Annotated in this window: 51 protein-coding genes (2 of these 51 only partly in view); 31 read left to right on the top strand and 20 right to left on the bottom strand. The window is 64.5% G+C overall.

Annotated features, from left to right (window positions below; translation table 11 throughout):
- The 4 genes from ACEN9T_RS06740 to ACEN9T_RS06725 all read left to right on the top strand — a co-directional run.
- Nucleotides 1–304 carry the 3' end of a hypothetical protein gene (locus tag ACEN9T_RS06740; RefSeq protein WP_413705867.1) on the top strand. Its footprint begins 656 nt before the window's first position, so the window shows 304 of its 960 coding nt (coding positions 657–960); the start codon falls outside the window, past its left edge; it ends in the stop codon at nucleotides 302–304.
- Nucleotides 305–820, top strand: a complete 516-nt coding sequence (locus ACEN9T_RS06735) for a GTP-binding protein (RefSeq protein ID WP_413705866.1) — start codon at nucleotides 305–307, stop codon at nucleotides 818–820.
- The gene (locus ACEN9T_RS06730; RefSeq protein ID WP_092974649.1) at nucleotides 817–1,245 is read left to right on the top strand and encodes a roadblock/LC7 domain-containing protein; all 429 of its coding nucleotides are present in this window, start codon (nucleotides 817–819) and stop codon (nucleotides 1,243–1,245) included. The genes ACEN9T_RS06735 and ACEN9T_RS06730 overlap by 4 nt, the downstream gene beginning before the upstream one ends.
- Nucleotides 1,246–1,312: 67 nt before the next feature.
- Entirely contained in the window at nucleotides 1,313–1,672 is a 360-nt protein-coding gene (locus tag ACEN9T_RS06725) for a hypothetical protein (protein WP_092974646.1), read from the top strand.
- 27 nt (nucleotides 1,673–1,699) lie between these two features.
- Here the strand turns inward: ACEN9T_RS06725 and ACEN9T_RS06720 are convergent, their stop codons facing one another.
- The 3 genes from ACEN9T_RS06720 to ACEN9T_RS06710 form a co-directional block, all read right to left on the bottom strand.
- On the bottom strand, nucleotides 1,700–2,575 hold the full coding sequence (locus tag ACEN9T_RS06720) for a LysR family transcriptional regulator (RefSeq protein ID WP_413705865.1): 876 nt from the start codon (nucleotides 2,573–2,575) through the stop codon (nucleotides 1,700–1,702).
- Nucleotides 2,576–2,625: 50 nt separating this feature from the next.
- Nucleotides 2,626–3,060 (bottom strand): VOC family protein, encoded by a 435-nt coding sequence (locus ACEN9T_RS06715; protein WP_092974640.1) that lies wholly within the window; start codon nucleotides 3,058–3,060, stop codon nucleotides 2,626–2,628.
- 241 nt (nucleotides 3,061–3,301) lie between these two features.
- The gene (locus tag ACEN9T_RS06710) at nucleotides 3,302–3,880 is read right to left on the bottom strand and encodes a GNAT family N-acetyltransferase (protein WP_024978173.1); all 579 of its coding nucleotides are present in this window, start codon (nucleotides 3,878–3,880) and stop codon (nucleotides 3,302–3,304) included.
- A gap of 134 nt (nucleotides 3,881–4,014) precedes the next feature.
- Between ACEN9T_RS06710 and ACEN9T_RS06705 the strand changes: the two genes are divergently transcribed.
- From ACEN9T_RS06705 to ACEN9T_RS06690, 4 genes are all read left to right on the top strand, one after another.
- Nucleotides 4,015–4,557 carry a winged helix-turn-helix transcriptional regulator gene (locus ACEN9T_RS06705; protein WP_092974637.1) on the top strand — a complete coding sequence of 181 codons (543 nt, stop codon included), beginning with the start codon at nucleotides 4,015–4,017 and terminating at the stop codon, nucleotides 4,555–4,557.
- Nucleotides 4,558–4,727: 170 nt separating this feature from the next.
- Complete coding sequence (locus tag ACEN9T_RS06700; RefSeq protein ID WP_413705864.1) at nucleotides 4,728–5,564, top strand: GntR family transcriptional regulator; 837 nt, start codon at nucleotides 4,728–4,730, stop codon at nucleotides 5,562–5,564.
- Between the two features lie 100 nt (nucleotides 5,565–5,664).
- A complete protein-coding gene (locus ACEN9T_RS06695) occupies nucleotides 5,665–6,888 on the top strand; it encodes an MFS transporter (RefSeq protein ID WP_413705863.1) in 1,224 nt (407 codons plus the stop codon).
- 191 nt (nucleotides 6,889–7,079) lie between these two features.
- Nucleotides 7,080–8,384 (top strand): MFS family transporter, encoded by a 1,305-nt coding sequence (locus tag ACEN9T_RS06690; RefSeq protein WP_413705862.1) that lies wholly within the window; start codon nucleotides 7,080–7,082, stop codon nucleotides 8,382–8,384.
- 90 nt (nucleotides 8,385–8,474) lie between these two features.
- Here the strand turns inward: ACEN9T_RS06690 and ACEN9T_RS06685 are convergent, their stop codons facing one another.
- The 3 genes from ACEN9T_RS06685 to ACEN9T_RS06675 form a co-directional block, all read right to left on the bottom strand.
- Entirely contained in the window at nucleotides 8,475–11,072 is a 2,598-nt protein-coding gene (locus ACEN9T_RS06685) for a 2-oxoglutarate dehydrogenase E1 component (RefSeq protein WP_413705861.1), read from the bottom strand.
- Nucleotides 11,073–11,325: 253 nt separating this feature from the next.
- A complete protein-coding gene (locus ACEN9T_RS06680; protein ID WP_092975059.1) occupies nucleotides 11,326–12,957 on the bottom strand; it encodes a methyl-accepting chemotaxis protein in 1,632 nt (543 codons plus the stop codon).
- Nucleotides 12,958–13,479: 522 nt separating this feature from the next.
- A complete protein-coding gene (locus ACEN9T_RS06675; protein ID WP_254775703.1) occupies nucleotides 13,480–14,409 on the bottom strand; it encodes a type III effector protein in 930 nt (309 codons plus the stop codon).
- A 697-nt stretch (nucleotides 14,410–15,106) separates the two neighbouring features.
- Here ACEN9T_RS06675 and ACEN9T_RS06670 point away from each other — a divergent pair.
- The 3 genes from ACEN9T_RS06670 (at nucleotide 15,107) to ACEN9T_RS06660 (ending at nucleotide 20,363) form a co-directional block, all read left to right on the top strand.
- The gene (locus ACEN9T_RS06670) at nucleotides 15,107–17,395 is read left to right on the top strand and encodes a TonB-dependent siderophore receptor (RefSeq protein ID WP_413705860.1); all 2,289 of its coding nucleotides are present in this window, start codon (nucleotides 15,107–15,109) and stop codon (nucleotides 17,393–17,395) included.
- A 412-nt stretch (nucleotides 17,396–17,807) separates the two neighbouring features.
- A complete protein-coding gene (locus ACEN9T_RS06665) occupies nucleotides 17,808–19,085 on the top strand; it encodes a hypothetical protein (RefSeq protein WP_092974616.1) in 1,278 nt (425 codons plus the stop codon).
- Between the two features lie 69 nt (nucleotides 19,086–19,154).
- Entirely contained in the window at nucleotides 19,155–20,363 is a 1,209-nt protein-coding gene (locus tag ACEN9T_RS06660) for a hypothetical protein (RefSeq protein ID WP_413705859.1), read from the top strand.
- A gap of 474 nt (nucleotides 20,364–20,837) precedes the next feature.
- On the opposite strand, the gene sctC is transcribed toward ACEN9T_RS06660, so the two are convergent.
- The 10 genes from sctC to ACEN9T_RS06610 form a co-directional block, all read right to left on the bottom strand.
- Nucleotides 20,838–22,622, bottom strand: a complete 1,785-nt coding sequence (gene sctC, locus ACEN9T_RS06655) for a type III secretion system outer membrane ring subunit SctC (protein ID WP_413705858.1) — start codon at nucleotides 22,620–22,622, stop codon at nucleotides 20,838–20,840.
- Between the two features lie 69 nt (nucleotides 22,623–22,691).
- Entirely contained in the window at nucleotides 22,692–24,128 is a 1,437-nt protein-coding gene (locus ACEN9T_RS06650) for a helix-turn-helix transcriptional regulator (protein WP_413705857.1), read from the bottom strand.
- A 129-nt stretch (nucleotides 24,129–24,257) separates the two neighbouring features.
- Nucleotides 24,258–25,106 carry a type III secretion system export apparatus subunit SctT gene (sctT, locus tag ACEN9T_RS06645; RefSeq protein ID WP_092974604.1) on the bottom strand — a complete coding sequence of 283 codons (849 nt, stop codon included), beginning with the start codon at nucleotides 25,104–25,106 and terminating at the stop codon, nucleotides 24,258–24,260.
- A 34-nt stretch (nucleotides 25,107–25,140) separates the two neighbouring features.
- Nucleotides 25,141–25,638, bottom strand: coding sequence for a flagellar FliJ family protein (locus ACEN9T_RS06640; RefSeq protein WP_092974601.1), 498 nt, complete (start codon nucleotides 25,636–25,638; stop codon nucleotides 25,141–25,143).
- Nucleotides 25,635–26,927, bottom strand: a complete 1,293-nt coding sequence (sctN, locus tag ACEN9T_RS06635; protein WP_413706605.1) for a type III secretion system ATPase SctN — start codon at nucleotides 26,925–26,927, stop codon at nucleotides 25,635–25,637. The genes ACEN9T_RS06640 and sctN overlap by 4 nt, the downstream gene beginning before the upstream one ends.
- 23 nt (nucleotides 26,928–26,950) lie before the next feature.
- The gene (gene sctL, locus ACEN9T_RS06630) at nucleotides 26,951–27,694 is read right to left on the bottom strand and encodes a type III secretion system stator protein SctL (protein ID WP_413705856.1); all 744 of its coding nucleotides are present in this window, start codon (nucleotides 27,692–27,694) and stop codon (nucleotides 26,951–26,953) included.
- Entirely contained in the window at nucleotides 27,679–28,317 is a 639-nt protein-coding gene (locus ACEN9T_RS06625) for a type III secretion protein HrpB4 (protein WP_413705855.1), read from the bottom strand. Before ACEN9T_RS06625 ends, sctL begins: the two co-directional genes overlap by 16 nt.
- Entirely contained in the window at nucleotides 28,314–29,126 is an 813-nt protein-coding gene (gene sctJ / locus ACEN9T_RS06620; RefSeq protein WP_092974589.1) for a type III secretion system inner membrane ring lipoprotein SctJ, read from the bottom strand. Before sctJ ends, ACEN9T_RS06625 begins: the two co-directional genes overlap by 4 nt.
- A complete protein-coding gene (locus tag ACEN9T_RS06615; protein WP_024978154.1) occupies nucleotides 29,123–29,509 on the bottom strand; it encodes a type III secretion protein HrpB2 in 387 nt (128 codons plus the stop codon). Before ACEN9T_RS06615 ends, sctJ begins: the two co-directional genes overlap by 4 nt.
- Nucleotides 29,510–29,529: 20 nt before the next feature.
- Nucleotides 29,530–30,015 carry an HrpB1 family type III secretion system apparatus protein gene (locus ACEN9T_RS06610; RefSeq protein ID WP_092974586.1) on the bottom strand — a complete coding sequence of 162 codons (486 nt, stop codon included), beginning with the start codon at nucleotides 30,013–30,015 and terminating at the stop codon, nucleotides 29,530–29,532.
- Nucleotides 30,016–30,361: 346 nt separating this feature from the next.
- Here ACEN9T_RS06610 and sctU point away from each other — a divergent pair, with 346 nt between their 5' ends.
- From sctU to ACEN9T_RS06535, 15 genes are all read left to right on the top strand, one after another.
- Entirely contained in the window at nucleotides 30,362–31,453 is a 1,092-nt protein-coding gene (gene sctU, locus ACEN9T_RS06605) for a type III secretion system export apparatus subunit SctU (protein ID WP_413706604.1), read from the top strand.
- A gap of 10 nt (nucleotides 31,454–31,463) precedes the next feature.
- Nucleotides 31,464–33,476 carry an FHIPEP family type III secretion protein gene (locus ACEN9T_RS06600; protein WP_413705854.1) on the top strand — a complete coding sequence of 671 codons (2,013 nt, stop codon included), beginning with the start codon at nucleotides 31,464–31,466 and terminating at the stop codon, nucleotides 33,474–33,476.
- 6 nt (nucleotides 33,477–33,482) lie between these two features.
- Nucleotides 33,483–34,079: a type III secretion system protein SctP gene (sctP, locus tag ACEN9T_RS06595; protein ID WP_413705853.1), complete on the top strand. Its 597-nt coding sequence runs from the start codon at nucleotides 33,483–33,485 to the stop codon at nucleotides 34,077–34,079.
- A 40-nt stretch (nucleotides 34,080–34,119) separates the two neighbouring features.
- Entirely contained in the window at nucleotides 34,120–35,163 is a 1,044-nt protein-coding gene (gene sctQ / locus ACEN9T_RS06590; protein ID WP_413705852.1) for a type III secretion system cytoplasmic ring protein SctQ, read from the top strand.
- Nucleotides 35,150–35,800, top strand: a complete 651-nt coding sequence (gene sctR, locus ACEN9T_RS06585; protein ID WP_045205537.1) for a type III secretion system export apparatus subunit SctR — start codon at nucleotides 35,150–35,152, stop codon at nucleotides 35,798–35,800. The genes sctQ and sctR overlap by 14 nt, the downstream gene beginning before the upstream one ends.
- A gap of 10 nt (nucleotides 35,801–35,810) precedes the next feature.
- A complete protein-coding gene (gene sctS / locus ACEN9T_RS06580) occupies nucleotides 35,811–36,071 on the top strand; it encodes a type III secretion system export apparatus subunit SctS (RefSeq protein ID WP_024978147.1) in 261 nt (86 codons plus the stop codon).
- Between the two features lie 8 nt (nucleotides 36,072–36,079).
- Nucleotides 36,080–37,015 carry a type III secretion protein HrpV gene (locus ACEN9T_RS06575; protein ID WP_413705851.1) on the top strand — a complete coding sequence of 312 codons (936 nt, stop codon included), beginning with the start codon at nucleotides 36,080–36,082 and terminating at the stop codon, nucleotides 37,013–37,015.
- Nucleotides 37,012–37,986, top strand: coding sequence for an HrpD5 family protein (hrpD5, locus tag ACEN9T_RS06570; protein ID WP_092974572.1), 975 nt, complete (start codon nucleotides 37,012–37,014; stop codon nucleotides 37,984–37,986). Before ACEN9T_RS06575 ends, hrpD5 begins: the two co-directional genes overlap by 4 nt.
- A 43-nt stretch (nucleotides 37,987–38,029) precedes the next feature.
- Nucleotides 38,030–38,275 (top strand): type III secretion protein HrpX, encoded by a 246-nt coding sequence (locus tag ACEN9T_RS06565; RefSeq protein WP_092974569.1) that lies wholly within the window; start codon nucleotides 38,030–38,032, stop codon nucleotides 38,273–38,275.
- A gap of 208 nt (nucleotides 38,276–38,483) precedes the next feature.
- Nucleotides 38,484–38,684 (top strand): serine kinase/phosphatase, encoded by a 201-nt coding sequence (locus ACEN9T_RS06560; RefSeq protein WP_092974567.1) that lies wholly within the window; start codon nucleotides 38,484–38,486, stop codon nucleotides 38,682–38,684.
- Nucleotides 38,685–38,854: 170 nt separating this feature from the next.
- Nucleotides 38,855–39,097, top strand: coding sequence for a hypothetical protein (locus tag ACEN9T_RS06555; RefSeq protein ID WP_092974564.1), 243 nt, complete (start codon nucleotides 38,855–38,857; stop codon nucleotides 39,095–39,097).
- A gap of 3 nt (nucleotides 39,098–39,100) precedes the next feature.
- Entirely contained in the window at nucleotides 39,101–39,556 is a 456-nt protein-coding gene (locus tag ACEN9T_RS06550) for a molecular chaperone Tir (protein ID WP_092974561.1), read from the top strand.
- A 177-nt stretch (nucleotides 39,557–39,733) separates the two neighbouring features.
- Complete coding sequence (locus tag ACEN9T_RS06545) at nucleotides 39,734–40,132, top strand: hypothetical protein (RefSeq protein ID WP_413705850.1); 399 nt, start codon at nucleotides 39,734–39,736, stop codon at nucleotides 40,130–40,132.
- A 133-nt stretch (nucleotides 40,133–40,265) separates the two neighbouring features.
- Nucleotides 40,266–43,988, top strand: a complete 3,723-nt coding sequence (locus ACEN9T_RS06540) for a hypothetical protein (RefSeq protein ID WP_413705849.1) — start codon at nucleotides 40,266–40,268, stop codon at nucleotides 43,986–43,988.
- A gap of 272 nt (nucleotides 43,989–44,260) precedes the next feature.
- Nucleotides 44,261–44,998 (top strand): response regulator transcription factor, encoded by a 738-nt coding sequence (locus ACEN9T_RS06535; protein WP_092974551.1) that lies wholly within the window; start codon nucleotides 44,261–44,263, stop codon nucleotides 44,996–44,998.
- 160 nt (nucleotides 44,999–45,158) lie between these two features.
- Here ACEN9T_RS06535 and ACEN9T_RS06530 read toward each other — a convergent pair whose 3' ends face one another.
- The 3 genes from ACEN9T_RS06530 to ACEN9T_RS06520 form a co-directional block, all read right to left on the bottom strand.
- Nucleotides 45,159–45,686: a helix-turn-helix transcriptional regulator gene (locus tag ACEN9T_RS06530; protein ID WP_175537176.1), complete on the bottom strand. Its 528-nt coding sequence runs from the start codon at nucleotides 45,684–45,686 to the stop codon at nucleotides 45,159–45,161.
- 146 nt (nucleotides 45,687–45,832) lie between these two features.
- Nucleotides 45,833–46,783 (bottom strand): DUF4880 domain-containing protein, encoded by a 951-nt coding sequence (locus tag ACEN9T_RS06525; RefSeq protein WP_092974548.1) that lies wholly within the window; start codon nucleotides 46,781–46,783, stop codon nucleotides 45,833–45,835.
- Nucleotides 46,780–47,289: a sigma-70 family RNA polymerase sigma factor gene (locus ACEN9T_RS06520; RefSeq protein ID WP_092974545.1), complete on the bottom strand. Its 510-nt coding sequence runs from the start codon at nucleotides 47,287–47,289 to the stop codon at nucleotides 46,780–46,782. Before ACEN9T_RS06520 ends, ACEN9T_RS06525 begins: the two co-directional genes overlap by 4 nt.
- A 243-nt stretch (nucleotides 47,290–47,532) precedes the next feature.
- On the opposite strand from ACEN9T_RS06520, the gene ACEN9T_RS06515 reads away from it, so the two are divergent.
- Together ACEN9T_RS06515 and ACEN9T_RS06510 are read left to right on the top strand one after the other, a co-directional pair.
- Nucleotides 47,533–47,904 (top strand): hypothetical protein, encoded by a 372-nt coding sequence (locus tag ACEN9T_RS06515; RefSeq protein ID WP_413705848.1) that lies wholly within the window; start codon nucleotides 47,533–47,535, stop codon nucleotides 47,902–47,904.
- Between the two features lie 148 nt (nucleotides 47,905–48,052).
- Nucleotides 48,053–52,051, top strand: a complete 3,999-nt coding sequence (locus tag ACEN9T_RS06510) for a type III effector protein (protein WP_413705847.1) — start codon at nucleotides 48,053–48,055, stop codon at nucleotides 52,049–52,051.
- A gap of 152 nt (nucleotides 52,052–52,203) precedes the next feature.
- Here ACEN9T_RS06510 and ACEN9T_RS06505 read toward each other — a convergent pair whose 3' ends face one another.
- On the bottom strand, nucleotides 52,204–54,102 hold the full coding sequence (locus ACEN9T_RS06505) for a leucine-rich repeat domain-containing protein (RefSeq protein WP_413705846.1): 1,899 nt from the start codon (nucleotides 54,100–54,102) through the stop codon (nucleotides 52,204–52,206).
- Between the two features lie 409 nt (nucleotides 54,103–54,511).
- Between ACEN9T_RS06505 and ACEN9T_RS06500 the strand changes: the two genes are divergently transcribed.
- From ACEN9T_RS06500 to ACEN9T_RS06490, 3 genes are all read left to right on the top strand, one after another.
- A complete protein-coding gene (locus tag ACEN9T_RS06500; protein ID WP_092974533.1) occupies nucleotides 54,512–55,204 on the top strand; it encodes a lytic transglycosylase domain-containing protein in 693 nt (230 codons plus the stop codon).
- Between the two features lie 171 nt (nucleotides 55,205–55,375).
- A complete protein-coding gene (locus tag ACEN9T_RS06495; protein WP_413705845.1) occupies nucleotides 55,376–56,836 on the top strand; it encodes a FimV family protein in 1,461 nt (486 codons plus the stop codon).
- A gap of 374 nt (nucleotides 56,837–57,210) precedes the next feature.
- On the top strand, nucleotides 57,211–57,671 hold the start of the coding sequence (locus tag ACEN9T_RS06490; RefSeq protein WP_413705844.1) for an NHL repeat-containing protein. The gene runs 934 nt beyond the window's last position; 461 of the gene's 1,395 nt are visible here — the first part of the coding sequence; its start codon is at nucleotides 57,211–57,213; the stop codon falls past the right edge of the window.

The following is a 57,671-nucleotide window of genomic DNA, read 5'->3' as shown; positions in this document are numbered from 1 at the left end:
CCTGCTGCGCTGGGTCACGCTCGAGATGCATTTGCAGGCGCTTCGTTTCCGGCGAGCGATGGCAACCATGACCAATCGCGCGGTCAGCCTGCGTTGGCTGACGACGGATGGCGGACTCGAACACGAAGAGGCCCGCCTGCTGCTGCGTACGTTGAACCGCCTTGGCGCCCTGCAGATCGACGTGCACCGCGATGCCCCGTTGGCGACTACGCCCGCCAACGCAAGTGTTTCGCACAGCCGCTTCTTCGACGTCGTCGGGCGCTGGCTGCGAACGTCTCGCCATCAGCTACAAGGCCGACCCTGAATGCATCGCATTGGCATCTTTGGCCCGATGGGCATCGGCAAGACAACGGCCATTCGCACGCTGTGCGGTGACGTGACTATCGATTGCGACGTACCCAACCTTGATCGCCACGCATCTGCCAAGGCCACCACAACGGTTGGCGTCGACTTCGGCGAGGTGGACCTGGGCAATGGCGAACTGCTGCAGATCTACGGCAGCCCCGGACAGGACCGTTTCGATTTCCTGCGGGATTGGCTCATCTCCGTCATCGCCGGCGCGATCGTCATGGTTGACGTCAACGCGCCCGACGTGGGCGAGCGTTGCATTCCCCTGCTGCGTCGCGTCGCCTCGGAACCCGCGCAGCCATCCACGCTGGTGCTTGTGGCGCGGCCGGCCACGCCCGCTCGGGTCGATGCGTTCTCCGCCCACCTCAGCCAAGTGCTGGGGCGGGCCATTCCGGTGGTGATGGCCGATGTCCGCGAGCGGGCACATATGCTCGATATCGTCGAAATCATGCTCTACACCCTGCAAACATGAACGCAGCAGCATCCCCCGTTCCAGCCGAACTCACACAAGCCGCAACCGCAGTGCTGACCAGGTACGCCGATGCGCTACCCGACCTGTCCGCCGCGACGCTCTGTACGCTCGACGGCTTCACGATTGCCTCTGCGCTGGACCCAACGCGCTACAGCGCGGCGCGCCTCTCGGCCATGACAAGCACGGTCATGTCAGTGGTCCGTGCACTGGGGCGCGAAATGCGCTTCAGCACCTGCCACCGGATGGTGCTTGAAACCGACATGGGGACCATGGTGTTCCAGCCCGTCCGCCAGTCCGCGATCGTGCAGGTGTGCATGGCGAACCGGCACGATGCTGTGCTCGGGCGCGCCCTATGGGAGGCCAAGCGCATCGCAGAAGAACTCGCTGCGCTGCCCGCCATGTCTTTGCTGCACCGACCCGCCTAGCCGCACCAGCCGCGGTCGCACTGATTTCATCGCCACAACCTACTCACACCATCGGGGGAATCAAATCATGAGCAATCTCAACAGTTCCATTACCCATCTCGCGACCTTCGACGGTGCGATGTGCGCCATGTTGGTCGACAGCGCCAGCGGCATGATCCTCGCATCGGCAGGCGATGGGATCGACCTCGAACTCGCCGCGGCGGGCAATACCGAGGTGGTCCGCGCCAAGCTCAAGACCATGCAGGCACTCAAGCTTGACGATGTCATTGACGACATGCTGATTACGCTCAGCAAGCAGTACCACATCATTCGCCCCGTCGGGAGCAAGCCCGGACTGTTCCTCTATGTCGTGCTCGACAAGAACAAATCGAATCTGGCGCTGGCGCGGCGCAAGGTTCAGGAAATCGAACAGGCCCTGAGCTTTTGATCGGTCGCGTGCCTGCGGCACACCGCATCACTGATGCGGACGCGCGGCTTCGTCAATGCAATCGGCCAGCCGCCCGGCAATGGGCTGGCGGCTGTGGCGGGGGCGTTCGATCAGGCCGATCTCGCGGTAGAAGGTGTCGTCGCCCAAGCTGATGGCACGTGTGCCTGGCGGCCAGGTGGCTTGCGCGGCGGTCTGCGGGGCAAGTGCGACGCCCTGCCCGCGCGCCACGAGTTGCGTCATGCCTTGCAGCTCGTCGAGTTCGATCACGTCGTGCGTGGTGATGCGCTGGTCGCGCAGGAACTGGTCGACGCGGCGGCCGCCGAATGAGCGGCGGTCATAGCGGATGAACGGTTGATGTGCGAGCAGCGCGCGCCAGTCGTCGCCGGGCACGCTGGCGGGCACCAGCAGCACGAAGGGCTCGGCCACCAGCGTGCGCCATTCCAGATCGGCCGGCACCGCAAACGGCGGGCGGATGAGCACGGCGAGGTCGATCTCGCCAGCGTCCACCAGGCCGAGCAGGTCAAGCGAGACACCCGGCACGATGCGCGCACGGCAATGCGGGAATTCACTGCGAAACTGCACCAGCGCGTCTACCAGGAACGACGTCTGCACGGAGGCAATCGCGCCGATGCGCACCAGGCCGCGCTGCTCATTGCCGCCGGCCTGGTCGCCCAGACGGTCATACAGCGTGACGATGTGTTCGGCCAGCGCCAGCGCGTCGCGCCCCGCGGCGTTGAGCGTGGCCGAGCGGCCCGTGCGATCAAAGAGCGGGAAGCCGAGCGACGCTTCCAGACGCTGGATCTGCGCGCTCACCGCCGACTGCGTCAGACCGATGCGATCGCCCGCACCCGCAAAGGTGCCGTGCCGGGCAACGGCGATGAAGGTCTTGAGTTCTCGAAGCATGGCGCGCGCGCATCAGTGGAGAAGCGCAAGGATACGCGCGCCGCGCCGGCTCACTTGGCAAACAGCGACGCCATATTGGCAAACGCCTTGATCTCCATGGCATTGCCCGAGGGGTCGAGGAAGAACATCGTGGCCTGCTCGCCCACTTCGCCCTTGAAGCGGATGTGCGGCTCGATGATGAACTCGATGCCGGCTGCGCGCAGCCTGTCGGCTGCTGCTTCCCATTCGGGCATGGAAAGCACCACGCCGAAGTGGCGCACGGGCACGTTGTCGCCGTCGACGGCGCTGGTCTTGCGGTGGCCGATTTCGTCCGGCGCGAGATGGGCGACGATCTGGTGGCCGTAGAAATTGAAATCGACCCAGTCTGGCGAACTGCGCCCCTCCGGACAACCGAGGATGTCGCCGTAGAAGGCGCGCGCCGCGGCAATGTCATGAACAGGGAAGGCAAGGTGGAATGGGGCAAGCACAGGCGTGACGTCGCTCATGGTGGGGGCAAAGGCGGCAGTAATTGAACAAGGCGGCGCCGGCACGCAGGTGGGGGGCACCCACGCACCAGGCCACGCAGATGAGTCTATGCGCATCCATTCATCCACAAAAGCGATGATTTTTTGCGCTGAGCGCCATCAATATCGATGAATTGACCAAAAAAGACGCCGCTCAATGGCGGCGAAAGAGACACACGGTAGGCGCGTCTGCAGGGGTGCAGACACGCAAAACTTGGACGATTCAGGCGAAAACGAACGGCGTCATGACCGCTTCAACATCGGCCAAGGGCAGGCGCACGGTGCAGACGGTGGCATCGCCCGGCACATTCGCAACGCGAAAACCCGCATCGCGCGCCAGGCTGATCATGCGGCGATTGATGGACAGCACCTCACCGAAGACCTCCCGCGCGCCGGACACCCGCGCTGCGCGGACCAGCGTGGCAAACAAACGTCGCCCGACGCCCTTGCCCTGCCACGCATCGGCCACCAGCATTGCAAATTCGGCCACGCCGTCTTCCACGACGAAGCGGCCATCGGCGATCAGGTCTTCGCCGGTGCCGTCAGGGCGCGCCACACTCACGACCAGCGCCATGTGGTTGACGTAATCGATCTGCGTGTAGGCGGCGAGCATCTCGTCGGTCAGACGGCCCCCGCCCACCAGAAACCGCGCATAGCGCGACTCCGACGACAGCCCCTCGACCAGGGCAGCCTCAAGGGGCGCGTCTTGCGGCAGAATCGGGCGCACGGTGGCGATGGAGCCGTCGTGCATGGTCCAGCGGTCGATCCATTCGGCGGGGTAACGGTGGATGGTGTAAAGCATGGGGATCTCCTCACGCGATGGATCGTTGTTATTGACCGCCAGCACGGGATCACCGCCTGACTTTCTAATTTGAAGCTAGATTAGCAGAAACCCTGACTTTTGCAAGTAAAGTCAGAATTGACTATGCTTTTGCCATGAGAATCCCGGAACCCTTCCCCGTCCCAGCGGCGTCGGAGCTTGTGACGTCGATGGAAGAGCCCTGCTCCATCGCGGCCGCCGTGTCGATCGTCGGCGAGAAATGGACGTTGCTCGTGCTGCGCGAGGCGTTTTCCGGCGTGACGCGTTTCGATGAGTTTTTGCGCCGCACGGGGTGCTCGTCGGCGATCCTGTCGTCGCGGCTCAAGGCGCTGGTGACGTACGGCATCCTGCGCCGCGTGCCGTACCAGGAGCCGGGCGACCGCGTGCGCGACGCCTACCGGCTCACGCGGGCGGGCGTCGACCTGCTGCCCGCCATCGTCGCGCTGATGCAATGGGGGGACCGCTACCTCACGCCCGACGGTGAGGGCCCCATGCTGTTGCGCGACCGCGAAAGCGGCACACCAATCCACGTGGCGCTCGTCAATGCGCTGGGCGAGCCTGTTGCGCCCAAAAACTCGATGCGCGAGCGCAATCCGCGTTATGGGCAGAGGGAAAATACTGCCGCCGCGGCCAACGATACGCCGCCAGCCAACGGGTAACACACAACTTTACAGGCCCGGAAAAACGCCCTATCGTCGCGGATGAATGGGCAAATGGCCGCGTTTGGCCCGGCTTTCCAACGCATCCCGCGCGTTGCCCCATCGCTTGATGGCCGCCCCTCCCGATTTCGCCCTCGACCTCGCTGCTCACGCCCGGAACCACGACCGCCATGCCTGATGCCGTGGTACCGCTCTACCACCAGATCTACGTCGTCCTGCGCCAACAGATTCTTGAGGGCCGGTTCAGTGACGGCCCGATGCCGGGCGAGATCGAGCTGGCCCGCCAGTTCGGCGCCTCGCGCGTCACGATGCGGCGCGTGTTCGACTACCTGGTCAAGGAAGGTCTGGTGCGCCGCCATCGCGGCATGGGCACGTTTGTCGTCAAGCCCGATGACCCGTTGACGATGGGCGGCGGCGCCCAGACGCTGCTGCAGAACATCATCGACGTGGGCGAGCGCACCTCGGCCGTCGTCGTCGAATTTGAAGACGTGCTGGCCCCGCCCGACGAGGCCAAATGCCTGGAAATCGCACCCGGCACGCCGATCAAGAAACTCGTGCGCGTGCGCCACCTGGAAGACACGCCCATGGCGCTCATCACTACATGGCTACCGCTGGACGTGACGAGCAAGCTGACGCTCGATCGCCTGGCAAACCAGTCGCTCCTGCGGTTGATCGAGGGCTCGGGCGTGCGGATCGATCGGGCGTCGCAGGTGGTGTCTGCTCGGTTGGCCGATGTGGCGACGGCGCAATATCTGGATGTGGCAGTGGGCGCGCCGCTGCTGTCCGTTCAGCGCATCGTGCGCGAGATGAGCGGGCGGCCCGTGCAACTGCTGCAGGGCCTCTATCGACCCGACCGCTACGAATACCGCATGGAGCTGTCGCGCGTGGGCGAAGACCGCGCTCGCCTGTGGATCGACAACGCCGGCCATGACGTGCAGGGCGGCCACAGCGAAGACGTGGAAGAGGCGCCCACCTCAGCCGCTCCGCCCACCGGCCAGCGCGCCTGACACCACCGCCGGCAAGGTTATTGGCCGTCAGCAGGCCCGGATGAAAGTTGTTAGCATCGCCGCTTCGCTGCGATGCAGCAATTTCCTACATGAGGTTTCCATGTCGACCTCGCCTGCGTCCCCAACGCCAGCCACCGCTACCACCACCCCTGCCGCACCTGACACCCAAGGGTTGATCCGCCTGCTCACGGCCGGTGCGGGCATCAGTGTGGCGTGCATCTATCTGAACCACCCGCTCCTGGGCCTGATCGGCCGCGACCTCGCCATCGCACCACACGCGTTGGGCGTCCTGCCCACGCTGACGGCGGCGGGCTATGCCAGCGGCATCTTTTTCTTCGGCCCGCTGGGTGACCGTTACGACCGTCGCATCGTCATCCTGTGGAAGGCGGTGCTGCTCACGCTGGCGCTCATCGCCAGTTGCCTTGCGCCCAGCCTGCCCGTGTTGGCCGCGGCAGGCTTTGCAGTGGGGCTGTCGGCCACCATCGCGCAGGACTTCGTGCCCAGCGCGGCCGCCATCAGCACCGACCAGAACCGCAACCGCAACATCGGCACGGTGATGACGGGGCTGCTGATCGGCATCGTCAGCTCACGCGTGTTCAGCGGCATCGTGGCGGACCACTTCGGCTGGCGCGCGGCATTCGGCGTGTCGGCGGTCGCGATTGTCGGGCTGGCGATTGCCGTGCGCGCCGCCCACTTTGGCGTGGCGCCGCCCGCGACCATGCGGCAACCGTACCTCACGCTGCTGCGCTCTCTTGGCACGCTGTTCGCGCAGCACCCACGGCTGCGCGCGTCGGCCATCACGCAGGCGTTCATCGGCATCGCGTTCTCGGGCTTCTGGTCGACCGTGGCGCTGCATCTGACGGGTTCGCTCGGGCTGTCGACGGGCCAGGCAGGTCTGCTTGGCCTGGCCGGCGCAGCAGGCGCGCTGGGTGCGAGCATTGCCGGTCGATTGTCGGGCCGCGTTGCGCCGGGCCACATCGCAGCGGGTGGCGCGTTGCTCATGGCGGTGACATTTGCCGCAATGGCGCTGTTCCCGCAATCGCTCATCGCCATCGTGATCGGCACGCTCGTCTTTGACGTGGGCGTGCAGGCAGCGCTCGTGTCGCACCAGACCATCATCTATGCGCTCGCACCCGAAGCGCGCAGCCGCATCAACGCGGTGTTCATGACGGCGCTGTTCATCGGCATGTCGTTGGGCGCATATGGCGCGAGCCTTGCGTGGACAAGCGCGCGCTGGACGGGACTGATGGCGTTCTGCACGGCGGCGGCGCTGGTGGCGCTCGGGTTGCGCGTGGTGTTCAACGCGCGGCAGGGGGCTCGGTAAGCGAAATCGGATGGGGACGCGCATCGAGCGTACCCGTTTCTGCGTAACCTCACTACGCCCGTTCCACACCTCCCGCAACACACCATCTCACTCATCGGGGCAACTCCGGGGCGCGACAATCTGCGACATGTCGCTACAATTCTGAGGGTCAGCTTAGGCTGCCCACAGAACAACCACACCGAGACGCCCTCATGGATAGCACTGCCACCCCGCACGCGGTTGACCCGCACGACACACGCCGCCGCATCTTTGCCATCGTCGGCGCGTCGTCGGGCAACCTCGTCGAATGGTTCGACTTTTACGTCTACGCGTTCAGCTCGCTGTACTTCGCGCCGGCGTTCTTCCCCAGCGGCGACCGCACGACGCAACTGCTGAACACGGCAGGCGTGTTTGCGGCTGGCTTCCTGATGCGACCGATTGGCGGCTGGCTATTCGGCCGCATTGCCGACAAGCGCGGCCGGCGCACGGCAATGATGATCTCGGTGCTGATGATGTGCGGCGGCTCACTGCTGATCGCGGTACTGCCGACGTACGCGCAGATCGGTGCGCTGGCCCCATTCCTGCTGCTCGTGGCGCGACTCTTCCAGGGCCTGTCGGTGGGCGGGGAATACGGCACCAGCGCGACCTACATGAGCGAGGTGGCGCTGCAAGGGCGCCGCGGCTTCTTTGCCTCGTTCCAGTATGTGACGCTGATCGGCGGTCAGTTGTGCGCGGTGCTCGTGCTGGTGATCCTGCAGCAACTGCTGACGACGGCCGAGCTGAAAGCCTGGGGCTGGCGGATTCCATTTGTGGTGGGCGCGCTGACGGCGCTGATCGCCCTGTACCTGCGTAAATCGCTGCACGAAACGCAGACCACCTCGGCGCGCAAGGCCGAGCACGCGGGCACGATCCGCGGCGCCTGGCAGCACAAGGGGGCGTTCCTGCGCGTGCTCGGCTTTACCGCCGGCGGCTCGCTGATCTTCTACACGTTCACGACGTACATGCAGAAGTACCTCGTCAACACGGCGCACATGGACACCAAGACTGCCTCCAATGTGATGACGGGTGCGCTGTTCGTCTACATGGTGCTGCAGCCGGTGTTTGGCGCGCTGTCCGACCGCATCGGTCGACGCAATTCGATGCTGCTGTTCGGGGCCCTTTCTGTGCTGGGCACTGTGCCGCTCATGAAGGCGCTCGCCACGGTGTCGACCCCGCTCGCGGCGTTTGGTCTCATCACCCTGGCGCTGGCCATCGTCAGCTTCTATACGTCGATCAGCGGGCTGATCAAGGCCGAGATGTTCCCGCCGGAAGTGCGTGCAATGGGCGTCGGCCTGTCGTATGCGATCGCCAACGCGGTGTTCGGTGGTTCGGCGGAATACGTGGCGTTGTGGTTCAAGCAGGCCGGCACCGAATCGACGTTCTACTGGTACGTGACGGCGCTGTGCGCGGTGTCTTTCGTCGTGACGTACTTCATGCCAGACCCGAGCAAGGAAGGGTATCTGCGCCACGAGCCTTAATCGCGGCTCGCGCTTCAACCACAAGCCCGTACCGCGACCACCGATGTCTCAAACGGCGGTCGCGGCCGAGCTTTCTGCATCAGCGTCCGGCTAACGCAGCACGCCAAACGCAGCAGCAACCAGGCGACGCTGCTCCGCTTGATGCGCGCGCACCGACGCATGCGCGCCCGACGGCGTTGCGCTGCGGCACACATTGGCCAGTCGGCTCCCCTCCGGTAGACACAACTCCAGCGCGTCGCGCACGAAGCGCCATGCGCCCTGGTTGGCGTCCTCCTCCTGCGCCCAGACGATTTCCTTCACGTTCGGGAATGCCCGCAGCGCAACCACAAGTGGCTCCTGCGGAAACGGGTAGAGCTGCTCAACGCGCACCAACGCCACATCTGCGCAGGCATCGCGCTCGCGCTGCGCATGCAGTTCGTAGAAGAACTTGCCGCTGCACAGCACCACACGCGTGATGGTTTGCGTGTCGGTCACCCAGGCATCGGCCAGCACGGGCATGAAGCATCCGTCGATCACCTCCTGCACGCGCGAATGCGAACGCCCGTTGCCGTGCAGTTCCGTCTTGGGCGACATAACGATCAGCGGCTTGGGCATTGCCAGCATGGCTTGGTCGCGCAGCAAATGGAACCATTGGCCCGACGTCGACGGCATGACCACGCGCATGTTGTCATCCGCGCAAAGCTGGAGAAAGCGCCCCAGGAATCCGCTGGAATGTTCCGGTCCGACGCCCTCGTGGCCGTGCGGCAGCAACATCGCCAATGCAGACTGGCAACCCCACTTGTATTCACCCGAAGCGATGTACTGGTCGATAAAGACCTGGGCGCCGTTGACGAAATCGCCGAACTGCGCCTCCCACAGCGTGAGCCGTGTACGGGTCTGTACGCTGTAGCCGTACTCGAAGCCCAACGCGGCTTCTTCCGACAACGGCGAGTTGACGACATCGAACGCGCCCTGACACGACGCCACGTGCTGCAGCGGAACGTATCGGTCGCCCTCGTCGGACAGCATCGCCTGCGAGTGCCACACCGCGTGCCGATGCATGAAGGTGCCGCGCCCAACGTCCATGCCGGACAGCCGGATACTGTGCCCGTCTTCCAGCAGCGTGGCATGGGCGAGGTTTTCAGCCAGGCACCAGTCGACCGTGTGTGCATTGCTCGAGACCGCAGTACGCCACCGCTCGCAAAGTCCGCGCACCACATCGTGAAGGAGCACGTCGTCGGGCGGTGTGGTGAGCGTCTGCGTCAATGCCTGCACGCGCTGCAATGACACCGGCTGGAGCGGGCGGCGCGCAACGCCGTGTGGCAGCGAAACATCGGCTGCATGCGGCGCAGCGTGGGGGCCTGCGTGCAAGTCGCGCACGGCCGCGTCACGCAGATCCGCCAGGCGCGCGAGTTCTGCGCTGGCGGCGTGATACAGCTCCGTGACGGTCGGGTGTGCGCCAATGGCCGCGTGCAGCGCAGGCTGCGTCACGGTAGGCGTGTCGTGCTCCGAGTGTCCGAGGCGGCGATAGCCGACCAGATCGATGACGATATCGGCGCCATGCTCCATGCGGTATTCGATGGCAATGCGCGCGGCGCGCAGGACGGCTTCGGGGTCGTCTGCATTGACGTGAAGCACCGGCGCATCGACCATGCGTGTCACGTCGGTGCAGTAGTCGCTGGCACGCACGTCCATCACGTTGGGTGTCGTAAAACCGATCTGGTTATTGACGATCACGTGCACGACGCCGCCCGCCGTGTAGCCGCTGCGGCGCGTCAGGTTCAGTGTCTCCATGACGACACCCTGCCCGGCGAACGCCGCATCGCCATGCACTATCACCGGCAGGCACGGCGTGCCGGGATGCTCGTCCACATGCGCGCGGGCCATGCCACACACGACCGGGTACACGCTCTGCAGATGCGATGGATTGGGTGCCAGCACCAGCGTGACCTCATTGTCGGCAACCATCCGGCGCGCGACGCCACCAAGGTGATACGGCAGATCCCGCTGGCTGAAAGCGACTTCCGAATCCGGATCGAGCCGATCGAGCATGCCCCGCGCATCTACGCCCATCACGTTGACGAGCGTGTTCAAACGTCCACGATGCGGCAAGCCGAGAAATACCTGCCGCACGCCATGTCCGGCGCCCGCCTCAACCAGCGTATCGAGCAGCGGCACCAGGCTCTCGCAGCCCTCAAGAGAGAAGCGCTTGGCATGCGCGAACGTGCCGGCAGCAAGACGCTCCCACATCTCTGCCGCCACCAGCCTGCGCAGCAGCCAACGCTTCTGGTCCGGGGCAAGCGGCGGCGCCAGCAATTCCGCCTCCATGCGGGCATAGAGCCACGCGCGGCGCTGGCGCTTGCGCACGCTGCTGCAATCGAGACCGATCGTTCCGCAGTACACGCGCTTGAGCTGCCATTCGAGCGCCTGCATCGTCGCCGCAGTGGGCAGGACCGTGCTTGCCGGCTCGCGCTTCTGCGCAGGGTCCAGGCCGTGAAACCGCAGGCGAAGCTCGGGCACTTCGGGCAGGGGCACGCGTGCGAGCGGGTCCAGGCGCGCGCGACGGTGCCCGTGCTCGCGATAGGCATCGATCAACTGCGTGACAGGGGTGGTTGGGGGCGCCGCCGCGGCAGTGCCAGTCAGCGTGTTAGATGGGTCAAACGCTGCGGCCGAACCCGGGTCGGCCATTTGAGGAGCGTGCGAAGACATGGTTTTTCAGGAGATAAGAGACACCGTGGGTTGACCCCGCCATCGGCACTCCGGCGCACGCGCGCGCAATCCCCCGACCAGCACAGCGGTTGCGCAGCAGACACCTGTTCGGCAAATGGCGGGACCGTTCGAAACGCCAAGGCAGGCGCTACGTCGATTCCTTCTGTGACGAGCCGTCTGGCGACGGCCCGTGCCTCCTCCGTTGGACTGCTGACTGCAACATCACTGCGACAACAACAACGACAACGACGAGTTACGAAAGTGTTTGTGTTCGCGCCCAGCCAGCATGTGCCAGGGGCGCCGCGTCGGCCTGCGTGCCGTGCGCCGGGCCCTGCATATCGCCATGCAGCGTGAAGGCGCTGACCATATCGGCCAGCTGATCGGCCTGGTCCTGCAGCGCCTGTGCCGATGTCGCGCTTTCCTCCACCAGCGACGCGTTTTCCTGCGTGACCTTGTCCATCTGGGTGATGGCCTCGTTGATCTGCTCGATGCCTTCGCTCTGCTCGCGGCTCGATGCGCTGATCTCGGAAACGATGTTCGTCACGTTCTGGATACCCGCCACCACGTCGCGGATGATCTGGCCGGCCTCTTCCACCTTGGCGGTGCCGGTGCCGACATGGCTGACCGAGTCTTCGATCAGCGCCTTGATCTCCTTGGCCGCTGCCGCGCTACGCTGCGCCAGGCTGCGCACCTCGCCGGCCACCACGGCAAAGCCTCGGCCCTGCTCGCCGGCGCGGGCAGCTTCCACCGCGGCATTGAGCGCGAGGATGTTCGTCTGAAACGCGATGCTGTCGATCACGCCGATGATGTCGACGATCTTGCGTGACGACGCATTGATGGTGCTCATGGTTTCGATCGCCTCGCCAACGGCATCGCCGCCCTTGCTGGCCACCAGCGATGCATTGGATGCCAGCCGGCTGGCTTCATGCGCGTTGTCGGCGTTCTGCTTGACGGTGGAGGTGAGCTGCTCCATGGCCGCCGCCGTTTCTTCCAGTGAGCTGGCCTGTTGCTCGGTCCGGCTGGAGAGATCGATGTTGCCGCTGGCCACCTCGCGCGATGCGCGCGCGATGGTGTCCGTACCGACTCGCACACGGCCGACGATCCCGTGCAGGTTCTCGGTCATGCGCTTGAGCGCGGCCAGCAAACGGCCGATCTCGTCTTGCGCGCCAACCTCCAGACGATGCGTCAGGTTGCCCTGCGCCACGGCTTCGGCCAGATGTACGGCACGGTTGATCGGGCCGGTGATCGTGCGGGTAATGAAACCACCGGTGGCAATGGCAAGCAGGGTGGCCAGCACGGCCAGCACGATCATCTGGATCTTCGCGTTGGCGCCTTGCGCGGCGGCTTCGCCCACGTCGTGTTCCATCTCGCTGGCTTGGTGGTCCACCATCTTGTCGACCAGCACGTAGTACTGGTCTTGCAGGCGGCTCATGTCACCCTGGTACAGAACGCGTGCATCTTCGGGCTTGTTGGCATCGACCAGCTCGAAGAACTTGCGCACGCCGGCACCGTAAGCCGATCGCGCGTCGAACTGTTCCTTGAAGAGCGCCTTGCCCGCATCGGTCTTCAGCATCTTCTCCAGCCGCCCATACGCTTGTCCGTTGGCTTGGCGGATGGCCGCGTAGTCGCTCATGTACTTCGCTTTCTGGTCGGCCGACGTTGCCAGCAGCAGATTGCTGAGGATCCCGTTGGCCTTGTAGCCGTTGTTCTTGATCTGATTGCTCAGCGCGATGAGCGAATAGCGCTCGCTGACGATCCGGCCCATCTTCGTGTTGTTGTCGTCCAGCCGTTGGATGCCGACCGCGGCAGTCCCGATCAGCAGCGCCACGACAAGTGCGAACGCTGCACCGAGGCGCACCCCGATCTTCATATCCGAGAGTCTCATTTGCTTCATTCCTGTTTCAGCGGCGTCAGAGAGAGACGTCATGACCTGCGCAACGCCATCGCCGGGGCCAACTGGCGATGCGCTCAGGTGCATGCGTTGAAGCAGGAGAATCTTGAAGACATGTGCGGCTGTCGTTGACCGATCTTCAAAGCCGTCGCGCTACAAGATTGCCCAGGCTGCTTCGACGGAAAATGACGGCATCACACAAGGAATCTTGAATGCGACGCAGATGCCGCAGCGTGCTTCAAACCTGTGCATGCGACCGCGTGCACACGTTGCCGCTCATGAGCCGTATGGCGCCAGGACTGGCGTGGCGGCACATCTGATCAAAACGAAGCGAATGAAGGCGCACCAGATTTGAGCTTTTTTGAATCTTGGCGGCGCAAAAATTTCCGATCTGAAATTATTTTAAGTCTCGTATGCAGATGGGGGATCAGCTTGGTTATCGAGCTGCGATCTGCTGCGCGCGTTGAATTCGAACGCCTGGCCGTGCGTCAGCTCGGACACACATTCGTGGAGCGTCTAAACCGCAGCCTGGCCACCAAACCGTTGGCGAATCAGCTCCGGAGCATATCGATAGTTCCAGCGCAACTCGGCACCGGCGGCCACGCGCTCGGTCGCAAAGAAGGCGCGGATGGAAAAGCGTCGTCCGCAACGTGACGTCGCCTCAAACACTGCGGCCTCCATGTTGTAGCCGGACTCCGCCTGCCGATCGGCCTCTCCACGTTCGTAGGTAAAGATGGTATTGGCCATCGCCAGGATGTTTTCACCGTCGACCCACGAATCGATACCGCCGGCGCTGGTGCTCAGCACGAACGAATCGTCCAGGCAGGTGTAATAAGTGGCGGGCGTCAGAAGCCGGCCGCCGTAGACGCCGAGGCATTCGCCCACGGCAATGTCCCGCGCGGCAAATACGCCGCGCTCGCCAATGAGCGCTTCCTCGTGCATGTCACGTAGATCAGCGCGCAGCAGCCGCCGGCACACAAGCGTGTGTTGGTACAGCGCGCCACGCACCCTGGGCGCCACATCGGCTTGCAGATACGGCCATACGGCGTCCGACGGGTAACGCTCGAAGCGGTCTCTGGCGCGCCCGGTCGGCTCCAGCGTGGTGATGAGAATGGGCTGCTCCATTTCATCGCGAAACGGATAGCGCTGATCGACCTCGGGCGAATACGTGAGTCGCACAATGGCATGCGCCTGCTTGAATGCCTGCGTCTCTTCTCGAAAGGCCTGAGCACACTTCAGCACGGCGCGATCGTCCGGTTCTTCGGACACCAATTCCAGAATTTCGGAGCGCAGCGCCTGAGCGGCTTCGTAAAAGCGTTCGTGCCGCGCTGCGAGTCCGCTCGTCTCGGCTGCCCGCTGGAGCGACAAGCGAATACGATCGACCAGCGCATCGGCAAAGCAAGACGTTGAGGACAGCATAAGCACCACGGCGGAAGAACGAGTCACGTACGGCGATAACCATAGCGGGCGGCCGCTGCAAGGCGGTGCCACAGGGCGAAACGAGCCGTTGCAAGGCGAAGCGGGTCTCGCCAATCGAATTCCTTTCGCAAAAGAAAAAGCTCGTCCGATCTGTCACAGCGTTGGGCTGTGCCGAGTAACTCCGTCAAGTGGCGCGGAAGAAATCCACCCCCTACTCCAGAGGGGAAACATGGCACGGTTCCTGCGTAATCAGCGCTCGTTTCACGACAATAAAAATACGGGTGGGGTATGAACGAGAAGCGGATCCCGTCGATCGCGCTAGCGAAATGCGAGCGCCAGTTCGGCATGGGTGTACTGGCACAGCACGCAAGTCGGAGTACGCATCTTCGACCTCCGGATCCGTGCCGGCCATTGTCTGACGCACACGCCTAGCAACACCGCGGGCGGGCCTCGCTCAATCCAAAACTTCTTTCCAAGCAAATCGCGGTAGAGCCGTGACCCGAGCTGCGATGGCCTGCTCGACGGCTTGCGCATCCATCGTGGCGCCTTGAGCATCAAACGCAACGGGTCGGCGGTGGACCACTGCCCTCGGGAGTTCGCTTAGCCGTCAGGTCCGCCCGTTCCTGCGAAGCAGCAGAACGCCTTGGAAACTTTTGTTCCCGTTTCTCCAGACCTTCGTCGTACGGTGACAGCGCTGTCCCTCATAACATCCTCGCCTTGTGCCTTGCCCCGCCCTCTTGGCCTGGCTGCCGTGCTGATCGTGCTGTCGATGGCGCAGCAGGCGCATGCCGTGGCTGCGGACGAGCCCCAGCGATTGCATATCGAGCGATCGACGCTCGAGCATGTCCTGATGGAAATCACGCGGTTGAGCGGCCAGCCGGTGTCATTCGCATCCAGTCTCGTGAAAGACCGCTGGGCGGGCCCCATCGACGGCACGATGACGGCAGCAGACGCTGCCCGGCTGGCGCTGCAAAACAGCGGGCTCGCGCTCTCCGTGCTGCCCGACGGCACGCTCACCGTCGTGGCGGCCGGCAGCGCTGGCCCCCCCGACGCGCAGCCGCGCGACATCGGCGCGCTGCCACCATCGGAAGTCCATGGCGTTGGCGATACAGGGTTCGCGGTGCTCTCCAGCAGTGCCATCACCCGCGTTGAAATGCCGATGACGAGCATGCCGCACGCCATCAATACAGTCACGCGCGGGCTCTTGGCCAGCCAACAGCCGCCCTCACTGAATGCAGCGCTGGCGCAGGCTGGCGTGGCATCAGTATTGGCTGACCCGACGGCACCGCCCCTCTACGCCATCCGCGGCTATCTGACCAACACAATTTCGGTGGATGGCTTGCCCGACAAGCTTGCTTCGCTGCGGCCGGTAGACGCACTGGAAGAGATCGACGTCATCAAAGGGCCGAATGCAGACGTGGCGAGCGTCACCATGGCTGGCGGCGCCATCAATGCCAGCCTGAAGGCGCCGACCGCCGTCGCGCAGCGCAGCATCGCCATGGAGATCAGCTCGCACACCGGGCGTAAGGTGGTAGCCGACCTGGCCGGCGGTTTCGGAGGCAACGGGTTGTCTTACCGCTTCGTTGGGCTCAATGACACGACGGCCGACAGCGATGCCGGATACGCGGGCCACCGCGTCAGCTACGTCCACGCCGCGCTGGGCTGGAACGACAGCGCAACAAGCATTACCGCCGGCATCGAATCGCTCACCAGCCGGCAGCCCGTGCCGCCCGCCACGTTCGCGCTGGGCGGCGCACCTGCCCGCGTGCCCATGCAGCTTCCCTTCGGCAACGTAGACGACCGCGTGGAAGGCAGCGGCACGCGGGTCTACTACACGGCCTCGCGCAACCTGAGCGATGACTGGGCCATCCATTCGCGGGCGAGCTATGAATCTGTAAGAGAGGAATCCGCCCAGTGGGACCTCGGCTCGGCTTCGTCATATAACGCCATGCCCAACAACACGATCTGCGGGCTACGCCAAACAGAGAGCCACCTCTGGGCCATGTCGAACGAGCTGACGGGCAGCCTGTCGCACAACGCGGTGCGCCACACATTCACCCTCGGCTGGGAAGAGATCCAGGAGCGGCAGAACCTGACCAAGCCGGGGTTCATCGCACAAGTCACGCAAGACCCGTTTGCGCCCGTACCGCTGCCAGCGGCGACATTCATTCCGGGCAACCGGTTGTCGCAAACGTTGAGGCAATCGATCTTCCGGCTGCGCGATCATGTCTCCATTGGCGATCGGTGGGAGGTGTCAGGTTCCATCCGCGCGAACAACTACGTCGCTGTGCTGCCTCATACGCAACTGAAAGGGGTGGTCTGGACGCCTGCCGTGGGCGTGCTTTACAAACTCACCCCAAGCACAGCGTGGTTTGCCGACTACATGCGCGGCTTCCAGATCAACACGGGATACTTCTATGACGGCACCGGCATGCAACCCGAGCGCAGCCGCCAGTTCGAAACCGGCTTGCGGTGGGAAAACGCCCACCACACGCTGACGGCACAGGCAGCGCTCTACCGGATCGACGCAAAGAACGTGAGCCTGGCAGACGTGTCGCACCCGGGCTACTACACGCAACTGGCCGAACAAACCAACCAGGGCGTGGAACTGTCGATGCAGGGCACGGTGGTGCGCGGCTGGGAGGCGTCGTTGTGGTTGTCGGCCTCTCGCATGTCGGCGAGGCTACCGGGCGGCTACGTACCAGGCGTGCCAGCCCGAAACGCCGCGCTGTGGACGACGTACACCATGCAAAGCGGTGTGCTCGCGGGCGCCGGCGTGGGGCTTGGCATCAGCGCGCAAGGCCGGGCCGATGCCCATGGTGATGTCTCTTTCCGGGTGCCTGGCGCCGTGCGCGTCGACAGTAGCCTCTTCTGGCACCAAAAGGACTGGCGCATCGACCTCTTTGCCCGCAACCTCTTCAACGTGCACACGTACGGCAACACGCTCAGCAGCAGCTACATCCCGATCCTGCCCGGCCGCACGCTCGCGCTGCGCCTCACGCACAACTTCTGATGTCCGACTTCGATTCACTCGGCGCATGACCTGACACGGCGGCGCGCACGTGAATTTGCTTCGGTGGGCCTTCATCTGGCCTGCGATTTCGTCTCGGTGATCAGCGCTTCGGCCTTGCTGCATCGCCTGATGGCCGACATTCCCTAACGTTCCACCAAAGTCGCCCGACATGCCATTTCGCTTTGCGATCGGCGTGCCGGCACGCGGCTGCCCAGGGCTGCGCGGCCCGGCACGGGCAGAACGCGCAGGCCATGTCGGCCCCGCGACCCGAACCGGAATCGGAAGCGATTGCCGTGCCGGCGTTTGTCTGCAGACGCCGGTCGCGCGGCGTTTCTCTCCTCTCTGTATCGGCATGCGTCCAGTCAGCGGCCTGGACGGTGCCATGCATCACGCCTGCCCACTGAGGTGACACATGAATATGAAGGTCCAAGACAACGCTTCACTGAATATCTCGACCCAGCTCCAACTGGATCAGCCCGGCAAACAGAACCAGGCCGAAAGCCCGCTGCAGCATCTCGTTCAAGACATCCTGAAGGTGCTTGAAGCCATGCTGCGCAACGCCACCGCACAAGGCGGCGCCAATGCGGGTGCCGGCGGCGGCTCGGGTGGCGCAGCCGGCGGTGGCGCCCAGGGCGCGGGTGCTGCGCATGGCCCTTCTGCAAGCCAAGGTGCGCAAGGCGCCCAAGGTTCGCAAGGCGCGCAGGGTGCCAGCAAGGGTCAGCAAGTTGGCGATGACAACGGGGACGACTCCAGCAGCCAAGACCCGATGCAAGCGCTCATGAAGCTGCTGGAAGACCTGCTGAAGTTCATGAAGCTCAGCGAGCAGATGCAGCACACGCTCGACACCGGCGAAGGCGCCAAGGGCGTCGACGGCGCAGGTGGTGCCAACGGCGGCAAGGGCCTCAATATGGACGACATGCTCCAGATGCTCGACGACGCGTTGCAACTGATGCAGCAGCAGATGATGTCGAACGCGTTCGGCGGGGCTGATGGCGGTGCCGGCGCAGGCGCAGCAGGTGGCGCTGATGCTGGCGCCGGTGCCGGCGACGCTGGTGGTGCCGACGGCTCCAACAGCACAGGCGATGCCGGCGGCGCTAACGGCTCCGACAGCACGGGCGATGCCAGTGGTGCTGACGGCTCCACCAGCGCAGGCGATGCCGGTGGCGCAGACGGCGCTGACAGCACGGGCGATGCCAGCGGTGCAAACGGCGCCGACGGCTCCAGCGCAGCCGATGGCGCATCGGGTGCAGACAACGCCAATGGTGCCGAGGCCAGTGGCCAGAAGAGCAACGACTCCATGATCGAACAACTCCTGAAGGTGTTGGACGATCTGCTGAAGATGCTGGCTCAACAACAGCAACAGGCGCTTGGCGGTGACCAAACGCAAGGCGGCGGCGCTGGTGTGGGTGGCGCAGGCAACGCTGGCGCGGCCGGTGGTGCAAACGGTGCAGGTGGCGCAGCGGGCGGCACGGCAGCCGGCGGGGCAAACGGCGCGTCCGGTGCATCCGGCACGCCGAACACCTCCGCGACGGATGGCGCAAACGGCGCAGACGGCACCAGCAATGGCGCCAACAGCCCCATGGCCCAGCTCGAGACACTGCTCAAAGACATGATCAAGGTGCTGGAGCAACTGCAAGCCCAAAAGGCCGGCGGCGCGCAACAGCAGCAAAACCACGTGCAAGGCGCCTAAGGCCAGGCTCGTCAATCCAACGGCCGGCAACGGCCGTCATTTTTGCTATCCCAAGCAAGGAGACTCACCATGAGTATCTTCAGCAAAATCAAGCACGCCTTTCAGCACTTGGGCGATGACATCGCCAAGGTCGGCAAGGGCATCGCCCACGCCGCCGAGAGCGTAGGCAAGAACCTCGTCCACGACGTGGAAGCCGTCGCCAAGCAAACCGCAGCCCTGACCAACGACCTGGTGCATCTGCGCATTCAGAAAGCGCTGCACGACGCCGTGGGCGTTGGCGAAGCCACCTTCAAGGGCCTGCGGGATCTGAATACCGCGGCCTTCGACGTGGCTGAAAAATCGCTGGAAAACGCCCATCTGAGCAAGGGGCTGGACAAGGCCCTGAGTAAGGTCGACAAGGCCCGCGGTTTCGTCAACGACATCGCCGACCGCACGGTCAAGGGCATCGGTGACAGCGTCAACGGTTTCGCAGACAGCAGCATTGCCGCCGCCAAAGCTGCTGCGCATGGTCACTTTGGTGAAGCGCTGGGCGATATCGGCTCTGCCGCTGGCAACGCCGCACAGTTGGCCTCGGACCTCACGCCCGAAGGCTTGGCCGCGAGCGCCGCCGTGGCAACACTGCAGAAGACGCACCTGGGCGGTACGGTGGTCGACTCTGTGGTGGAAGGCGCCCTGACCGGCGGCCGCAGCGGCCTGAAGGATGCGGTCAAGCTTGCTGCCAAGGAAGGCACCAAGGCCGAGGCCGGCGCCCAGGCACAGAAACTGTTCGACAAGGTGAGCGGCAGCGGCAATGGCACCGGCGGCATGCTGCTCGGTGCTGCCGCCGCAGGCGCTGGCGTGGCAGGAGACTTCCATGCCTCGCGCAAGACCCGTCATGCCACGCAACCTGAAGCGCACTACGCGGGCACGCAACATCAGGCCGTCGCAGACGGCCACGAAGACGCGAGCCGCAAGGGCAAAAAGAAGCACGAGGCCGAAGTCGACTCCAGCAACGGCAACGGCAACGGCAACGGCAACAACAAGGCTCAACCCAACGGCGCCGACCCCACCGGGCAGGATGCGCTTCTGGAGCTGCAACTCCTGCAACAGCAGTCCGCGCATCAACGCATGCTGAACGCCATCAAGTCGAACGGCAACGACGACGATGATGACGATGGCGACGACGTCACCTCCAAGGCCCCCGTATCGGCGCCGCAGTCCTCCGGCTCGAGCCAGGTGAACGCTAGCGTCAGCGCCGGCACCCACGCCAGCACGTCGACGCATAAGAAGGCTGCATAAGCCACTGCTTGCGTTTGTTTCACCTCGGCCCCGCGCGATGTTTGCGTGGGGCCGTTGTTTTCCACTGTCGGTGCGATGCCACCGTCGTGCACCCCTCGCCTCGAACTTCAATCTCTTCGATCCACCCATTCCGCCGCCCTTCGCAGACGCCTGCGCGTTCAGCAGTTGTGGACCGCTGCACAGTGAACTGAAACCGCGGCTGGCGTCAGGGGCCGGCCACAGATTCGAGTTGGACCTCAGCAAGATGGCGGAGAGCGCCAAGGGAACGGGTACGCACAGGCGTCTTCTGGCGCAATTGGCCACGCGGATTGCGCACGACCCAACCGGCTTCCCATCGCACAGCACCAGAGTGGGATACGTTTGTGCAGTAAGACGCCACCGGGCTGTCAAACCGCCGCTGACCGGATTGCCGGCGAGCACGAACGACAAGGCCTCCCGTACGGAGGCCTTGTCGTGACTACATTGGCAAAAGCGCTACAGCGCCACCACACGCGGTGTCAGCAGAAACAGCCGCTGAAACCGCTGGCCCGTCGTCTGGTCATGCCGGAACAGCGCCCCCAACAACGGGATCTTCGAAAGCCCGGGCACCGCATCCACACCCTTGGTCTGCTGGTCTACCGAGTAGCCGGCAATCAGCAGGCTTTCGCCTTCGTTGATGAGCGCCTGTGTGTTGATCTCGCTCTTGTTGACCACCGGCAGGTTGCCGACCATCTGACTGGTGATCTGGCCATCCTCAATATGGATGTTCATGCGAATGCGCGAGGTGCCGCCATCGGTCACCACCATCGGCAACACGCGCAGCGACACGCCCGCCGAAATGCTGTACAGATCCGCCGACTGATACCCCGCAACCGGCACGTAGAAATTCTGCTTGCTGTCCATGATGGCCTCGGTGTTGTCGAGTGTGGCCACCTTGGGGCTCGCGGTAATGTGCGCCTGGTTGGTCTGCTGCAGCGCGCTGATACGCGCCATCAGGTAACGCGATGCCCCACCGATCACGGCGGTCAACACACCACCCGTCGGCGTAGCGGCAATGGCGGCGGCGGCGTTGGCTGTTGTGGATACCGCATCGAGCGAGCCCGGATTGGCCAATTGCGTGTTGGTGCCGTAACCGGTTTGCATGTCGACGTGGCTGTTGTGCAGACGCCAGTCGACACCGAGGTCTTCCAATGCGCTCTCACTGATCTCGATGATGCTGGCGCTGATCTCCAGCACAGCCGGGCGCGTGTCCAGCGATTCAATCAACGATTGATGGGCCGCCATGCGGTCAGCGCGGTCTCGCACGAGCACCGAATTGCTGCGCGGGTCTGCATGGATGATCGGGGCGCTGCCGCCGTCTTCCTGGAAGGCATCCGTGCGGCTGCGGCTTTCGCCGCTGGGCAACGGTGCCACAGAACCGCCGCCGGCATATTGGCCGATACCGCCAGGCGGCAGCGGCGCTTTGCCGCCACTGCGATCCGTGCCGCTCAGACCTGAAAGCGCGCGCGTACCACCACGGCCTGCGTTGGCCTCGCCAGGGGCGACGCTGTCGACACGGCGGTCACCGCCGCGCTGCGGCGTGTTCTCCGTGCTCGGTGCGTTGTTGCCGTACATACTGTTCAGGATGGATGCGACACCACGAATGGTGATGGACTGGCCGTCCACCAGCATGGTGTGATCCGTGGCCCAGGCATAGCGCAGCGGGAAGGTACGCACGACGGTGCGGTTGGCATCCTCGCGGCCACGATCGATCAGGCGTGCGATGTCCTGCACGAGCTCGACCAGGCGCGGCGGCCCGGATACGACTACGCTGCCCGTTTCGTCGTCGTACAGCACCGGAAAACGCGGGTCGGTCACGCCCAGGCGCGTCAGCGCACGCTTGACCTGCGCGGTGGACGCGCGCTGCAGCGCGATGGTGGCGCTCTGCGCTTCGTTGGCGCCCGTCACACGCAGCACGGCGCCGTCGTAGTACCAGGCAAAGCCGAACGTGGCAGCCATGCGATCGAGAAACCGCTGCGGCGTTTCATTGAAGTTGCCCGTCACGCTGCCCTCGACCTGCGGCGAAATCCAGGTCATGACATGCTGGCTGGCGCCGAGGTCTCGCAAGACATCCTTCACGTCTTTGCGGTCGGCCACGTATTCAAATTTTTGCGACTGCCACGGGATCACCGCCGCAGCGGCACTTCCGGCCAGCGACAGCACCGCGATGGCTGCGGCCATCAAGCACCGGCACGCGGCCAGCACGCGACCTTTCCGGCCCGCAATTCGAGTCAGATGCATGGTTGCACTCGTGAGAATGAAGAAGACAGACCGCACCGGCGCGCGGTCAGGCGATACAGCGCCCGCGGCTTAACGCCAGATGGTTTCCGATGGCGCTTCGTTGAACTGCTTGCGATACCCCTTGACCAGCGCGGAGCGGCTGCGGATGCCCCAACGCGATGCCGTATCGATGATGTTCGATGGCCCGCGCCCCTCGTCCAGCAAATCGGAGCGGATGCCCTCCAGACGCAGGCGCCGGATAACGGAGCTGGGCGACATGCCTACCGCGCTCTTGAACGCGAGCTGCAGCGCGCGCTCGGTCACGTTGATGTGCGCCGCCACCTCACGCGTGGTCAGGTCGCTGCGCTCAATGTTGTCGAGAATGTAGTGATACGCGCGGCGGTACTTGGCAGACAGCCGCGCGCTCACGTCATCCGATGCACGTGACGCGGCGGGCGTGGTCTGGCTGACGCGGCGCACGCCGGGCGATTCGGTGCGCAGGCAGCGCAAGGCGTCCTGCATATAGGCGGTGTAGTACTTGAGCGCGCCGGCTGCGTCGCCACGCTGCGCGGCCATCTTGGCGCGGCAGTAGAGGTAGTCGAAATTCCAGCGGCGCGCGCCGAAAGACGTATCGCGATTGCAGATCTGGTCATACACCTTGCCGGCCACGTCGTGCTGCTCTCCGCTGAGCGCTGCCAGCACAACCTCCACCTTCGTCTGCATCAACAGGCGACTTCCCATGCGGCGCGATTGCCCGATGATCGCCATGAGCGGGTCGATTGCCGCACGATCGCCATCGGCCATGCGACGCAGCAGGCTCAGGTACTCGGCGCGGCGATGGATCATCGCGGGCACATTCGCATCGTGCTTGCCGTTGGCGGGCCACCCGTCGCGCCCGCCCTGGTGGTGCAGCATCGCGGCGCCCACTTCGGCGGACTGCCAGAACGCGTGTTCCAGCAGGCGGTTGGAGCAGCGGATGCCCGCCTGCACCGCAAACTCGTACACGACAAGATCCAGCGTAGCAAGCCAGCCGGCATCATTACGCTCCGTTGCAATGGCGCGAGCCGATTGCAGCGCCTCGTCTGCTGCGTCCTGCTGACCAAGCTGGTGATGCACGAGGGCCAGGCCCATCATGCCTTCGACGCGCTGCAGCCATGTCGCGCCGTCATCGTCGGCCATTCGGGAGAAGCAGCCTGCCGCGGCCGAATATCGATCGCGCAGCAGCGATTGCCAGCCCATGTTGCGGCACGAGACCACGCGCAGTTGATCATCCGAATGGCGGATCAGACGCTGCGCGGTGCGGAACGCTTCTTCGGCGTCTTCATCGCACTCCAGCAGCATCGATGCATCGGCCATGGCCAGCACCCCGGCGTAGTCCCCCGCCTCCTTGCCGTGCAGGCCGCCATGCTCATCGACCAGTTGATACGCGCGGTCGAAATCCTCCGCGAAGACGGCCTTCGCATAGTCCGGCAGGCGCTCGCGTGCTGCCAATCCGGAGGCCAAAGCAAAGTAGATGTTTCCCAGCATGTCGACGCTCCCGTGTCAGAGATTGCAGCTCGCGAGGGGCGGGCCGCTTGGTGTTGATTTCCTAAGGACATCCTAAGAAATCGCTGCACCGACAATCTCAACAAAGCTTCGTCAGGCGCTGAACAATACTCACTGCAGATTTTTCGGTTTTGGCGACGTGCCGTCGCCCACCAGTCCGTTCTTGACCCGCTGCAGCAACTGGCTGTATGTGAGCGTGTCCCGCACCTGGCTGGACATCGCCACCACCAGCGCCGTGACCATGAGGATGGCCACCGCGCCCTTGATGGGCTGGCCCAGCGACGCGGGCTCGAGCTTGTCTGCCGCGCGCGAAAGCAGCCCGATGCCAGCGTCGATGAGGAACAACGTCATCATCACCGGCGCGGCCAGCTTGACGGCCGTAGAGAAGATGGAATCGGTTTGCTGCAGCAGAAAACTCTCGGCCACCGCGCTCATGTCAGGCAGCGTCGCGCCCAGCGGCCACCAGTGGAACGACTCGAACACCACGCCCAGCAGAAACAGCATGCCACCCGCTGCATAGAACAACGTCACGGCCAGATTCAGCAATGTGTTGCCGATGGGCGTGTTCTGATCACCCTGCAACGGGTTGCTCATCTGCACGTTATTGAAACCCGCCATGTTGTCGACGATCGTGCCTGCCGTCTGCGCAACCCAGAACACCGTGGACGCCGCGTAGCCGAGGCACGCGCCCAGGAAAATCTCCTTGCCCGCCAGCAGGAACCACCGGGCCGCGCTCAAATGTTCCGCCACGGCGGGTGGCTGCGCCGTCGCCACGATGATGGCGAGCGTGTAGACCACGCCATTGCGTGCGGTGCCGGGCACAGACTGATCGCTCGTGGCCGGCAGGATCGCGAAGATGGTCATGATGCGCACGCACGACAGCGCGAGCAGCGCAAGGATGACCTCCGCGCTTTCATCAAGATCAAACCAGGCGTGCAGAACGGTATCGATGGCTTCCATATGCGGGCGTGAATATCGTCAGAATGTTTCGTCATCAAGCCGCTGCGCGTGGGCGCGGACGCGCCAGGATGGCCTCCACGGCCTCTTCCTCGGTGGCAAGCTCGCGCTCGGTGGCTTCCTGCTGGTCGATCCGCTCTGCGGTCTTGCGGCATTGGTCGAGCATGGCATCGAGCCGCGCCAGGGCCTGGCGGCGCGCCTTGAGTTCGGCTTCGCGTTCGGCTACGGCGGCGTGCGCGGCCGCCACGTCGTGCTCGGCCTGCACGACCGCGTCGTCCAGCTCGCCGCGAAACGCGTCGTAGCGCAGGTATGCGTCGGCCAGCAGCACGGGGGCGGCAATCAGCTCATCCATGCGGCCGATATGGCCGCGCAGCCGCTCGTGCGCGCGCTCGCACGCGGCTTCGCTGTCTTGCGCGGCGGCTTGTGCATCCGCCACGGCTTGCTGTGCGATAGCGATTTCCGCTTCGACACGACGGCGCTGGCGCGTTTTGGCTTCGATCAGCGTGTGCCATACCGCGGAGCGCTTGCGCTTCATGTCTGGCCCACCTCACTCAGCAGCCGATATGTCTCATCGGGGCTGCACCACTCGTCGGTGCGTTGGCGCAGGAAGTCTTCCATCCATCCGTTCCATTGCACGGCGGTGTCGGCCACGGCATCGCTGCCTTCCTTGTACTCGCCCATCTGCAGCAGGGTCTCGACTTCGTTGTACTTGGCGAGCAATTGGCGCATGCGGCCAGCAGAGGCGCAATGGTCGGCCGGCGCGACTTGCGTCATCACACGGCTCAGGCTGTTCAGGATGTCGATGGCCGGATAGCGATTGCGCGCCGCAATGTCGCGCGACAGGATCAAGTGGCCATCCAGAATGCCCCGCACTTCTTCGGCCACGGGGTCGTTACCGGATTCGTCTTCGGCCAGCACGGTGTACAGCGCGGTGATGGAACCCGTGGCGCTCATGCCGGCCCGCTCGAGCAGGCGCGGCAACTCGGCAAACACCGACGGCGGAAAGCCGCGCCGCGTGGGCGGCTCGCCCGCGGCAAGGCCGATCTCGCGCTGTGCGCGGGCAAAGCGCGTGAGCGAGTCCATCATCAGCAGCACACGCAGGCCCTGGTCGCGGAAATACTCGGCGATGGCGGTGCCCACATGCGCAGCCTTGGCGCGCTCCACGGACGATCGATCGGACGTTGCACACACCAGCACGGAGCGGCGCATGCCTTCCTCGCCCAGGATCTGCTCGATGAATTCGCGCACCTCGCGGCCGCGCTCGCCAATCAGCACGATCACGTTGACGTCGCATTCGGTGCCGCGCGCCAGCATGCCGAGCAGCGTGCTCTTACCCACACCGGCCGGCGCAAAGATGCCCATGCGCTGCCCTTCCGCCAAGGTGGCCAATCCGTCGATCACGCGCACACCAGTGGCCAGCGACTGCTCCACCAAGCGGCGCGACATCGGGTCAGGCGCCTGCGCAAACACCGGCACGTAGTCGTACACATCCAGTGGCGGGCCGCCGTCGGCCGGTCGGCCCAGGCCATCGAGGACGCGGCCGAGCAAGCCAGGCCCGATTCCGACCGAAAGCGTGCGCCCGCTGGGCACCACGCGGGTCGAGCGCGATAAGCCCACCACGCCGCCAAAGGGCGCCAGCAGTGCAAAGTGCTCGCTAAAGCCGACCACCTCGCCTTGCTGAAGCGCCGTGCCATCCGGTGTGGTCAACGTGCACAGTTCGCCAAGCTTGACGTCCACGCCGCCCACACGCAGGAGCGTGCCCGTCACTTCCACGACCTTGCCAAGCCGCTGGACGGGCGCCACGCTACGGATCGCCTCGTCCATGGCGTCGATCAGCGCGGCCTTGGTCATGCCGCATCCTCGTCAAAGCCGCCGTCGTCATCTGCGAAGCCTGCGTGCGGATCGGCATGTTCGAGAGGCTTGCGCCTGCGCGCTGAAAGCGCCTGTCGCAGCGCCGCCAATTGCACACGCAGGCTCGCGTCGGCCACGCCGTGGTCCCATTCGCATTGGCAATGCCCGGGCTCCGCGCGGTCGTCGCCCAGCACCTCGAAGGCAGCGTTGAGCGAGCCCGTCTGTACGGCCTTGGCGAAGGCGGCGCGAGCCGGTTCGATCTCGTCTGCGCACACGCGCACCGTCAGGCGCGCCTGGCTTTGCAGCACGCGGCCGAGCGTGGCGGCCACGCGCGCGAACAACGCCTGGCGATCGGATTCCAGCACCACATGCTCGACCGCCTGCATGACCGTGGCGATCAGGCGGTCTTCCTCGCGGCGCGTGGCCTCGTCATCGTCGTACGCGCGCGCGGCCATGGTCGCGTGAAAATCCTCCAACGCACGCCGCTGGCCGGCGGCATAGCCAAGCTTGGCGCTGCGCTGCGCGCGCTGTTCGGCTTGCCTGAGCAACTCGTCGGCATTGGCCTGGGCTTGTGCGACGACGGCTTCAGCCTGGGCGTGAGCCTGCGCCAATGCGGCCTCGCGCGCCTCTTCCACGGCCCGCCACGCGGCATCCAGCTCGACCACGTGCCCGTAGTCTTCCGCACGGATCACGTCCGAGCTGACGCCGAGCGGGGCATCGCGCCTCAACCAAATAACCATGACAACTCCGGAAAGAGAACGGGCAACGTTGCCATGAAGGCTTCGGCTTGCGTTTCAGCGGTGGGAGTGCCGGCGCACGGCGGTACCGGCGCTTGCATGCCGATCGTCAGGCGCATCAATTGCGCGAGCGACGGATCCGACACCGTACCGTCGGCAATCAGGGCATGCAGGCCCGCTTCAGCAAGCTGCGCCAAGTCGAGTGCGGGCAGCGGCCCACCAGCATCTGGCGCCCGGTGCTCGCGTTGCGTCAAAGCGGTGAGGGCTGCCTCCCCCAACAGACCGGCAAGGCCGGCGAGGTAGGCACCGTCGATGCATCGCGCCAACGCGGCGCGCCGGCCGATCAGCATGCGGGCAGCCAGCACGCGCTGGAGATCGTCCTTATCCAGCACCGCCAGGCGATGCGCATGCGAAAGCAATGTCGGCAAGCCCACCTGGCCCACACCCAGCGCGATGCACACCTGGCGCCAGTCTTTGGCTGCTGCCGCCGGCACATCGGCTCCTTGCACGGCCAGCACCGATGCATCGCGCACGTGCGCAAGCCCATGCAGCCGCTCTTGATACGCGTGCAACATGCGCAGGATCATGGCGGCGGCCGGATCGGGTGCGGCGTTCGTGCGGTTCATGCTGTCGCGCGCTTCTTCCAGCGTGCCGGCAACTTGTCTTCCAAGCGCGCGCGCGCTGCGTCAAGCCGGGTCCGCACAGCAGACAGCCGGGTCGCGGCACGCCACAGCAGGACGATCACACCCAGCGCACCCACCACGGCCGCGAGCGTGGCCCACGACACACCGGCGGGCGCGCGGCTGGCGGCATCGGTGCTAGGCGCATCTACGGTGCCTGGCACCAGCGTGACACTGACGTTCTCATAGGTGAGCCCCTCCACGCTGTGCACGACCAGGTTCTTGATGCTGGGGACCAGCGAAGATACGTTGGCGCTCGGGCGGTATTTGATGAACACCGACGCGCTGGAAGGCTTGACCACGGTGGCCAACGGATCGTTGTTGGGCAGCACGATCTGTACGTTGGCCACGGCCACGCCATCAATGCGCGAGAGCGTTTGCGAAAGCTGCTGTGATACGCCGTAAATGAAGCGCACCCGCTCTTCCGTGGGCGTAGAGATGAGCCCGTCCTTCTTGAAGATGTCGCCCAGGCTCGCGTACTTTTCATGCGGCAGGCCGTGGCTGTGCAGGACTTCCATCGCGCGGGCGAAGGCATCCTGGTCGACCATCACCGTCCAGGTCTTGCCGTCGTCGGGCGAATTTTTTTGCGCGTCGATGCCGGCCTGCAGCAGCACGGTCAGCATGTCGTTGGCGTCAGCCTCGCTCAGCTGCGCAAAGAGCTGCTTGTTGCAGCCCGCCAGCAACGCAGTCAGCACAAACAGCAGTGCCAGCGCGCCGCGCCGCATGCGGCCGGATGGAAGCGCGGTCCGCATCATTGGTTCCGCATCAAGGTCTGCACGGCGTTCTTGCCGGAATGCGCAATGGTGCTGCCCAGATGGATCTTCGTCATGGTGGCCGCGCACTCCATTTGCACGCGCACGCCTTCGGCCACCACTTCCTGCACCGACATGCCGCGTTCGGCCTCGGTCATGGCCTCCACACGCGCCATCGACGCCTGCACGGCGGCATCTTCCTTTTTGACCAGTTCGCCCACGGCCGAAGGCGCCTTGCTGTGGTGCTGGCCGTGCTTGGCGTTCTGCAGCATGGATTCGAAGCGAGCGACAAGCTCGGGCGCTGGCGTGGCAGCTTCAGCCGGGGCGATGCCGGTACCCGGCGTGCCGGCAGTCACCGGCGGAATGGCGGTCGGACCTTGGATCATGGTGGACTCCGGGAGGATGGTTAGGCGCGGGTGAAGTAATGCGCGCTGTGGTAAGCGCTCAAATCCACACTCTCTGCGGCGGGCGCCGCGGTGGGGGTGCCGAACGTGCCGGCATCCATTTCTTCCTGAACACCGATCAGCGTGCGCACCAGCGCGACGGAATCGGGGTCTTCGTCGCGCGCGAGCACCTCGTTGGCATATACGTGCCACTCCTGATCGCCCAGGGCATTCAGACACAGGGCCATCATGGCCGAGGCAAACGGCACCACGCTCTCGGCGCGCTCGCCGTTGTGCAGTTCACGCAGGATGCGTGCGGCGTCGGCGTATTGATGGCGGCCCACCAGCAGCCAGCCTTCCACCAAGTCGAGTTCGCGAAAATTCGGGCGCAGCGTGCGCAGCGCAGTCAGCAGCGTTTGCGCGTTGTCGAACTGGCCGCTGCGCGTTGCATACATCAGGACTTCGAGCAGCCCGCCCAGCAGGCGGTTGCTACATTGAATCGGTTCCATATCGCAGGGTTCTCCGTGTCGGGTCATGTCGATGCCGGCATGGGTGCACCGGCCGACCTCGGGTGGAACCATAGACGCCCGCATGCCGCGCGCCGGCCAGCCGCCCCGAAAAAGAGCGCCCGACCCCGAAGTTAGCCAGGCCCTGTGCGTCAGTACGCACAACGCAAGACCGCCGACTTTCGCGTCGCCCCGCCCTTGCCCTCCTCCTTGTCCTTTCCCTGGTTTCGGAACGGCGCATCCGCCTTCGCTCAGGCGCCAAGCGCGTAGCGCCCGCGTCTGCACAATGCGTCGCATCGCTACGGCACCGTACGCCGCGGCCTCCTCCGTCGACACCCAGGGCACCGCCATGTCGGACGAAAAAACCGAAGAGCCCACAGACAAGAAACTCAGAGATGCGCACAGAGACGGCGAAACCGCCAAGAGCGCCGACCTGATCGCCGCCGTCGTGCTGCTGGCGGGCTGCCTGCTGCTTGCCATGACGGCATCGCTGCTGGGCGACCGCTGGCGCGCGCTGGTCGACCTTGCGCTGGATGTGAACAACAGCCGGCACCCGGCCATGACGCTCAAACAGACACTCGGCCACGTCGCGCTTCAGCTGGCGCTGATGACGCTGCCGCTGAGCCTGGTGTTTGCGCTGGTCGCATGGATTGCCACTTGGGGGCAGACGGGCATCGTGCTCTCGACCAAGCCGCTCGAACTAAAGATGAGCGCCATCAACCCCGCGTCGGGTCTGAAACGCATCTTCTCCATGCGCTCGATGATCGACCTGCTCAAGATGCTGGTGAAAGCGCTCGCCGTTGGGGCCGCGCTGTGGAAGCTGGTCCTGATGCTGCTGCCAACCATCGTAGGCACGCCGTATCAGCCAGTCATGGATATCGCGCAGATTGGCATGTCGATGCTGGTGAAGCTGCTGGGCGCAGGCGGTCTGCTGTTCCTGCTGCTCGGCGCGGTGGACTTTGGCATCCAGCGCTGGCTCTTCATCCGCGACCACCGCATGAGCAAGGACGAAGTCAAGCGCGAGCACAAGAACAGCGAAGGCGATCCGCACATCAAGGGCCAGCGCAAGCAGCTGGCACGCCAGATGGTGGACGAGGCCAAGCCCAAACAGAGCGTGGCCGGCGCGCAAGCCGTGATCGTCAACCCCACGCACTACGCCGTCGCAATTCGCTACGCACCTGAAGAGTGCGGCCTGCCGTGCATCACCGCCAAGGGCGTCGACGACGAAGCCCTGAGGTTGCGCGAAGAAGCGCAGGCGCTGGGCATTCCGATCATCGGCAACCCACCGCTGGCACGTGCCCTGTACCTCGTGAAGCTGAACGACCCCGTGCCCGAAGCGCTGTTCGAAACCGTGGCCGAGGTGCTGGCCTGGGTGGGCGAGATCGGCGCGAAAGACACCAGCGCCAGACACACCGGCGCAAGCCCTTCCATCTTGAACTGAGGCATCCGATATGGCCAAGAAGACCGCCGTCTCTGAATTCAGCGGCGAAATCGGCATCGCCGCGTTGGTGGTTGCCGTCATCGCATTGATGGTGCTGCCGCTGCCCACCGTCCTGATCGATTCACTGCTGGGGCTGAACATCACGCTATCGGTCGTGCTGTTGATGGTGACGATGTACATCCCCGCGGCGACATCGCTGTCGGCATTTCCATCGTTGCTGCTGTTCACCACGCTGCTGCGGCTCTCGCTGAACATCGCATCGACAAAATCGATCCTGCTGCATGCAGACGCAGGCCACATCATCGAGAGCTTCGGCAAGCTCGTGGTGGGCGGCAACCTGGTGGTGGGTATGGTGGTATTCCTGATCATCACCACTGTGCAATTCATCGTGATTGCCAAGGGTTCCGAGCGTGTGGCCGAGGTCGGCGCACGCTTCACGCTCGATGCCATGCCCGGCAAGCAGATGAGCATTGACGCCGATCTGCGCGCCGGCCACCTGAGCGCAGACGAGGCCCGCAAGCGCCGCGCGCTGCTTGCCATGGAAAGCCAGTTGCACGGCGGCATGGACGGCGCCATGAAGTTCGTCAAGGGCGATGCGATTGCCGGTCTGGTCATCACGCTGGTCAACATCCTGGCCGGCATCGTGATCGGGATCACGTATCACGGCATGACGGCCGGCGAAGCCGCCAACCGCTTCGCCGTGCTGTCGATCGGCGACGCCATGGTGTCGCAGATTCCTTCGCTGCTGATCTCGGTCGCGGCCGGCGTGATGATCACGCGCGTGTCTGACGATGACCACGGCGCCAAGCCAAGCTCGCTCGGCAAGGAGATCGTGCGGCAGCTTTCAACCAGTGCACGGGCCATGTTCACCGCCAGTGCGTTGCTGGCAGGCTTTGCGTTGGTGCCGGGGTTTCCGTCGTTTCTGTTTATCGCGCTGGCAGGTGCGGTCTTCGCCTTTGGCTATACGTTGCGCAAGCGCCTGAACACGGGCAGCACAGCCGACACCGATACCCTGCCCGCGCTGCTGCGCGAAGGGTCCAAAGACAAGGCACCGACCATCGCCGACAAGGCCCCGTCGTTCACGGCACCCCTGGGGGTTCGTCTGGGCACGCGGCTGGCAGAGGGACTCGACATTCCCAAACTCGATGCTGCATTCCAAAGCGGGCGGCACGCATTGGCTGAAGAGCTAGGCCTGCCCTTCCCCGGCATTGCCGTATGGAAGAGCACCGCGCAACCCGAAGACGCCTATGAAGTGCTGGTGCACGACATCCCGGGTCAGCCGGTGGCGGTGTCCGACGGAAAAGTATCGGTATCCGACCTGCCGGAACCAATGCGCGCACAACTGGAGGCGGCCCCGGATACCGCGCCTCACGCTGAACAGGTGATTGCAGATCACGTCGTGCACGTGCTGCGCAAGCACGCGCATCTGTTCATCGGCCTGCAGGAAACGCAGTGGATCATGGAACGCGTGACCACCGAATACCCCGGTCTGGTCACCGAGGCGCAGAAGGCCGTGCCGGCACAGCGCATGGCCGACGTGCTGCGCCGCCTGCTGGAAGAGCAGGTGCCCATCCGCAACATGCGCGCGATCCTGGAAAGCCTTGTCATCTGGGGCCCGAAAGAAAAAGACACGTTGATGCTGGTGGAGTACGTGCGCGGCGATCTGGGGCGGCAGATCGCACACCAGGCCACGTGCGGCTCACGCAAGATGCCCGCCATTCTGCTGGACCAATCGGTGGAGCAGACGGTGCGCCAGGCGATCAAACCCACGCCGGCAGGCAACTTCCTGACGCTCGATCCACAGCAGGTCGACACCATCGTCACGCGGCTGGAACACATGAGCCGCACCGCACCGCAATCGGGAGCAGCGCCGGCGGGGGCGCTTGCCATTGTCACGTCCATGGACATCCGCCGCTATGTCCGCCGCATGATCGAGCCGCGATTGCAGGCGCTGAACGTGTATTCGTTCCAGGAACTGGGCGCATACGTTGATCTGCAGCCCGTGGGCAAGCTCACGCTGTAAGCCGCCATGACCACACCCGTACGCCTGTGGCGAGCCCCGCCCATCGTCCATCCGACCACACCCGTCCGGCGCCCCGTAGCGCAACGCAGCGCAGACGGGCGAACCGGCATGCAGACCGAGTCCTGCGCGGGTGAAAGTACCGCCTGGATACCGCTCGATGCGTACGGCGACGCTGCATGCGAAGACACCGCCGAGCACGAACCGCCCACGCAAGACCACGCCGACGCGCAGCCCGATGAAGCGCAGCCCGAGACCCCGCCGCTGCACACCTCGGCCATGGCCAGCCGCCTGGTGCGCACGTGCTCCGAGATCAGCGTGGGGAGCACCGTGACGGAGCATCTCGCGCAGCTGCTCTCCAGGTTCTGCGGCTCCCGCGTTGTGAAAGCCAACAGCGAATGCTGGGAAGTCACGCTTGATCTCGACCCCCGTGTGCTGCCTGACACCCGCCTCACCCTGCGCCTTTCGCCCCACACGCTATGGCTTCGCTTCCTGGCGGCACACCCACGGGCGCGCGACTTACTCTCCGAGCATGGCGATGCGCTGCGCCAACGCATCCACGTTTTGCTGGAGCAGCGCATCGATATCGAACTCGAAGTGTGGTGACCGTTGCCACACCCCACCCGACACCTCCCGCCGACTCGCTATGGACACCGGGCTTACGCCATCCCCGCTCGATGCGCATCTGCGTGCCTTCACGCCAGCCCAGGCCGCGTTGACACGGCTGATCGGCACGCCGTTTCCGGATGACGATGGTCGCCACTGGCAACTGCGCGCCGTAGAAAACGCGCCGCCCATGCAGGCGCCCGTGCGATTGGGCATCCGCTCATCGCTGTGCGCGGTCGACGTTGTGGTTGAAGGCGCCAACCACCCCGCGCTCCACGCCATCGCGCACGAAGCCGATGCGCAACGCCGCGCGGCGCTTGCCGGGCTTTGGCTGACGCCGATGCTCGACACGCTGTCTGCCGCCGGGTTGGGAGATGCCGCCCTGGCGACGTTCGCACCCGAACACAACGATGCGCAACGTAGCGATCGGCCTGAACTGCCGATGCGGCTGGATGGGCCACATGGTGAAACGCCATGCCGCATCGCCACGCTGGATTGGCATGCCGCCCCGCCCGCACCACCCATGGCCGATCGCAACGCTGTGATTGCGCAACTTGGTGTTGTCGGTCTGCCGGTGGGCGTGCGTATCGCCAGCCGTCGGTGCGCAACGCACACCCTCTCTTCGCTTGCAGCCGGCGACGTTCTGCTCGGCTGGGGCCAGCACGCCTATTGCCCCGACACCGATGCAGGCGCCGTACGCCTGACATGCGGCGACAGCCGACGCGCCCACTTCACTGCCCATGCTCACTACAAGGAAGGCACCGTGACGATCCTCGATGTTCCCACGCTCGCTGACGACGACACCATCGCCGCGCACGACACCACACCCGACAGCACTGACGGCATCGCAGTAGGAGCATTGGAAGTGCCGGTACATCTTGAGGTGGCCGTGATGAGCCTGCCGCTGGCCGAGCTGGCTGCGCTGGCACCCAGCCATGTCTTGCAGTTGCCCGTCTTGCTGCGCGATGCCACGGTACGCCTGGTCTGCCATGGCCAGACGCTGGGCCACGGCCAGCTCGTGGCAGTGGGCGAACACCTCGGCTTGCAGATCTCCGCCATGAGCGCGCGCCATGCAGAACATTGAATTCGCCTCGCTCATCATTGCGGCGGTTGCCATTGCACTGTTGCCGTTTGCCGCCATGGTGGTCACGTCGTACACCAAGATCGTGGTCGTGCTCGGCCTGCTGCGCAACGCGCTCGGCGTGCAACAGGTGCCGCCCAGCATGGTGCTCAACGGCATTGCGATGATCGTGTCGTGCTTCGTGATGGCCCCGGTCGGCATGGAGGCGATGCAGCGCGCCCACATGCAGCTCAATGATTCCAGCGCGAACGTCAGCCAGGTCATGCCGCTGCTCGATGCCGCGCGCGAGCCGTTCCGGCAGTTCCTGGACAAGCACACCAACGCACGCGAGAAAGCGTTCTTCATGCGCTCTGCGCAGCAGCTGTGGCCCCCCGCCAAAGCCGCGCAGCTCAAGGAAGACGACCTCATCATCCTCGCGCCAGCCTTCACGCTGACGGAGCTGACGGCGGCGTTTCGCATCGGCTTCCTGCTGTATCTGGTCTTCATCGTGATCGACCTCGTGATCGCCAACCTGCTGATGGCGCTGGGGCTCTCGCAGGTGACGCCCAGCAACGTCGCCATTCCGTTCAAGCTGCTGCTCTTCGTGGTGATGGACGGCTGGTCTGTGCTGATTCACGGCCTGGTCAACACGTATCGTTAATGGGGCCGCCATGGACTACGACAACATCACGCGTCTGACCAGCACGGCGCTCATGCTGTGCCTGCTGGTGTCTTTGCCCGCCGTGGCGGTGTCCGCCATTGCCGGGCTGCTGATTTCGTTCGTGCAGGCCGTGACCTCGCTGCAGGACAGCAGCATCTCGCACGGTCTGAAGCTCATCATCGTATCGGTGGTGATTGTGGTGGCTGCGCCCTGGGGAGCGGCGTCGATCCTGCAGTTCGGCAACACGATCCTGCAATCGCTCTTCCAATAGGGGATGTCATGACACGTATCTCCGCTTCGACGCCCAACGTTTTCTCTCTGCCCGATCCGGCACCGGCACAACCGCCGAACACGGCTGCTCCGCACCATCGCAAGCACCATCGGCATGGCGTGCATGGACACCACCATGCGGCCGAGCAGTTGGTCGAAGAGCAACTGCACCATCACAAGCACATCGCGCAGGTCGCAAAACGCGTGCGCCGGCCCCGCACGGGCAAGCGCAGCGGTGCGGGCTCGCCCGAAGAGCCGATCACCGACAGCACGTTCGAAGAATTGCTCCTGATGCTGGAGGAGCATGCGCGCAAGGTCGAGCCCATGGTGATTGGGCTGTCATCCCGGCAGGACCAGCGCGACGGCGATGACGAACAGTCGCGAGACCACCGCAGCGCCCAGGGCCGCCGTGCCCTGTTGCTGCAGTACTTGCAGGAACAAGCCGCCGAGACCGATTCCGCCTCCCCGCAGAAAGCCGGGGCCGCCGCGACCGGCGCGTTACCGGCCGACACGCCGCTGTCCGAGCTGGAGTCGTCCAGCTACCAGCGGCTTGAACAGGAGTTGCTTGCCGTACGGCACGCCATGCATACGGGCCACCCGATGCCGCTGCGCATGGCGTTCGACATCCTGCGCAGCTATCTGAAACAAGCGCCTATTGAAGGCATGCCAGGCACGCTGGCCGCCGTGAAAGACCGGCTGCTGGCAACCACCACGCCACAACACGCAGCCGCCAGCGCACTGACCGACCGCGAAAAGACATTCAACCTGCTGTTTCCGCTCTTGCTGCTGAGTCCATCGCGGCCGCGCATTGGCCGCGAGCGCGGCGAAAGCATCGCACGCAGCAGCGCCGTCGCGCGCCGCTGGACAACTGAAATCTGGTCTTACCGGGCGGGGCTGGGTCTGGCCCTGCCTCCGCTTCCTGATCCTTCCCCGCAATCACCATGAACAAGCACATTCGCGTGTTGGCAGGCGCGCATGCCGGCGCATGCCTCGACCTGACTCCGGGCCGCTGGACGGTAGGCCCCGACGCACAAGCCAGCATCCGCATCTCTGATTGGGCGGGCGATCCGCTCGCGCTGCTTGTCGATACAGAACACGGCGTCCTGATCGAATCCGACGATGGCGGCAGCACCTGGGCCGACCTGACCCCCCGCCGCTTTGGCGAGATCATTCTGTGCGTCGGACCGGCCGGTGAGGCATGGCCATCCGACCTTGCATTGCTGGAGCGCGTGCTATCGCCCGCAGCCGCAGAGGCTGGCACTCACAGCGTTGCCGCCGCGCAAGCTCCTGCTTCCGACACACCTACGCCCGCCCGGCCCCGTGCACGCAAAGGCTGGATGGGCGTGACGGCAGTCGCGCTGCTGACACCGTGCGCACTTCTGCTGGCATCGACGCGCGAAACATCCTCCGCCGCGCATTCCGCAGCCACGGCACCGATACCGCTGCTGGAACGTGTGCGCACATGCCTAGCGCTGCACCGTATCGACGGCTTGCAGATCGAGCAGCACGATAACGAGATCGTCGTGCACGGCATCGTGACTTCAGCCGCCGAAGAGCTCGCCACACTGCGCGATCTGCGCGCGGTGTCAGCGTCCGTCCACACCGATCTTTCAATCGCGCAGGAGGTCATTGAAAACCTGCGTGAATCGCTGCAGGAACCGGGGCTGCGCATCAGCTATCTGGGCAGCAACCGGTTCTCCATCACAGGGCCAGCCATGCACCCGGAACGGGTTCGTGCAACGGCGGACCATGTGCGCAGCGACCTGGGCGGCAACATCAAGGACATCGCCCTGGATATCACGCAGGCACGCGTGCGTGACCCCAAAGCCGATGCCACGTCCGCACTTTCGGTGGATGAACTGAGCTACATCGAAAGCTCCGACGGCACCAAAGATTTTCTCGCTGCGCGGCGTTAAGGCGCCTGTACGTTCTTGCCATTCCCCTCTTCTGGAGACACCCATGTTTGACCACTTCACGCTCGACATCATCGAAACGTTTGACGGCATTCAGGCTTTTGCCAAGCAGGAAGGACCAAAGGATTTCGGCCCGCTGAACAAGGCCATCGACGCGCTCAAACACACCGCCATGGATATGGAACAGCGCGCCATTCGTGCGACGGACGTCAACAACCGCGAGCAGCTTCGCGTGCTGTCGCATGGTTTTTCCAGCGCGGCACAAGTGTGCTCGGGGTTGATCCCGGCATAACACGCGCACCGCGCAGACGGGCTTCGCGAGACGACATCACATTTCGCCTCTTCGCCAGTCCAGCGCAGCGAAATCCACGATGATGACTTCACGGCGAACACAACAGCAGCACGTTCGCTAAACCGAATCAGCGACATCCCATACCGGGGTGTTGTTGAAAAACCCGGCTCTCACCCGAGACCACTCATCCACTGAAAAGGAGTTTGCCATGACCGTTCAAACCGTTACCGCAGGCGTGCGCGATGCCGCTAGCGACGTGTCGTTCAACGCTCAAAACGAAGCCATCACCAAGGAAGGCGAGCAAGACATGCTGAACGCAGCCAAGCTGCAAAACGAACTGAACCGCACCAACATGTTCGCCAAGCTGATGGAAGCGGGCCCGAAGGCCGCCAAGGACCTGATCTCGTAATGGTCGGTTCTGGACGGCACACCTTGTGCCGCCAACGTTCGGGAACGGGGCCGCGCCGTTCCCGAGCGGTTTTTCAACACACCGCACCGCGCGCTTCTGCTGTTCTCTGTACTCGGCCCATCGCGCCGCCGCCCGATTCACTGAATCCGACCTGCTACCGCGATCCCGACATGACACCGATCCACCGCAACGTTTCCGCAGCGCCTGCAACCCCTGCGCCGGACCAATCCGCATCGCGCCCTGTACACGCCCATACAGGTGCGCGCGCATCCGGCACGTTGCAAGCCGTGGTATCCGCCGGCACGCAAGACATGCTGAACGCAGCCCATCTGGAAGATGTACTGAACCGCACGCAAGCATTCGCCAAGCTGATGGAAGCCGGCCCGAAAGCGGCCAAAGACCTGCTGGTGTAAAGCATGAGCATCGAACGGCGCGACAGCCTCATCCGCGACATGTGCATGCATCTGCAGATTCCGGATGCCGATGCCATCATCGCCGCCGGCAGGCTCACGGTGGAGGGCTTCGAAGTCATCATCGATGCGGTCGAGGAGGACCTCGATGCGTTCTACCTGAACTTCGACTACGGCATCGTCACAGGCGGCCGCACGCTGCGCGTGTTCCGCCTCATGCTCGAAGCCAACGTCACCATCTATGCGCAAGACCATGCCCAGCTCGGGCTGGATGGCGATACGGGCGGCATCATCTTGATCGTGCGCGTGGCGTACGACCCCGACATCGACGGCGAACAGCTAGCCGAACTGCTGGGCCACTATGCCGAGCACGGCCGATACTGGCGCGACAACATCCTGCAGACGACCGACGACATGTTCGAGAATCTCTCGAACGGTACTTACGTGTGGATTCGCGCGTAACGCGCAATGCGTGAGGCCAACGCGAACGCTTCCACCCGAGCGGCTTCGCAGCATCCGTGATGATTTCGTGAACGCGAACGTCCGCTGTCATATAACGCCGTACGCTCGCGGCATTACATGCGAAGGTGCTCGTTGAAGCTGACGTGTCGGCTGCTGGGGCATCGCCAATCCACGTTCATGTCCGCCTCACGCACACCGTATCTTCCGACCCTAGACGTCCCGCTTCTGCGCGCCGATGAGTTCTTCCCGTTCGCGGCGCACCCCATCCACATCGGTACATATCAGCTCTGGTTCACGTGTGATGCCGACGCCGACCCTGAGTCGGTCACGGTTTGTATCGACCTCGGCAAGCCGCTCGAGATCAACGTTGACGAAGCACTGCACGTGATCCTCGGGCTCTGCCTCGGCCTGCCGGCTTCGTCGCGGGGCGTGGTGGCGCAGCAGGCACACACCGGTACGCTGGTCTATCGCTTTGCTTACATGCTGCACGAAGACCCCACCGGCGCTCTGCTGGTTGACGCAATGTCCGGGCTTGCGGCGTCAGCCGTATCGGTCTCGAAGTGGTCGGTGCACTGACGGATCGCGCATGTGCCGGTGACACGAAACTTCGCCACTGTCCCAGCAGATTCGCATTGCACGCGCGTTTGTCATTCGGCCGCATCAAAGTGGTATGCCGATTGACCACGCCAGTGCCTGAACATCCCGAACCATGCCACCTTCACGCCTGTTGCCCGTCAACGTGCCGACATCGCCGTCGGAGTACGAGACACTCCACGACTTCGCCGCGCGCACGCCATCGCCACCGGCCGAGGACCGCGATGCTCCGCAGCCCCGCAAGAAGGGTGGCTGGCTCAGCAACCTGAAATCGCGCGTGCGCGAAAAACTGCCCAAGAGCGACGAGACAGAACTGGCCACACTGTTAAGCGACCGCAAGCGCTCCGGCGCATCGTTCAATACGGTGGACAACTACAAGGCGCCTACACGCGGCACGTTGACAACCACACCCGAGGTAACACCACAGGCCGCCGAGGGCACGCCGCGCCCTGCCACACCGCAGTTGCAGGAACAGCACGAGGCACGCCGCGCGGCACGTTCCCAGCGCAAAACGTCGACCATGATGCAGCGCGCCGAACAGGGTGCGCAGCGCTTGCGCCAACGTGGAAAACCGCCGACGCCGCCCCCGCCCGCATCGACAGCTGCGCTGACGGTGCCTGCCACCGCTGAAGCGTTCCGCCAGAGCATTGCGCAGTTGTTCCGCACGGCGGGCAGCACAAGCGAACGTGAGCTGCTGGCCGATCGGCTCGGCGTCTTGGCGGCTCCGGGGCAGGGTACCTCGTCCGCAGCAGGCAGCTACATCCGCCCGATGTTGGCGGCGCGCGCACTGGCGGCCACCAGCGGCGGCAATGCGGCCGATGCGCTGCGGGTGCTGCAGCACGTCACGCATGCGGTGCACTTTGACGCCGCCGCCTTTACTGCGCACGTACCGACGCCAGGCAATGAAGGCTCAACGCATTCCACAGGCAGCTCATCGTTAGGCATGGGCCGCCTGTTCAATGAGACCGCATCGGCAACGTCGTCGCACCGCTCCAGCGTGTCTGACCTGGGCCTGCCCCATCTGTTTGGCGAGGGCGAAACGTCGCCACAGCGAAGCGAAACCGGCGCCAGCCGAACCAGTGACGAGCAAAGCTCGCGTTCGCTCTCCCGGCAATCCAGCCTGTCGGCCCAGTACGGCTCTGACGGCTCCGCTGGTTCTTCACGCAGCCTGACAGTCCCGCCAATGCCGCAGGGCATGAGCGATGCCGGTGTGGCAAGCGCGGCATGGCGCACGGCGCAGTTGCTCTCGCGCAGCCATCAAGGCTTTGAAGCGCTGACCGCTCTGATGCAAACCCCGCCCGCCCCGGAGCAGGCGCACACCGCGCGCGCCTTCCTGCAGGCGGCTGACCATGTGCATACCGCCGCCACCACAGCGGCCGACCCCACCGCCCTGTTGCACGCGCATCCGGCGGGCAGCGGCACCCAGGCCCAGGCGCTCGCCGTCAACGTCATGCACGCCGGCGCGCTCAAGCTGCGCGGCGAGCCCGTCAGCGCACAACAGGCCGGGGTCCTCTTTGCGTGGCACCAAGGCTTTCGTGAAGATGGTCCGGGATCGGATCTGGCCAACACCAAGGCGCGCCTGGCCAAGTTTGTCGGGCGCAGCATCCCGCGGGTGGAGAAGCAGACCACGAGCAGCCATTTCTGGCAGATGATCGGCAAGAAGAAATCGCCGCTGTCGTCGGCTGCGCTTGGCATGCACGGCGCGCAACGGCCTGGGCTCGTCAAGGAAATGGACGCCTATACGGCGGCGCTGCGAACGATGATCGACGCGCTCGCGCATGCAGACAATGCGCCGTCGATGCATACCATCGCGCACCCGGGCGATCTCTGGCGCAGCACGATCCTCGCGCACTGGGCCGAGCTGGCAGCCGCCAACGCGCCGTTGAGCGATTACGCGCTCACGGCAGAGAAGCTGCGCGCGCTACAGCCTGAAGTGGGCGCAGCCGTCAGCCGCATGCAGCGTGAGAACGCCGAGCCGACCGCCGTCGCCGGCACGCCGGGCAGCTCGCCGGCCCATCAGGAATTCGCGCAGTTCGTGGCCGCGGCCGGACTGGCCGACGATGCAGACACCCGGGCGTGGGCGCAGACCCGGCTCGACACGCTGACCCTGCCGCAGGTGAGCGCCGCGCGGGCCCACGTGGCCAAGCTCATCGATCATGCGGGCCTGGTGGGCGAGCCGCCGGAATACCTGGTGGGGCTGCAGCCATCGGCCACGCTGTTGCGCTACTGGAGCGCCCACGCGGGCGAGGTCGCAGAAGCCCCTGCATTCCGTAGCGCACTGGAGCGTGCCGACAAGCTCGAGCACCCGGAAGACCTCAAGATGCAGGCGCCCACCATCGAAGACGCGCGCAAGACCATCGAGACGCTGCTCACGTCCATGGAATCAGGCAACAAGGTGCGCCTGTCCAACGGCGGCTGGATTGGCGGCAGCACGGCCGGCGTATCGACAGGCTTGTCGCACGTCGGCAAGGCGCTGCCGGTGCCCGTATCGGTACAACTGGACGCCAATTACGGCAGGGGCCGCCAGGCCGTGGTGGAAATCGGACGCAGTTCTCATGGGCGCGACGTGTTCGTCGGCACTGACCGCACGATGCGCGCCTCGGTCGGTGTGGGTGCCTCCGTTGGCTACGACCTCAAAACCTGGGGCAAGCGCCTGCGCGCCAATCTGCTCGCCGTCAAGGTCACGCCATTCGATCTGGAGACAGGTGAGCCGCGCGGCGTGGTCATCCGTGCCACGCGGCCCACACAGCGCCCCGTAGAAGGCCACGACGACTGGGAACCCATCAAGTACGACGACAAAGCCGCTGCGGATGCCATCGTCAAGGCCACCAACCTGCTGTTCGAGCACGCGTCCGCCGCGCCCGAGCACCGACCCGATGCCGATACGCTGTGGAATACGCTGGCACAGCACTGTGGCGAAAGCGGTGGCAGCGGCGGCATTTCCATCAGTTGGGTCGACCAGACCAAGAAGCGCTGGCGCGCGTCGATGGACGCGAGCGTTGGCATGAACGTACGCGTGAGCAGCCCGCACACGCCGGTGCGGATCGGCCCCTCTGCAAGGCTGCGCGGCGAGAAGACACTCAGCAACACGGCCACCCTGCAAGAGAAGACCGGCACGATGCGCATGGAGCAGTTCAGCGTCGCCACAGGGCACAAGGTGACGGCACGCGGTGGCCTGGCGTTCTCGGTGGGCCGCACTTTCTACACAGCGCCCCCCGATGACAACGCATCGGCCAAGGCCGGCGAGAGCGGCAAGTTCACACAGTCGTTTACCGGCGGCATGCCGCTGGGGTTCAACTGGAAGCTGTCGGAAGGCGGCCACACGACGAAGGTGAAGATGGCTTACCAGAACGGCAAGATTGCCGATCGCGTCAGCTACTTCGACACCGAATACCGCAGCGTGCGCGAATACCTGGCCGTCGTGCGCAGCGACCGCGATGCGTGGATCAACATGCTTGCCCACAAGCCCGGCGGCACGCCGGAAAAGGCCGTACGCGAGTTCGAAGCCTACTGCGAGACCGTCGAGAAGCACGCCCGCCCCAACCAGCGCTACCTGCACCGACATCGGCTTCGGCCGTCTGCCGCTCGCGAGATCGAGGGCCACCTCGCCTTGTCGGACCTGCACCGAAGCATCGACCCGAATTCTGCCGACGCACAAGCCTCCGAAGCGCTGGCGCAGGCGCTGCTGGAGGCGCCCACGTCGCGCCTGCCGGAAAAGCTCGCTATCGTGGAACAGGTGTCCACCAGCCGCAGCCGTGGCCTGACCAGCGCGCTACAGCTACGGGCCAGCAAGGAAGCGGAAGGCACGCGCGAACTCGCCGCCATCAAGTTCGGTTGAAGATCAATTCATCAGGTTGTCAGATAAGCCGGCGAATTAACAGTTTCGCCGGTTTTTTTATGTGCATATGCGCATAATCGTTCACACAGAATGCGGCATTCGCATGCTCAAATGACGATTGCTGACTCAACAAAAAAAACTCAATCAGATCTAAACGCGATTTCACTCTTTATAGGGATGTGTGAGCAAATTGTGAACGTTATGCTTGGCCCCAGTTTGAAGCGCCATCTGCAAAGATTCCTCTGCGCGATGGCTTGAAATGGGGAAGCGCTATGAAGTTCGCCGTACTGACCTCCAACCCGTCCAGCTTTGCCTACGTGGCAAGCTGCCTATCCACGCAAGAGGCGGAGTGCGTCCGCTTTGACGACGCCCTGTCGCTGCTGCGTGCGCGCCGCACGGAAACGTTTGATCTGTTGATGATCGACGCTCAGCACTTCCGTACAGCAGGGCAACTCGTGCTGTCGTGGCGGGAGTGCAATGCCGACATGTGCTGGCCCACCCTGGTGTTCGGGCAGTTTGTCGACCGGGGGGACATGGCGTCAGCCTTCGATGCCGGGGTGGACGATGTGTTGACCGGTCACTTCAGCGCCGAAGAGCTGCAAGCCCGCGTGCAACGGGCATTGCGGCGTGCCGAGCCGGTGCGACAGAATGCCGGTATCGACGTCGTGGTGGGGCCGTATCGCCTTTGCCGCCTGACCCGCACGGCGACGGTCAACAGCATCCCTGTTCGCATGACCGCTCGGGAGTTTGCGACGGCATGGTTGCTGTTCTCTTCGCCAGGCTCTTTCCTGTCACGTCAGCAGATCGCATCCGCCGTGTGGGGCGCAGACGCCAGCATCGTCGAGCGCTCGATCGAGCAGCACATCTACAAGCTGCGCAAGAAACTTCAGTTTGGCTCCGAGACCGGCGTGGAACTCAAGACCGTCTATGCACGCGGCTATCAGCTGGCCGTGCAAGTCGCCAGCAACGAGCCGGCAGGCCCGCACGCGCACGCCGTTCTGGCCGCTTAAGCGGCCTTTTTGCGCAAACGATTGCGCGCTGTAAGGCCGACTGCCTACAGCGAATTTTTTTAGCGTTTCTTAATGAAAATCTTCAGGGCATATATTTCAGTACCGGCTTAATAAATTCAGTGCCGGTTTAAAACATACTGTCCTGCCATTGGTTATCGCGTTAATGACTTTCGCGCGATCGACCGTCACCCACACATTGCTGATATAACGCTGCCAATTCGGTCCGATTGCGTGCTTGTAAACGCATCAGGATTTGACGCACATGCGATTTCACGGTTTCTACGCCGATATGCAGCGCCTGTGCGATCTCCACATTGGATTTTCCTGAGGCCGCCTCACGCAGGATGTCGCACTGCCGTGGTGTCAGCACGGAGAGCACAGCCCCTCTGTCCGACGGAGGGACAGGCGCCTTCCGCGTGGATTCCAGCATCCGCCCGAGCATCGCGTGCGCCTGCTCCAGCGTGACCGGCTGAGCTGGCGGGTCTTCGCCAGCGGCCTCGGCAAGCTCGGTCAGGTCGACCAGGATCACACCGTTGGATGCGCGTGTCACCTGTCGAACCGTGATCGTGACAGGTAGCACCGCCGGCGCCCGCCAAGCGGCAGCTACAGGAAGCGGGGAGAAATACCGGCTTTCTCGCGTGTTGTCGTCTGCGTGTAGCAGCACGTCGTTCTGGGCCCGGGCGTTCATGTCGTCCTTCGCTCTTGTGGAAGCTATGCATCTGGATGCAGTGGCGCGCGCGGATGGGGTTCCGCGACAGCCTCTTACTCTCTCTGTGCAACGAGGGAGAAAAACCGGAACCCCGATCGAGAAAAAATTTCGCGGCCGACGTGCGCTCAGCGTGGGCCGATGCGCACCCACACGCCGCCAAGCTCCTTCACCTGGATAGGCAGCGTTTCGGCCAGCATGTGAAGGGCTCGACGTCCCTCCAGTGGGAACCGCCCCGTCACGCGCAGGTCGGCCACCTCGGGGTGCAGCTCGATCAGGCTACGGTGGTAGGGGCGCAATGCGTCGATCACATCCGCCAGCGGCTGGTGTTCGACTTCGACCATGCCGCGCGTCCAGGCGGCCACGTTGCGCGCCATCAACGTCAGTTTTTCGATGCCACCGTCGCCCAGACGCCGTACCTCGCCCGCATGCGCCGTGGAAACGGCACCGGTCGGCGTCGACAACGCCGCGCTGCCTTCGAGCACGGCAACCGTCATCGCGCCACTGGGCTCCAGCGTTGCGCAAATCATGCCACCCGTGCATTCCACCGTGCCCGCCGCAGACCACAACCGCAACTGGCCCGACGGCGACCCTGCCACAGCCAGCACGCTGCCGCTGCGCAGTCGCACGTCGTAACCGCGCGCACCCACAGAGGCATCCACCGCGCTGCGCGCGTTCAGGCGTAGTTGATAGCCGCCGGCCAGCGCGAAGTCGCGGCGCTCCGAGGTGACCGTGCGCATGTCGGCAACCAGGTCGGATAGCGGGATCTCTCTGTCAACGAGGGCAGCAACACCCAGACCCAGCCCGCTGAAGATGAGCGCGCGGCGCACATGCCGTGTCGGCGAAGACGGCGTATCGAGAAGCCGCCGCGCGGCGCGACGGTGCGGGTCTGCCACGGGCGGCAGTGCCATCGAACCCAACGCGCCTTGCAAACGCTGCACGGCAGCGGCATGCGCGGGATCGGCTTCCTGCCAAGCGGCAAAGCGCTGGCGCTCCATCTCCGAAGCCGTGCCCGAGCGCAGTACGACCAGCCACTGGATCGCCTGCTCGGCGATCCGATCATCCAGCGCGTGCTTCACGATGATTCGGCCAGATAGCACAGGCGCATGGCCTGCGTCATGTATTTCTGCACCATGCGAACGGAGACCTGCAGGCGCTCGGCAATCTCAGGGTATGTGAGGCCATCCAACTGGCTGTAGAGAAAAGCGGCGCGCGCCTTGGCGGAAAGCCCATCGAGCATACGATCGATGGAGGTGAGGGTCTCGAGGATCAACGCGCGGTCTTCCGGGGATGGCAGCGTTGCTTGCGGTTGCGTGGCGGCCCACGCCATATAGGCGTCTTCCAGATCACGACGGCGCCAGAGGTCATAGAGCAAACGCTGCGCAATCGTTGTCAGCAAGGCGCGCGGCTCGCGGATGTCTTGCCACCCGGGCCTTTGCAGCAATTGCACAAACGCCTCCGCCGCAATGTCTTCAGCGCCAAAGCGACAGCCCGTCTTGCCGCCCATACGACGGGCGAGCCATGCATAGTGTTGTCGGAACCAGTCAGAGGCCAGTTCGGTAACTGGCTGGCAGGTTTGCGTCACGGTACCCTCCGCGAAAATCTGTGCTGGCCGTTCCCCGGCAAACGGCCCGATCCGGTGTTGAGAAAGCCCCCACCCAGATGTCGAGATTCTAACCACCGCTGATATTTCAGGTGAGCATTTTTTCGGCTTTTATCGCAGTTTTTCGGCAGACCCGCTACATCCAGATGCCTCTGCTGTCATCGTTCAGCGGTGCAACCCGGTTGCTGCAATTCGTTGCAGCGACAACCGCCACGGCGCCCGCCCATGCCCCCCGAAGACTTGCCCCACCCCTCGTTTGACGTCGACGCATTGCCTGCGCATGCCCTGCGCATCGGCACCCGCAACATCTGGCTGGCTTATGACAGCTACGCCGAACCCGACATGCTCACGGCGTACGTCGAACTTGGGCCGCGCGAGACGTTGGACCTCGCGCTGACGCTCAACCTGCTGCTCGGTCTTTGTCTGGAAGTGGACGGTGCCGCACGCGGCAGTGTCGTGCGACACCCGCAGACCGGCCAGATGATCTATCGCTTCCGCTATGCGTTGGACGACGACCCCGAAGCGACCGATTTGCTCGATGCCATCGCTGCGCTCACGGCGGAGCTGGACGGCGGCGGCGCGCCCACGCGGTACTGAGCCGCCAAAGCGGAGGCTTCGGATGCCGACGCAGCACTTCGGCACGCGTGAAGTTCGCCGACAGAGGCTGGCTACGCTTGCAAGGTTCAATTGTGCTCGGGCGAAACCGCGTTGCCCCGGCATGCCAACCTCGGAGCCCTCGCCCATCATGAAGATGAAGATATTTTCTCGCCACTCCAGCGCGACGCCTCCGGCGCAGACGTCGTCCAGTGCACCGGCATCGCAATCCGCGCAGCCATCGATGCCAAGCGTGCGCAAGACTTCGCAGTTGCCAAGCGGCCTGCGTGCTCTTGCCGACATGGCGGTTGGGGGCCGGCAAAGGGAATCTGCGAAATCGCTCAGCAACGCACAGCTCAAGATTGAGCTGTCGAATACCAACTTGAGCGGGCGTGGAACGCGCGCTGTGCACCGGGAAGCCAAGAAGCGTATTCGCGAGGGCAAACTGCAGTGGCCGCCGCAACAGCCCGCGCAACCGCAAACTGCTGCGCTCCAGGCACAGGCACAGGGGCACGCCAGCAGTTCAGCCGCTATGCCGGCTCACACCCCACACGCTCAAGCAAACCCGACGCAAGCGAACCCGAACCCGGCACCCACGGAGCCGCCCCACGCCGAATCGTCTGGGACGGCTCACACGCACAGCGCGGAGCACGGCACGCAGCACGAGCTTGCCATCGTGCTGCAGCCGCCCTCACCCACCTCGCCGCCGTTGTCTCCCTCGTCCAGCGCGCACGCGCAAGGCCGCCACACGCCGCCGAATGCGCCCGTGTTCGATCCGGATACCGGAGCGCTCAACAAGCCCCAGTTGCGCCAGATGGCGCTTGCACTGAAAGATGCGCTCCCCACGGTGCCGATGGCGCTCACGCGCTCGCACCCGCACAGTGACGGGCTGCGCGCCAAGCTTCAGCATCAGTTAGGCACCCTCCAGACGATTGCCGCGGACAACACCCGCAAGGCTCCGCACGAGGTTGGCATGGCGGTGCGTGATGCATTTGCATCGGCGGCCAAGACCGCGCGCCAGCTTGCCAAATCGTTGGGCAACCATGATCCGGCCGACGCCTACAAAGGGATCGCCGCGCTGCTCAACGAACTCAAGCGCACGCACCTGAGCGGCAGCGCGCACGACGTCATGAGCCACTACGCCGAGAAGGAAACCGCCAACCTCGAAGCCAAAGCGCCGGGTATCAGCACGGCCAAGCCCGGCTCCAACGTGAGCACGGGCACGTCGGGCAGCGTGTCAATCTCAGGCTTTCCCACTAACCGCTATGCGGGTGCCCACGTGTCGGTGGAAGCGGGTGGCGGCAAGGGCCGGCTGTACTTTGCCGATGACGACGGTGACGTCGACTACTGGCCCTCGGCACAGGCCTTCGCCAAAGTTGCGCTGGGCGGCAAGCTGGGCGAGTGGGCCGCCAAGCTGACGGGTCGGTTGGACCTGTCCGGCGGCAATGTCTACCTCGAACATGATGACTTGCGCCAACTCGTCAAGCTCGTTGCCAACCACGATGCCAACCGCGCCTGGGTCAAGTCTGCCGGGCCGCATGCGCGCCAGGTGAAGCAGCAGTTGGAATCGTTGGCCAATCTGGTGTCTCACGCCATCGGCCGCAACTACACGGAAGCCCCAGGCAAGCCTTACTTCCTGAACGACGTCAAGATTGCCAAGGGTTTCAACACCTTGAAGATGACGCTGCTGGCCGGCGCAATCGACCAGAAAGTGGGCGGAGACCGCTTCGGCACGCTGATGAAAGCCGCATACCCGCCAATCGCCGACGTGCTGACCGATCGCATCGGCAGCGGGCAGCCCATGCCGGCGCAACCGCGACGCGACGTGCCCGATTCCGTGGCGTATGGCGACCGCTTCCTGGCCTACCGCCAGGTGACCGGCAGCGTAGATGCCACCGTCGGCAACGAAACCCATGGCAGCACCAATCTGGAAGCCGGCGGCAGCTTTGATGTGAACGTGCGCGGCAACGTGGCGCAGTTCTTCACGGAAAGCGCGGCCGCACCGCACACGCTGCTGGACCCGGGCTATCACAAGGATTACCAGTCCACGTTCAAGCTGCATCAGCAGCTCGATGCCGCCTGTGCCGAACCGCCGCCCGCGCAGCTCCACCTGTACAACGAGACACGCAAGGCGCTGACGCACGAACTGCATGCGGGCCCTGCGCAGCCCTTCACCGACGCCGAGCGCCTGCACTATGGCGAGGAAGCCAACATCCCCGCGCAGTTCCGCAACGCCATCACACACGCCAGCCCCGAGCAGCTTAATCACGCGACGGACCAACTGGAGCATCTCATCGGCACCTATCTGCAATTTGCGGATCACGCGGGCGCCGTGCTCGCCAGGAACGATCGGTTCATGCCCGCCAAAGAGCGCGATACGCTGAACCAGCATCGCGAAGCGGCCTTCGCACAGATCAACCAGACCGTGTGGCATGGCCGCTATCCGCAAAAGGATGCACTCGCCAACCCCGAGGCGTTCGTGGCAAAGAGCCATGCTGCGATCAGCTTGGCGCTGGGCTGCGTGGGCGCGCATATCTCTGTCGTGAAGCAGCAGATGGCGCAGCGTGAGGAGCACGGCACGGCCGCCGCCGAAGCCATCCTGACGGCCGATTCGATGTACAAGACTGCGCGCGGAATGCTGGACAAGACGTACCTGCCGCTCAAGAACTACGACGTGCAGAAGAACGGTCCGTTGAAAGACAAATCGCTGTGGCAGCGCTGGGATACGGCACTGAAGGCGACGGTTTCCGGCGGCGCGCAAAGCAGTGCGCTCAACGCGATCCTCAACCGCTTCGGCCGGTCTACCGGCAAAGTGCAACTGGGCCCGTTCACGGGTTCCATCTCGGTGGGCAATAGCGCAGGGCAAGTCTCGCTCACCGCTGAGGCGCGCCTGATGAACGCCAATCATCAGGTCAACCCCAGCCGTACGGGCAAGTTCTGGCAGTTCACGTTCACCGCGCAGGGCGGTGCGCCCATTACCGGCGTGATACTCAACCAGGCAATTGCAGCGGCCGTGGAAAAATTCGCGCCGAACATGCGGCTGCAGGACGACAAGTTCGATCCGCAAGAGTTGATCCGCCAAACGCAGGGGCTGCTGCTCAACGTGACCGACGGCACCAGCCTGGTCGTCAAGTTGCGCCAGGCGCCTGACGTGGAGAACGCCCCGATGGAGCTGCAATATGCGCGCGTCCTGCGCAACAAGAACAGCGGCATGAGCCTGTCGTTGACGGTGCCGACGCCGCACGGCACGTTCACGCCGTCGGTCTCGCATACGGACAGCACACAGAGCTACGCGGGCGAGGTGATGGGCTCCGACACGAGCTACCTCATCATGCAGCATCCCTTCCTCGCCAAGATCGTCGACGCGGAAGCCCATGGCGAAGACGCCGCGCTACGGCAAGCGTTCGATGCAAATCCGGTGCAACGCGATCGCTACCTCGCCAATCCGAACCTGATGGCCGATGTGGTGGCCAAGTACGCAGCGGCGACGCAAGAGATCAACGCCGCGGCGGCCGAGAACCGCCCCGTCCAAATCAAGAACGAGTTCGTGCGCTATCACGCGGCAACCCCGTTCGCACGTGCGGCACAGGTGTCGACGCAGGTGGCTGCGCACGCTCCGGGTTCGACCGCCAATGGCGAACAGCTATTCAAGCTTGCCGAACCGCTGGCCAAGCCGATCGACGTAAGCCACCTCGACGTGGAGGCGATGCGTGCACGCCTGCAAGCCATGACGACCATCGAGGAACGCGCCGACTATCTGTGCGACTCCAACCAGGGCCGTCCGCTGCTCGATGCGTTCTCGAAGATCATTGGCAACACGCGCGCCATCAACTCGGCTGCGCTGTTCCATACCGAGGAGCGCAACATCGGCATCCAGTCGCTGGTGCGCAACCCGAAGGCGCTGCAACGCGAGAACGACCAAACCCAGGCCGCCCTGCACGGCAAGCCGCAACCGTCCGGCACCATTGGCCAATTGCGCACACGCCTGGAACCGACCAAAGCATCGATCAAGCAGGCCAACCTGGCGAATCTGCAGCAACTCGCTGCCATGAACCTGCCGATCAGCCAGCAGGCACAGCAGGAGATTCAGCGCCGCAAAGCGCTGCTTGGTAACGCTTTCCCAGCCGACGAAAGTCAATCGCCGACATAAGTCTCCTCAGACTTCACGCCCTTGACACCAGCCCAGGAGCGCCCGGGCTGGCCTTTTTTTGCCTGCTTCCAAGCGTCTTTGGCCGTGTTGCATTGGGCAAAACAAAGGCCGGCATCAAGCCGGCCCATGGGAAACACGATTGAACGGCCGTGCTAGCCAGCGTGCAGCCAGTCGCGCGCGACAGCAACGTGCCGCCGTGCGAGGCCGTCGCCAGCCCTGACGTAGCGTGCGACGTAACTCTGCAGCGGCGGCCAAGCTGCGAATTTCTGAACAACCTCGTCAATCGCCCCACCCGCGGCGCCATATTCGAGCAACGCTGCAAAGGCCTCGCCACGCACCATCCGTGCGGCAGCGTCTTCCGGCAACCCGGGCTCGCGCAGGCGCTCGCTCAGGAGCATCGCCATCAGCGCATCAAGCGACAGCGCCTCTTCGTCCAGGCAACCGAGCGCATAACGCTCTTGGGCTCGCTGAAAGACGGCGCTGCGCAGCGCTGGCAATTCGCACAGGCCATCCACCAGCAGGCCGAGACGGCGGCTATCGCGGTATGCACGCAAGGCGTCGGGTGCGATGGCGTTGATATAGCGCTCCATCCAGATGCACAAGGCATCGCTGCCATATTCGGCGTCATAGGGCTGCAGGCGTGCGCGCCAGCCCTGGCGCAGCGCGATCCAATCCGGTGCGATGGCAGAACCGGCCGTCGCGATGGCGCCGGCTATGGGCCGCAACTCAGCCAGCCGAGCAGACAGGTGCGCCGGCACATCGACACGGCACGCTAGCGGCAGATCGCGCAGCGTATCAGGCAGGCCTGCCAAGGCATAGCAGCCGCGCAAATCCAGGTGCGTCAGCTGCTTCAGGTCGCCAACCGACGCTGGCAAGCTGCGCAGTGATCCGCAATCGCGCAGGCGCAGCGTGCGGAGTTGCACGCAATGGCCAATGCCCTCCGGCACGGCCACAAGGCTCGACATGCCAGAGAGGTCAAGATGACGCAGCTTGCGCAGTCGCCCGAGCGAGCCGGGCAGCGTCGTCATGGCAGTGTTCTCGCGCAGGTCCAGCCGCTCCAGTTCGGCCAGGTTGCCCAGCGTGTCGGGCAACACAGAGAGCAGCGGATTGCCGCGCAGGTGAAGCTCGCGCAGTTGCGCAAGCTGGCCAAGGCTGATGGGCAGTTGGGCGAGCAGCTTGTTGGATGCCAGCGTCAGCGTCTGCAATGCGGCCAGCGTGCCAAGCTCAACGGGCACGATGCGCAGATCCGTGCCCTGCAGAACCAGGCGCTCCAGCTTCGGCAGTTGAGACAACGATGACGGCAGCGCGCGCAGCGGCGAATCCAGCACGACAATTTCCTGCAACTGCAACAGCTTGCCGATCCGCCCCGGCAACGCTGACAACCGCGGGTTGCGCGCGAAATGCAGCGCGCTCAGGTTGACCGGCAAACCACCGGACGCCGGCCACTCAAAGAGATCGCAATCATGGACGGTCAGCCGCTCCAGCTCTTCGGCCAGGCACAGGGCCGCAGGCAGGCGCATCACAGGAATACCGTCGAGCACGAGGTGTCGGCTTTTCTGCTGCATGGCCAGCAGCATGCGCGTGGCCGCCAGGGCCAAGCCTTGCTCCGTGGGCCGTGCGGTGTCGGTCAGCAACGGGCCGCTGTAGCGGTGCAGGCGGCGCGCCATCTCCTGCTGCCAACCCGCCACCGCCTCGCATACGGCCAGCCAGCGGCTGGCATCGGTGGGCGGAATGAGGGCTCGTAGGCCGTGGCCCTGTGGCATGGCTTGCTGGATGCGCAATGCATCGCGTGCCGCACCTGCACGTTGTTGATGCTGCGTGCGCGAAGACGTCGGCGCTGCCTGTCGGTCGTGATGCGAGAGCGGCATGTGAAATCGATTGGCGGCCGGCGACGCCTCGGCGTGCCCGGTCCGCACACGCTGCAGCACGCGCCGCAATGCGCGCGACAGCTTGTTTGTCACCGAGACACCTGCATCCGCCGCACCCCGGTCGGCATGGCTCTGCGCGACGGTACCGGGCAGCGTGGAGGCACTACCGTAATGTGATTGCATGATGGGCCCAAGAGAAGATGAAGTGGCAATAGGCGGCGGGCAACGCGCCCTTTCCGCCTGTTTGCTGATCGTATGGACCACCGCGCAACATGACCTGTGGCAGGACGAACCCGTTGCGCCCGCGGCGAACCGTCATGCCCATGCACGCTGTCGATACGGTTTCGCTGCAAGGCAGGCAAATTCGCACTGTGCGTGCGCAACGCCCGGCACGCATTTCTATGATGCGCGCATGCTCGTTACCGGAGATCCGCAATGCATGCCCCATCGTCTCGCATCATGGCTGCGCGGGAGCGTCGCGCAGCCACCCATGCAGTACCGCCCACGCGCCGCGAAACGCATCACACCTGGCAGCAGCAACGCCTGCAGCAACGGCACCCCATGACGCGCGCCTGCGCCGGCAGGCAAGAGCATGCGCGGGCGTGACCGGTACGCTGCGGCGCTGCGGCGGGCGCTGGTTTTCGCCATTGCACTGCTGGGCTGCCTGCCTGCTGCAGCCCTGGCCGATTGCATCGACGATGCCGCCGCATACCACGGCGTCAATGCCCAGGTTCTGCGTGCCATCGGCTATCAGGAATCGCACCTGAACCCGCAAGCGCACAACCGGAACCGCAACGGCAGTGAAGACCTGGGCATGTTCCAGATCAACACCATCCACCTCCCGGAACTGTCGCGCTACGGTATCGGCCGCCAGATGCTCTATGACCCGTGCGTCAGCGCCTACGTGGCTGCGTGGCATCTTGCGCGCAAGGTGCAACTGCACGGCAACAGCTGGCATGCCATCGGGGCGTATCACTCGGAGTCTCCCGGGGAAAACGGCATCTACGCCCGGGCCGTAGAGGGCATTCTCAACCGCAAGCTTGCAGCACGCGCGCCCCTGCCGATTGCCGGGCAAACGCGTGCACAAGAGCCGGCGCCGCAACCCATGCAGGATGGCGCCAAACCCATGCGCCCCGTCGTTCTCAAGCACGCAGCAGATCGCCCCCCCGAGCACGATGTACGTGCATCGAACGTGCCGACGGCAGGTGGAGATGAACACTGGCTCGATGCCATGCTGACCAGCCTGAACCAGAGTGCAAGCCTGCGGGATCGGTTCAGCCGGTAAGACCGCGCGCCATCGATTGATTGCGGGGCCCGAACAGGCACGACGCTCGAACTCTGAATTTTTCTCAACTGCCCTGTCGTCATTGGCGATCCGCTGACGAAACGCTCTATCCTTCCCGACCACCCCCAAAACAATAAATCGGGTGTCAGCAATACAAGGGGAGCATTCAACATGAAAAAGCGATTTCCTGGAGGAATTGCGCATCGGCCCGCGCGCAGGTCACTGGCTGCGGCGGCCGCGGCAGCCCTGTGGGCATTCATGCCGGCCGGGCATGCTGTCGAACTGGGCGTGCTACATCTGCATTCGAACATCGGCCAGCCGCTTGATGCGGAAATCGATTTGACGGGGTTGCGGCCCCACGATGCCCAAGCGCTGGTGCTGCAGCCCGGCAACCGCGAAAGCTACCTTGCCGCCGGTGTGCCTTACGGCGCAAGCGCGCCTTCGCTGCGTACGACCCTGGTGCAGCGGCAAGACGGCGGCTATGTCGTTCGCGTGTACTCGACCGTTCCGCAAGTGGACTCCATTGCGGATATCGTCGTGCGCCTTGCGGGGCCTGGTGGAAACACGCTGGCGGCATATACGGTGCTGCTCAGCCCGCCAGGCGCGGCAAGCGCCCCCACCACGTTCCTGCAGACGCAACGCAAACCGGCGCCTGCTTCCGCAGTGTCGGCGTCCAGCGGTGCGTCGGCACCACGGGTGCAGACGCCTGCAGCGGCAGGCGCTTCCACTCCGGCGGCAAACGCGACCGCCAGCAGTCAGCCGGACGGCGTGCGTCCATCGGCGGCGGCAACCACCTCGTCTGCGGGTGAAGACGACGAGCGCGCCGCAGCGCCCTATACCGTCAAAGCGGGCGACAACCTCTCACAGATCGCGTTCGGCACCGTGCGGAATCGGGCGGATGCCTCTGCTGCACAGGCGGCGCTGGCACTTTACCGGAGCAATCCGCACGCCTTTATTGCCGGAAACATCAACAGCCTGCGCGTCGGCGCAACGTTGCGTGTGCCAGCGGCAGACGAAATAACCGCGGTGGCAAGAGGTGAGGCCGAACGCCAGATCCGCATGCTGACGCAGGCCGTCGCTACCGACCGCACGCCGCCTGTTCCCGAGGCAAATGCCAACGCCGTCGCCGGCAGCAGGCCGCGTTCGGCGCCAGCCAATGCATCGGACAAGGACACGCTGCGCCTTTCCGCCACGGGTGCGCAAGAGCAGGCCAAAGTCGAGCAGCTCAACGAGGAGTTGGTTGCGGCCAGGCAGGCGATCCGTGAACTCGAATCGCGCCTTGCGCAGGTTGAGCGGAATCTGGCCGATATGCGGCGGCTTGCGGCGTTGAAGAATGAGCCTCCACAGACTGCCGCAGCCCCCGCGACGGCACCGTCAGGGGACGAGGTCGAAAGCCGTAGCCCGGCGCCCACCGACCATGCAGCACTCTGGAAGCGCGCCGACGTCATCGGTCCAGTCTTAGGCGTCCTGCTGGCTGTGCTATCGGCCGGGTTGATGTTCTACCGCATTCGCATGCGCAAGGTGCAGTCCGCACTGGCCGCGATCTATACCCAACTCCACGATAACGGCGATCCACTGACCGAGCGCGGCCCTCGCGCCCCGCGCAATAGCCAGACTGTGTCACCAGGGTAGAGCGATGACGGCGAGGAAGTTCAGCAGCAAGACGAGCGCGCCGTGAGCCCGTTACGGCTGCGCCACTTGCCGCATGTCCGAGCCTGCGCGGGCCGGCAAGTGCAGGATCGTATGTATGGCGCGTTTTCTCATTCGGCGCCTAAGCAGTGAAAACCCGCACGCAAACGTTTTCTTTTCGAGGCGCCGCTACACCTCCACGAGGACGTGCCGATTTAAGGCGAGCCCTTACATTTCCAGCGAAGCGTCAACCTCGCCCGGTCTGGCGTCATATCAGAGCTGGTCTATACGGCGGCGCAAAAGGCACATGCCGCGCCCCCGATCGCTGGAGTCGATGGCCCAATCCAACCTGATCGACGTTTGCCCAGCACCAAGCCATGTCCTCCGCGTGCCCTCCGCTTCTGAAAGCCATCCCGATTTGCCTGATCCTGACCGCATGCGGCGGTGGCGGCGATACGGCCACCACGCCGCCCCCCAGTGCAACGCAGCCGAGTGCGCCGATCGGAGCACCGGTCGGCCCGGTGGCCCCAACGGCTCCGGCCACTTACACCATTGCTGGAACGGTCTCGGGCTTGCTCGATTACGGCAGCCTCACGCTGCTTAACAACGGCGCAGATCCGATCGTCCAAGCCGCCGACGGCAGCTTCAGCTTTTCCGTTTCCGTAGCGGCGGGCAGTGCCTACGCTGTCTCCGTCAACGCCCAACCGCTTTGGCAATCCTGCTCCGTTGCAAACGGCAGCGGGCTGGCCAACGGTAACGTCAATAACGTGAGCGTGAACTGCGCGGTCGCTCAGTCAATGGTGTCCACCATCGCCGGTTCCACCACGGCGGGGTATGT

It is taken from the genome of Ralstonia sp. Ralssp110 (assembly GCF_047325135.1).
GTDB lineage: Bacteria > Pseudomonadota > Gammaproteobacteria > Burkholderiales > Burkholderiaceae > Ralstonia > Ralstonia mojiangensis.
The sequence above is the reverse complement of the archived record's forward strand: the minus strand, read 5'-3'. Positions and strand labels throughout refer to the sequence as shown.

Bases quoted from the DNA above. Each gene is read 5' to 3' on its own strand.
- ACEN9T_RS06725 (WP_092974646.1), top strand. From the start codon at position 1,313: ATGAGCAATCTCAACAGTTCCATTACCCATCTCGCGACCTTCGACGGT.
- sctN (WP_413706605.1), bottom strand. From the start codon at position 26,927: ATGGACGAGGCGATCCGTAGCGTGGCGCCCGTCCAGCGGCTTGGCAAG.
- ACEN9T_RS06610 (WP_092974586.1), bottom strand. From the start codon at position 30,015: ATGGAACCGATTCAATGTAGCAACCGCCTGCTGGGCGGGCTGCTCGAA.
- ACEN9T_RS06515 (WP_413705848.1), top strand. From the start codon at position 47,533: ATGCCCCCCGAAGACTTGCCCCACCCCTCGTTTGACGTCGACGCATTG.
- ACEN9T_RS06540 (WP_413705849.1), top strand. From the start codon at position 40,266: ATGCCACCTTCACGCCTGTTGCCCGTCAACGTGCCGACATCGCCGTCG.
- ACEN9T_RS06690 (WP_413705862.1), top strand. From the start codon at position 7,080: ATGGATAGCACTGCCACCCCGCACGCGGTTGACCCGCACGACACACGC.
- ACEN9T_RS06695 (WP_413705863.1), top strand. From the start codon at position 5,665: ATGTCGACCTCGCCTGCGTCCCCAACGCCAGCCACCGCTACCACCACC.
- sctU (WP_413706604.1), top strand. From the start codon at position 30,362: ATGTCGGACGAAAAAACCGAAGAGCCCACAGACAAGAAACTCAGAGAT.
- ACEN9T_RS06640 (WP_092974601.1), bottom strand. From the start codon at position 25,638: ATGAAGCGCAAGCGCTCCGCGGTATGGCACACGCTGATCGAAGCCAAA.
- ACEN9T_RS06650 (WP_413705857.1), bottom strand. From the start codon at position 24,128: ATGCTGGGAAACATCTACTTTGCTTTGGCCTCCGGATTGGCAGCACGC.
- sctR (WP_045205537.1), top strand. From the start codon at position 35,150: ATGCAGAACATTGAATTCGCCTCGCTCATCATTGCGGCGGTTGCCATT.
- ACEN9T_RS06530 (WP_175537176.1), bottom strand. From the start codon at position 45,686: ATGAACGCCCGGGCCCAGAACGACGTGCTGCTACACGCAGACGACAAC.
- ACEN9T_RS06720 (WP_413705865.1), bottom strand. From the start codon at position 2,575: ATGCTTCGAGAACTCAAGACCTTCATCGCCGTTGCCCGGCACGGCACC.
- ACEN9T_RS06555 (WP_092974564.1), top strand. From the start codon at position 38,855: ATGACACCGATCCACCGCAACGTTTCCGCAGCGCCTGCAACCCCTGCG.
- ACEN9T_RS06565 (WP_092974569.1), top strand. From the start codon at position 38,030: ATGTTTGACCACTTCACGCTCGACATCATCGAAACGTTTGACGGCATT.
- ACEN9T_RS06550 (WP_092974561.1), top strand. From the start codon at position 39,101: ATGAGCATCGAACGGCGCGACAGCCTCATCCGCGACATGTGCATGCAT.
- ACEN9T_RS06535 (WP_092974551.1), top strand. From the start codon at position 44,261: ATGAAGTTCGCCGTACTGACCTCCAACCCGTCCAGCTTTGCCTACGTG.
- ACEN9T_RS06505 (WP_413705846.1), bottom strand. From the start codon at position 54,102: ATGCAATCACATTACGGTAGTGCCTCCACGCTGCCCGGTACCGTCGCG.
- sctS (WP_024978147.1), top strand. From the start codon at position 35,811: ATGGACTACGACAACATCACGCGTCTGACCAGCACGGCGCTCATGCTG.
- sctP (WP_413705853.1), top strand. From the start codon at position 33,483: ATGACCACACCCGTACGCCTGTGGCGAGCCCCGCCCATCGTCCATCCG.
- ACEN9T_RS06715 (WP_092974640.1), bottom strand. From the start codon at position 3,060: ATGAGCGACGTCACGCCTGTGCTTGCCCCATTCCACCTTGCCTTCCCT.
- ACEN9T_RS06500 (WP_092974533.1), top strand. From the start codon at position 54,512: ATGCGCGGGCGTGACCGGTACGCTGCGGCGCTGCGGCGGGCGCTGGTT.
- sctJ (WP_092974589.1), bottom strand. From the start codon at position 29,126: ATGATGCGGACCGCGCTTCCATCCGGCCGCATGCGGCGCGGCGCGCTG.
- ACEN9T_RS06600 (WP_413705854.1), top strand. From the start codon at position 31,464: ATGGCCAAGAAGACCGCCGTCTCTGAATTCAGCGGCGAAATCGGCATC.
- ACEN9T_RS06735 (WP_413705866.1), top strand. From the start codon at position 305: ATGCATCGCATTGGCATCTTTGGCCCGATGGGCATCGGCAAGACAACG.
- sctC (WP_413705858.1), bottom strand. From the start codon at position 22,622: ATGCATCTGACTCGAATTGCGGGCCGGAAAGGTCGCGTGCTGGCCGCG.
- sctL (WP_413705856.1), bottom strand. From the start codon at position 27,694: ATGGTTATTTGGTTGAGGCGCGATGCCCCGCTCGGCGTCAGCTCGGAC.
- ACEN9T_RS06660 (WP_413705859.1), top strand. From the start codon at position 19,155: ATGAGTATCTTCAGCAAAATCAAGCACGCCTTTCAGCACTTGGGCGAT.
- ACEN9T_RS06560 (WP_092974567.1), top strand. From the start codon at position 38,484: ATGACCGTTCAAACCGTTACCGCAGGCGTGCGCGATGCCGCTAGCGAC.
- ACEN9T_RS06615 (WP_024978154.1), bottom strand. From the start codon at position 29,509: ATGATCCAAGGTCCGACCGCCATTCCGCCGGTGACTGCCGGCACGCCG.
- ACEN9T_RS06710 (WP_024978173.1), bottom strand. From the start codon at position 3,880: ATGCTTTACACCATCCACCGTTACCCCGCCGAATGGATCGACCGCTGG.
- ACEN9T_RS06495 (WP_413705845.1), top strand. From the start codon at position 55,376: ATGAAAAAGCGATTTCCTGGAGGAATTGCGCATCGGCCCGCGCGCAGG.
- ACEN9T_RS06665 (WP_092974616.1), top strand. From the start codon at position 17,808: ATGAATATGAAGGTCCAAGACAACGCTTCACTGAATATCTCGACCCAG.
- sctQ (WP_413705852.1), top strand. From the start codon at position 34,120: ATGGACACCGGGCTTACGCCATCCCCGCTCGATGCGCATCTGCGTGCC.
- ACEN9T_RS06625 (WP_413705855.1), bottom strand. From the start codon at position 28,317: ATGAACCGCACGAACGCCGCACCCGATCCGGCCGCCGCCATGATCCTG.
- sctT (WP_092974604.1), bottom strand. From the start codon at position 25,106: ATGGAAGCCATCGATACCGTTCTGCACGCCTGGTTTGATCTTGATGAA.
- ACEN9T_RS06545 (WP_413705850.1), top strand. From the start codon at position 39,734: ATGTCCGCCTCACGCACACCGTATCTTCCGACCCTAGACGTCCCGCTT.
- ACEN9T_RS06730 (WP_092974649.1), top strand. From the start codon at position 817: ATGAACGCAGCAGCATCCCCCGTTCCAGCCGAACTCACACAAGCCGCA.
- hrpD5 (WP_092974572.1), top strand. From the start codon at position 37,012: ATGAACAAGCACATTCGCGTGTTGGCAGGCGCGCATGCCGGCGCATGC.
- ACEN9T_RS06705 (WP_092974637.1), top strand. From the start codon at position 4,015: ATGAGAATCCCGGAACCCTTCCCCGTCCCAGCGGCGTCGGAGCTTGTG.
- ACEN9T_RS06700 (WP_413705864.1), top strand. From the start codon at position 4,728: ATGCCTGATGCCGTGGTACCGCTCTACCACCAGATCTACGTCGTCCTG.
- ACEN9T_RS06680 (WP_092975059.1), bottom strand. From the start codon at position 12,957: ATGAGACTCTCGGATATGAAGATCGGGGTGCGCCTCGGTGCAGCGTTC.
- ACEN9T_RS06510 (WP_413705847.1), top strand. From the start codon at position 48,053: ATGAAGATGAAGATATTTTCTCGCCACTCCAGCGCGACGCCTCCGGCG.
- ACEN9T_RS06685 (WP_413705861.1), bottom strand. From the start codon at position 11,072: ATGTCTTCGCACGCTCCTCAAATGGCCGACCCGGGTTCGGCCGCAGCG.
- ACEN9T_RS06575 (WP_413705851.1), top strand. From the start codon at position 36,080: ATGACACGTATCTCCGCTTCGACGCCCAACGTTTTCTCTCTGCCCGAT.